48 protein-coding genes are annotated in these 57,671 nt (G+C 56.2%); 25 read left to right on the top strand and 23 right to left on the bottom strand.

Features of this window, described 5'->3' with window-relative positions; translation table 11 throughout:
• Positions 1-792: 792 nt before the first annotated feature.
• From rfbA to A1355_RS18875, 5 genes are all read right to left on the bottom strand, one after another.
• Positions 793-1,677: a glucose-1-phosphate thymidylyltransferase RfbA gene (gene rfbA, locus A1355_RS18855; RefSeq protein WP_064030821.1), complete on the bottom strand. Its 885-nt coding sequence runs from the start codon at positions 1,675-1,677 to the stop codon at positions 793-795.
• A gap of 2 nt (positions 1,678-1,679) precedes the next feature.
• On the bottom strand, positions 1,680-2,576 hold the full coding sequence (gene rfbD, locus A1355_RS18860) for a dTDP-4-dehydrorhamnose reductase (RefSeq protein WP_064030822.1): 897 nt from the start codon (positions 2,574-2,576) through the stop codon (positions 1,680-1,682).
• 4 nt (positions 2,577-2,580) lie between these two features.
• On the bottom strand, positions 2,581-3,651 hold the full coding sequence (rfbB, locus tag A1355_RS18865) for a dTDP-glucose 4,6-dehydratase (RefSeq protein ID WP_064030823.1): 1,071 nt from the start codon (positions 3,649-3,651) through the stop codon (positions 2,581-2,583).
• A 271-nt stretch (positions 3,652-3,922) separates the two neighbouring features.
• Entirely contained in the window at positions 3,923-4,606 is a 684-nt protein-coding gene (locus A1355_RS18870) for a sensor histidine kinase (RefSeq protein WP_064030824.1), read from the bottom strand.
• Positions 4,607-4,609: 3 nt separating this feature from the next.
• A complete protein-coding gene (locus A1355_RS18875; RefSeq protein WP_064030825.1) occupies positions 4,610-6,238 on the bottom strand; it encodes a tetratricopeptide repeat-containing response regulator in 1,629 nt (542 codons plus the stop codon).
• A 127-nt stretch (positions 6,239-6,365) separates the two neighbouring features.
• Here A1355_RS18875 and htpG point away from each other — a divergent pair, with 127 nt between their 5' ends.
• From htpG to A1355_RS18900, 5 genes are all read left to right on the top strand, one after another.
• Positions 6,366-8,306: a molecular chaperone HtpG gene (gene htpG / locus A1355_RS18880; RefSeq protein ID WP_064030826.1), complete on the top strand. Its 1,941-nt coding sequence runs from the start codon at positions 6,366-6,368 to the stop codon at positions 8,304-8,306.
• A gap of 187 nt (positions 8,307-8,493) precedes the next feature.
• Entirely contained in the window at positions 8,494-8,952 is a 459-nt protein-coding gene (locus A1355_RS18885) for a hypothetical protein (protein ID WP_064030827.1), read from the top strand.
• A 145-nt stretch (positions 8,953-9,097) separates the two neighbouring features.
• Complete coding sequence (locus A1355_RS18890) at positions 9,098-9,649, top strand: REP-associated tyrosine transposase (protein WP_064030828.1); 552 nt, start codon at positions 9,098-9,100, stop codon at positions 9,647-9,649.
• Between the two features lie 264 nt (positions 9,650-9,913).
• On the top strand, positions 9,914-10,396 hold the full coding sequence (locus A1355_RS18895; RefSeq protein WP_064030829.1) for a metallophosphoesterase family protein: 483 nt from the start codon (positions 9,914-9,916) through the stop codon (positions 10,394-10,396).
• Positions 10,397-10,503: 107 nt separating this feature from the next.
• Positions 10,504-11,313 carry an arylamine N-acetyltransferase family protein gene (locus A1355_RS18900; protein WP_064030830.1) on the top strand — a complete coding sequence of 270 codons (810 nt, stop codon included), beginning with the start codon at positions 10,504-10,506 and terminating at the stop codon, positions 11,311-11,313.
• Positions 11,314-11,418: 105 nt separating this feature from the next.
• Here the strand turns inward: A1355_RS18900 and A1355_RS18905 are convergent, their stop codons facing one another.
• From A1355_RS18905 to mutL, 5 genes are all read right to left on the bottom strand, one after another.
• Entirely contained in the window at positions 11,419-13,449 is a 2,031-nt protein-coding gene (locus A1355_RS18905) for a reprolysin-like metallopeptidase (RefSeq protein WP_064030831.1), read from the bottom strand.
• Between the two features lie 219 nt (positions 13,450-13,668).
• Entirely contained in the window at positions 13,669-14,823 is a 1,155-nt protein-coding gene (locus tag A1355_RS18910) for a carboxynorspermidine decarboxylase (protein ID WP_064030832.1), read from the bottom strand.
• A gap of 2 nt (positions 14,824-14,825) precedes the next feature.
• The gene (locus A1355_RS18915) at positions 14,826-15,422 is read right to left on the bottom strand and encodes a 5-formyltetrahydrofolate cyclo-ligase (protein WP_064030833.1); all 597 of its coding nucleotides are present in this window, start codon (positions 15,420-15,422) and stop codon (positions 14,826-14,828) included.
• Positions 15,415-16,350, bottom strand: a complete 936-nt coding sequence (gene miaA, locus A1355_RS18920) for a tRNA (adenosine(37)-N6)-dimethylallyltransferase MiaA (protein ID WP_064030834.1) — start codon at positions 16,348-16,350, stop codon at positions 15,415-15,417. The genes A1355_RS18915 and miaA overlap by 8 nt, the downstream gene beginning before the upstream one ends.
• Positions 16,350-18,200 (bottom strand): DNA mismatch repair endonuclease MutL, encoded by a 1,851-nt coding sequence (gene mutL, locus A1355_RS18925; RefSeq protein ID WP_064030835.1) that lies wholly within the window; start codon positions 18,198-18,200, stop codon positions 16,350-16,352. The genes miaA and mutL overlap by 1 nt, the downstream gene beginning before the upstream one ends.
• Before the next feature lie 152 nt (positions 18,201-18,352).
• Here mutL and A1355_RS18930 point away from each other — a divergent pair, with 152 nt between their 5' ends.
• Positions 18,353-18,499 carry a hypothetical protein gene (locus A1355_RS18930; protein ID WP_157197953.1) on the top strand — a complete coding sequence of 49 codons (147 nt, stop codon included), beginning with the start codon at positions 18,353-18,355 and terminating at the stop codon, positions 18,497-18,499.
• A gap of 32 nt (positions 18,500-18,531) precedes the next feature.
• Here A1355_RS18930 and A1355_RS18935 read toward each other — a convergent pair whose 3' ends face one another.
• Together A1355_RS18935 and A1355_RS18940 are read right to left on the bottom strand one after the other, a co-directional pair.
• Positions 18,532-18,990: a GNAT family N-acetyltransferase gene (locus A1355_RS18935; RefSeq protein WP_064030837.1), complete on the bottom strand. Its 459-nt coding sequence runs from the start codon at positions 18,988-18,990 to the stop codon at positions 18,532-18,534.
• A 198-nt stretch (positions 18,991-19,188) separates the two neighbouring features.
• Complete coding sequence (locus A1355_RS18940) at positions 19,189-20,088, bottom strand: MerR family transcriptional regulator (protein ID WP_064030838.1); 900 nt, start codon at positions 20,086-20,088, stop codon at positions 19,189-19,191.
• 88 nt (positions 20,089-20,176) lie between these two features.
• On the opposite strand from A1355_RS18940, the gene A1355_RS18945 reads away from it, so the two are divergent.
• The 15 genes from A1355_RS18945 (at position 20,177) to A1355_RS19015 (ending at position 33,755) form a co-directional block, all read left to right on the top strand.
• Positions 20,177-21,421 (top strand): sigma-70 family RNA polymerase sigma factor, encoded by a 1,245-nt coding sequence (locus tag A1355_RS18945; protein ID WP_064030839.1) that lies wholly within the window; start codon positions 20,177-20,179, stop codon positions 21,419-21,421.
• A gap of 52 nt (positions 21,422-21,473) precedes the next feature.
• Positions 21,474-22,640 (top strand): FtsH protease activity modulator HflK, encoded by a 1,167-nt coding sequence (gene hflK / locus A1355_RS18950; RefSeq protein ID WP_064030840.1) that lies wholly within the window; start codon positions 21,474-21,476, stop codon positions 22,638-22,640.
• On the top strand, positions 22,637-23,500 hold the full coding sequence (hflC, locus tag A1355_RS18955; RefSeq protein WP_064030841.1) for a protease modulator HflC: 864 nt from the start codon (positions 22,637-22,639) through the stop codon (positions 23,498-23,500). The genes hflK and hflC overlap by 4 nt, the downstream gene beginning before the upstream one ends.
• 15 nt (positions 23,501-23,515) lie before the next feature.
• Positions 23,516-25,414, top strand: a complete 1,899-nt coding sequence (gene ftsH, locus A1355_RS18960) for an ATP-dependent zinc metalloprotease FtsH (protein ID WP_064030842.1) — start codon at positions 23,516-23,518, stop codon at positions 25,412-25,414.
• Positions 25,415-25,481: 67 nt separating this feature from the next.
• The gene (locus A1355_RS18965) at positions 25,482-25,928 is read left to right on the top strand and encodes a hypothetical protein (protein WP_064030843.1); all 447 of its coding nucleotides are present in this window, start codon (positions 25,482-25,484) and stop codon (positions 25,926-25,928) included.
• Positions 25,929-26,024: 96 nt separating this feature from the next.
• Positions 26,025-26,507 carry an SRPBCC family protein gene (locus tag A1355_RS18970; RefSeq protein WP_064030844.1) on the top strand — a complete coding sequence of 161 codons (483 nt, stop codon included), beginning with the start codon at positions 26,025-26,027 and terminating at the stop codon, positions 26,505-26,507.
• Between the two features lie 52 nt (positions 26,508-26,559).
• On the top strand, positions 26,560-27,021 hold the full coding sequence (locus A1355_RS18975) for a PAS domain-containing protein (RefSeq protein ID WP_064030845.1): 462 nt from the start codon (positions 26,560-26,562) through the stop codon (positions 27,019-27,021).
• A 17-nt stretch (positions 27,022-27,038) separates the two neighbouring features.
• A complete protein-coding gene (locus A1355_RS18980) occupies positions 27,039-27,872 on the top strand; it encodes a sterol desaturase family protein (RefSeq protein ID WP_064030846.1) in 834 nt (277 codons plus the stop codon).
• Between the two features lie 10 nt (positions 27,873-27,882).
• Positions 27,883-28,806, top strand: coding sequence for a protein-methionine-sulfoxide reductase catalytic subunit MsrP (msrP, locus tag A1355_RS18985; RefSeq protein ID WP_064030847.1), 924 nt, complete (start codon positions 27,883-27,885; stop codon positions 28,804-28,806).
• Entirely contained in the window at positions 28,806-29,429 is a 624-nt protein-coding gene (locus A1355_RS18990) for a sulfite oxidase heme-binding subunit YedZ (RefSeq protein ID WP_064030848.1), read from the top strand. The genes msrP and A1355_RS18990 overlap by 1 nt, the downstream gene beginning before the upstream one ends.
• Before the next feature lie 24 nt (positions 29,430-29,453).
• Complete coding sequence (locus A1355_RS18995; protein ID WP_064030849.1) at positions 29,454-30,365, top strand: TIGR01777 family oxidoreductase; 912 nt, start codon at positions 29,454-29,456, stop codon at positions 30,363-30,365.
• Between the two features lie 15 nt (positions 30,366-30,380).
• Positions 30,381-30,890: a hypothetical protein gene (locus A1355_RS19000; RefSeq protein ID WP_064030850.1), complete on the top strand. Its 510-nt coding sequence runs from the start codon at positions 30,381-30,383 to the stop codon at positions 30,888-30,890.
• 3 nt (positions 30,891-30,893) lie between these two features.
• On the top strand, positions 30,894-32,294 hold the full coding sequence (locus A1355_RS19005) for a cryptochrome/photolyase family protein (RefSeq protein ID WP_064030851.1): 1,401 nt from the start codon (positions 30,894-30,896) through the stop codon (positions 32,292-32,294).
• Complete coding sequence (locus A1355_RS19010; RefSeq protein ID WP_064030852.1) at positions 32,287-32,814, top strand: lipocalin family protein; 528 nt, start codon at positions 32,287-32,289, stop codon at positions 32,812-32,814. The genes A1355_RS19005 and A1355_RS19010 overlap by 8 nt, the downstream gene beginning before the upstream one ends.
• The gene (locus A1355_RS19015) at positions 32,811-33,755 is read left to right on the top strand and encodes a YbgA family protein (protein WP_064030853.1); all 945 of its coding nucleotides are present in this window, start codon (positions 32,811-32,813) and stop codon (positions 33,753-33,755) included. The genes A1355_RS19010 and A1355_RS19015 overlap by 4 nt, the downstream gene beginning before the upstream one ends.
• 120 nt (positions 33,756-33,875) lie before the next feature.
• Here the strand turns inward: A1355_RS19015 and A1355_RS19020 are convergent, their stop codons facing one another.
• From A1355_RS19020 to A1355_RS19030, 3 genes are all read right to left on the bottom strand, one after another.
• Positions 33,876-36,296, bottom strand: coding sequence for a TonB-dependent siderophore receptor (locus tag A1355_RS19020; protein WP_064030854.1), 2,421 nt, complete (start codon positions 36,294-36,296; stop codon positions 33,876-33,878).
• Between the two features lie 253 nt (positions 36,297-36,549).
• A complete protein-coding gene (locus tag A1355_RS19025) occupies positions 36,550-37,527 on the bottom strand; it encodes a FecR family protein (protein WP_064030855.1) in 978 nt (325 codons plus the stop codon).
• An 87-nt stretch (positions 37,528-37,614) separates the two neighbouring features.
• Complete coding sequence (locus tag A1355_RS19030) at positions 37,615-38,115, bottom strand: sigma-70 family RNA polymerase sigma factor (RefSeq protein ID WP_064030890.1); 501 nt, start codon at positions 38,113-38,115, stop codon at positions 37,615-37,617.
• 355 nt (positions 38,116-38,470) lie between these two features.
• Here A1355_RS19030 and A1355_RS19035 point away from each other — a divergent pair, with 355 nt between their 5' ends.
• Both A1355_RS19035 and A1355_RS19040 read left to right on the top strand, forming a co-directional pair.
• A complete protein-coding gene (locus A1355_RS19035; protein WP_064030856.1) occupies positions 38,471-39,025 on the top strand; it encodes a PAS domain-containing protein in 555 nt (184 codons plus the stop codon).
• A 377-nt stretch (positions 39,026-39,402) separates the two neighbouring features.
• A complete protein-coding gene (locus A1355_RS19040; RefSeq protein WP_064030857.1) occupies positions 39,403-42,669 on the top strand; it encodes a chemotaxis protein CheB in 3,267 nt (1,088 codons plus the stop codon).
• A gap of 802 nt (positions 42,670-43,471) precedes the next feature.
• On the opposite strand, the gene A1355_RS19045 is transcribed toward A1355_RS19040, so the two are convergent.
• A complete protein-coding gene (locus A1355_RS19045) occupies positions 43,472-46,660 on the bottom strand; it encodes a hypothetical protein (protein ID WP_064030858.1) in 3,189 nt (1,062 codons plus the stop codon).
• A 301-nt stretch (positions 46,661-46,961) separates the two neighbouring features.
• On the opposite strand from A1355_RS19045, the gene A1355_RS19050 reads away from it, so the two are divergent.
• On the top strand, positions 46,962-47,648 hold the full coding sequence (locus A1355_RS19050) for a hypothetical protein (protein WP_064030859.1): 687 nt from the start codon (positions 46,962-46,964) through the stop codon (positions 47,646-47,648).
• A 300-nt stretch (positions 47,649-47,948) separates the two neighbouring features.
• Here A1355_RS19050 and A1355_RS19055 read toward each other — a convergent pair whose 3' ends face one another.
• The 6 genes from A1355_RS19055 to A1355_RS19080 form a co-directional block, all read right to left on the bottom strand.
• Complete coding sequence (locus tag A1355_RS19055) at positions 47,949-50,465, bottom strand: patatin-like phospholipase family protein (protein ID WP_064030860.1); 2,517 nt, start codon at positions 50,463-50,465, stop codon at positions 47,949-47,951.
• Positions 50,466-50,750: 285 nt separating this feature from the next.
• Positions 50,751-52,880 carry a peptidase domain-containing ABC transporter gene (locus A1355_RS19060; protein WP_064030861.1) on the bottom strand — a complete coding sequence of 710 codons (2,130 nt, stop codon included), beginning with the start codon at positions 52,878-52,880 and terminating at the stop codon, positions 50,751-50,753.
• Positions 52,881-54,131 carry an HlyD family secretion protein gene (locus tag A1355_RS19065; RefSeq protein ID WP_064030862.1) on the bottom strand — a complete coding sequence of 417 codons (1,251 nt, stop codon included), beginning with the start codon at positions 54,129-54,131 and terminating at the stop codon, positions 52,881-52,883.
• A gap of 43 nt (positions 54,132-54,174) precedes the next feature.
• Positions 54,175-54,609, bottom strand: coding sequence for a hypothetical protein (locus A1355_RS19070; RefSeq protein ID WP_064030863.1), 435 nt, complete (start codon positions 54,607-54,609; stop codon positions 54,175-54,177).
• Between the two features lie 13 nt (positions 54,610-54,622).
• Positions 54,623-54,874 carry a hypothetical protein gene (locus A1355_RS19075; RefSeq protein ID WP_064030864.1) on the bottom strand — a complete coding sequence of 84 codons (252 nt, stop codon included), beginning with the start codon at positions 54,872-54,874 and terminating at the stop codon, positions 54,623-54,625.
• Between the two features lie 30 nt (positions 54,875-54,904).
• Positions 54,905-55,090, bottom strand: a complete 186-nt coding sequence (locus tag A1355_RS19080) for a hypothetical protein (protein WP_064030865.1) — start codon at positions 55,088-55,090, stop codon at positions 54,905-54,907.
• Between the two features lie 242 nt (positions 55,091-55,332).
• Here A1355_RS19080 and A1355_RS19085 point away from each other — a divergent pair, with 242 nt between their 5' ends.
• A complete protein-coding gene (locus A1355_RS19085) occupies positions 55,333-55,998 on the top strand; it encodes a Crp/Fnr family transcriptional regulator (protein WP_064030866.1) in 666 nt (221 codons plus the stop codon).
• Between the two features lie 13 nt (positions 55,999-56,011).
• On the opposite strand, the gene A1355_RS19090 is transcribed toward A1355_RS19085, so the two are convergent.
• Complete coding sequence (locus tag A1355_RS19090) at positions 56,012-57,067, bottom strand: FAD-dependent oxidoreductase (RefSeq protein ID WP_064030891.1); 1,056 nt, start codon at positions 57,065-57,067, stop codon at positions 56,012-56,014.
• Positions 57,068-57,671 lie beyond the last annotated feature (604 nt).

Genomic DNA, 57,671 nt, shown 5'->3' on the forward strand with positions numbered 1-57,671 from the left:
ACGGAGTTATTTAGCCGAAAACCCAACAAAAAAACCTCAATTTCCGCTCCACCGATTTGATTCACGGTATTTAATATCAGACTAATCTGATTTTCGGCCAATCGCATACTGTAAAATTCGCTGGATTGAGTTCACTGGCATTTCGAAGAGGGAAATATTTAAACATTTTAACGTGCGTACTTTCCCGTCCGCGGCGATAACAAATGCCTCCCGAACACATTTATAAACCAAAACATAGTGGGTTAAATGACTCAAAATTTGGCGAAATAATGTTCGTCATGATTATGACTTAACAGGCTGCTGAAATTTAAAAATCTGCTCCAATTTTGTCCCCAAAAACGTATTTCCCGCAAAATAAAATTTTGTAAGCCCTTGACTGTTCATTGCAGCCAAATGCCTTTTAGTGACAAATTGGAGAATTTTGTAAAATTTTTCCACCGAGATTCTTTTTTCAACAACCTGTTAAGCGGTTACGGTCTTCAATTACCTGGATTAACTTTACAAAATCACTCTCTTGAACACAATCCTCCAAGCAATAAGCCTTTACCACTTTTTTGGCGAACTTCCGTCGATTCGATTTTACGCCTTCAAACACACCTTGATCGCTTTCCAACATGCCCTCTGTGTATATCCATATTTTTGAGCAATCCCATTTCGCAAATCATCAATAATTCATTCGTCCAGTTGTTTGGCGAGCTCTTCCAAATCGACTTACGCAGCCATGATGGTCTACTCTTCGGCACTAGAATTTTTCATACTCGCCGCTTAGCCTCGACAAACCCGCTCAAATCCTCAAAACACCTGCTTATCAAGCAGTCCAAGCAGGTATTTTCCATAGCCGTTCTTAGCAAGTGGTTTCGCCAATTCTTCGATTTTTTCATCGCCAATCCAGCCACTACGCCAAGCAATTTCTTCCGGGCATGCGACTTTCAGACCTTGCCGGGTTTCTATGGTCTCGATGAAATTGCTGGCTTCAATAAGGCTGGCATGGGTACCGGTATCCAGCCAAGCGTAACCCCGTCCCATGATTTCGACGCTCAACTGCTGCTCGGCCAAATAGATTTTATTAACGTCGGTGATTTCCAATTCGCCGCGCGGCGACGGCTTTAATTCGGCGGCGATATCGACAACCCGATTGTCGTAGAAATACAAGCCGGTAACGGCGTAATTGCTTTGCGGCTTGATCGGTTTTTCTTCCAACGATGTGGCCTTGCCGGCGGCATCGAAGGCAACGACGCCGTAGCGTTCCGGATCGTTGACGTGGTAGGCGAACACCGTGGCTCCGTTAGCCTGTTCCGTGGCGCCTCTTAGCTGAACGTGCAAATCGTGACCGTAAAAAATATTGTCGCCCAACACCAATGCACTCGGACTGGTCCCGATGAATTCTCGACCGATAATGAAGGCTTGCGCCAAACCATCCGGACTGGGTTGCACCGCGTATTGCAGGTTGATACCCCAATCGCTGCCGTCGCCCAGCAATTGCCGAAACAGGGGCGTGTCCTGGGGCGTGGAAATCACCAGAATATCGCGTATGCCGGCCAGCATCAACGTACTGAGCGGGTAGTAAATCATCGGCTTATCGAAAATCGGCAACAACTGTTTCGAGACGGCCTTGGTGACCGGATACAGCCGCGTACCTGAGCCGCCGGCGAGAATAATGCCTTTGCGATTTGCCATGACTAATTTCCTAAAATTTCCGCCAACATCCGCTCCACACCCATTTGCCAGTCGGGCATTTGGAGATTGAACGTGGTTTGCAGTTTTTGGGTGTTCAAACGCGAGTTGAGCGGACGTTGGGCCGCCGTTGGATATTCGCTAGTCGCAATTGCCTTGACGTCGGCTTCGGCGGCTTTCAGGATTTCGCCGTGTTGGCGGGCAACGCTAAACACGTGTTGGGCATAGGCATGCCAACTGGTAGCACCAGCGCTGGCCAAATGATAAACCCCGGAGACATCGGGTTTGCAGACGGTAGCTCTTAGCGCATGGGCAGTCACGTCGGCGATCAATTCCGCGCCGGTCGGCGCGCCGATCTGGTCAGCAATCACCGCCAGTTGCTCGCGCTCCCGCGCTAGCCTCAACATGGTTTTTGCAAAATTGTTACCGCGCGCGGCGTACACCCAACTGGTCCGAAAAATCAGATGCTTGGCGCCGGACGCTTGAATCGCCTGTTCGCCGGCGAGTTTAGTCCGGCCGTAGACACTAAACGGATTAACGCCATCGTCCTCTTGCCAAGGACGGTCACCACTGCCGTCGAACACGTAATCGGTCGAGTAGTGCACCAGCCAGGCGCCGCATAAACGAGCCTGTTCGGCGATGACTTGCGGGGCTGAGGCGTTAATCGACTGGGCCGTTTCGGCGTCGCTCTCGGCTTTATCGACGGCGGTATAGGCAGCGGCGTTGACGATCGCGTCCGGAGCGAGCCGGCGAATCGTGTCGGCGATGCCCGCCGCATCGGCCAAATCGCCGCAGTAGTCGCGGCTGTGTCTGTCCAAGGCCACCAGCTCGCCAAGCGGTGCCAGGCTACGCTGTAGTTCCCAGCCGACTTGGCCGTTTTTACCGAACAGCAGAATCTTCATAGTATTAGGCTTGGCGCTCCGCGTAGTTTTTGTCAAGCCAGGATTGGTATTCGCCGGACATCACGTTTTGTACCCAATCCTGATTCGCCAAATACCATTCCACCGTCTTGCGGATGCCGGTTTCGAAAGATTCAGCCGGCTTCCAGCCTAGTTCGCGTTCCAGCTTGCCGGCGTCGATCGCGTAGCGGCGGTCGTGACCGGGGCGATCGGTGACGTAGGTAATTTGCTCGGCATAGGACTTGCCATCGGCGCGCGCTTGCAGTTCGTCGAGTATCGCGCACAGCACGTTGACCACGTCGAGATTGGCCTTTTCGTTCCAACCACCCACGTTATACACCTCGCCAACCTTGCCGGCTGCCAGCACTCGGCGAATCGCGCTGCAATGATCCTTGACGTACAACCAATCGCGAATTTGCTGGCCGTCGCCATAAATCGGCAAAGGCTTGCCGGCCAACGCATTCTGGATGCACAGCGGAATCAGCTTTTCCGGAAAATGGTAGGGGCCGTAATTGTTGGAACAATTGGTGGTCAACACCGGTAGGCCATAGGTATGGTGATAAGCGCGCACTAAATGGTCGCTGGCGGCCTTGCTGGCCGAATAGGGACTGTTAGGTTGATACTGGTTGGTCTCGGCAAACGGCGGATCGATTTTTTCCAACGATCCGTATACTTCGTCGGTGGACACGTGTAGCAAGCGAAACCCGCTTTTGCCGGCTTCATCCAGCCCGCCCCAGTAAGCCCTGATTGCTTCGAGCAGGCGGAAACTGCCGAGCACGTTGGTTTGAATGAAATCTTCCGGACCGTGTATCGAACGATCGACGTGCGATTCGGCGGCGAAATTGACGACGGCCCGGATTTGATACTGCTTCAACAAATCCAACACCAAGCCATAATCGCCGATGTCGCCCCTGACGAAGACGTGCCGGCCGTCGCCTTGCAACGTCGCCAAATTTTCCGGGTTACCGGCATAGGTCAGCTTGTCCAGATTCACGACGGCTTCGTCGTGTTGCGCCAACCAATCCAAAACGAAATTGCTACCGATAAATCCGGCGCCGCCGGTCACTAATAAAGTCATGAGTTGCAAATCAGCAAGTTATTAAAGACGTCAACCTATCCGAACCCGCCGGCTCCCCAAGCTACAACAAACTGACCAACCAAACCGGAAAGTTCGCTTTGCATTGCCTGCCGCCATGCAAAATCCACCGACGCTCCTAACGAGGATACAATATTGTTCGCTTTGCTACATCCCTACATCAGTAGGGTGTCCTTAACGGATAAGAAAACTGTTTTGTCGGTATTGTACCTTAGAACTACTGTTAGCTGTCCAGCTGCTGACAATTTCCGGACTAAGGCAAAAACAAACAAAACCGCGCTCCGCCCAGCCGACTGCGGTTATCGACGCGGACATAGCCACTCTGCTCGCCGTTTTTATGTAAAGCGGCAATCACCGACACAAAAAACAAACCCAGACCGGTATTGCCGCCGATCCAATCCAAATCAACGCTGCCGCTCAGATCGGCGTCGAGTATCTCGGATGGATACCCCTTGCCGTCATCCTCGATCGCCAACCGCAAATAGCCATCCTGCTCGACGGCGCTGACCAATATCTTCTCCCGCGTATAACGTAGCGCGTTGTTCAAAATCGTCGCCAACGCATTGGTAATCTGTGGGTAATCGCAAAAACACAGCAGATCGTCCGGACATTCGATAACCACCTCGACATGGTTCAAGCGCGACAAACGGCTTTGTTGGTCTCTGGCCTCATTCAGAATATCGATGACTGGATAGGCGTCGATCATCAGGCAAAACTTATCGGCATCGATTTTATACAGTACCAACAACTGCATCAGCGTGTGATTGATATGGGTCGCCTCGAACTCCAACTGGTTGATGTCCTCGGCCCGATCCTGATACTTCACGGCCAATTGCCGGGTCAGTTCCAACAAAATGCCCAACGAATTCTTAATATCGTGGACGGTGGACGCCAGCACCGCCGGAAACATCCCGGCCTGATCCGCCCGCGCCGTCATCGATTAGATCCGTTCCGAATGGGCGTGCAGCAACTTGGCGTACTCGATCTGCAAAATGCCCAATTTATGCGGGTCCACTCCGATCTGTTTGGCTTTCTTGAATAAGGCCTTGGTGCGGCGATTTTTCTCCTCGTCGAAATCGTTGGCTTTCAGATCGTGGATCATGATTTTCAGCATATTCAAGATGATGGTTTTATTGTCCGGCAAGTTGACGATGGCCTGCTCGAACAAATCCAGGGCCTCCTTGAACTTGCCCTGCTTGTACAAGGCCACGCCGCGGTTATTGGCGGCAATCAACGCCTGTTTGGTTTTTTGAATCAGGATTTCCGAATGATTGTGCAGACCAATGTCGCTCTGCATCTTGCGGACGGCGTTGAGAAACGCGTCGTCGTCGATGTGGTATTTGATCAAATCGTACAAAATTTCCTCGGCCTTGCCGTGCTGGTCGTTCTGGAAACAGGCCTTGACCACCTCCAACTGCAATTCCCTGGGCGCCTTGTTGCCGAGCAAGCCCGCCAGCTGGACGGTGCGTTGCAATGCCTTGTCCGCCGCCTCCTCGTTACCCAGTGCCTTGAACACCTCGATTTCCAGCGCGCTAGCCCGCAAATCGGCCTCGGGCTGGTTTGCGTATTCCTTACGCATTTCTTCCAGGACTTGCAGGGCCTGAGTACCCGCATTGCTTCGCGCATAAAGCCTTGCCAACCCGGCATAATCGGCGCTGGAACGATGCACCGAATGCTTCCCCAATTTAACAACGTTTTTATAGGCTTTTTCGGCGGTTTCCAGATTGCCGTTTTTGTCGGCGGTTTCGGCCAATTTTTTCTGCCGCAGTATCGATTGCGGCGACAACTCCAAGGCTTGATGCATCACGTTCTCGACGTCGCCGTACTGGTCCAGCGCCTCGTAGGCCTTGCCCAACCAATCGTAACATTCCATCAGCATCGGATTTTCGGCCATCAAGCTACGGAATCCGGCAATCGCCTGTTCGATGTTATTGTTCTGAAAATCGATGACGCCCAAGCCTATCCTGGCCCAGGACAGCTCGCGCTGGTGCAGCACTTCCTGATAAATCGCCCTGGCCTTGTCGAAATCGCCGACGGAAATCGCCAATTCGGCGCGCAATTTCAGCAAATTCAGATGCATCTTCTTATCGTTCTGGGCCAGCAAGTGGTCGCACTGCTGTATCGCCAGCGGCAGATTGCCCTTGTCGATGGCTCGCTCGACCGGCGCCAAAAAATCCTTGCGGGCGAAATTGCGACTTAGCCGGCTGATCAATTGCTGCGCGTTGAACGGCTTGGTTAGGTATTCGTCGGGCTTGCCTTCCATCGCGCCCAAGACCGCGGCGGTGGATTGTTCGGCGCTGATCATCACGAACACGCAGCGATAGTCGATCAAGCGGCGGAAGCGCGCCTCCTCCAACACCTGCTGGCCATTCTTGCCGGGTCCAAGGTTGTAATCGCACAAGACGACGTCGAAACGGGTTTTAGTCATTGCCACGATCGCAGCCTGACCACTGTCGGCCTCGCTGACCTGATCGGCATCCAGCGCGTACAACATCTCCCTGATCGCCTTACGCATCACCGGATTGTCGTCGACGAGCAAGGTCGCCTTACCTAATAAACTGAATTTCATTGCCGGTTAAACATCAACAAACGGTTCAATCGCACGCTCCGTCAAACTTTATCGTTAGGGTCTTGAAAAAATTCGTCGGCATCCCCAAGTCGCCCCAGTCCGTTTCACAACCTAATTGAGTATAGACATGAGCACTGTTGAAGCCAATAAACAAACCCTGGGTTTCCAAACCGAAGTCAAACACCTGCTGCATTTGATGATTCACTCCTTGTACAGCAACAAGGAAATCTTTTTGCGCGAGCTGATCTCCAACGGCTCCGACGCCGCCGACAAATTACGCTTCGAGGCGCTGGCCAACGACAGCCTGTACGAAGGCGACGCCGAATTGAAAATCCGCGTGGATTTCGACGAAAAAGCCAAGACCATCACCGTCACCGATAACGGCATCGGCATGACCCGCGAGGAAGTCCAAGACCATATCGGCACGATCGCCAAGTCCGGCACCAAGGCCTTCTTCGAAAAACTCACCGGCGACCAAGCCAAGGACAGCGAACTGATCGGCCAATTCGGCGTCGGCTTTTATTCCTCGTTCATCGTCGCCGACAAAGTCACGCTGACCACCCGCAAGGCCGGCGCGCCGCACGACCAAGGCGTGCGCTGGGAATCCGACGGCCTGGGCGAATACACCATCGCCTCGGTCGAAAAAGCCGATCGAGGCACCGAAATCGTGCTGCACCTGAAAGACGGCGAAGACGAATTCTTGAGCGAATGGAAACTGCGCTCCATCATCAAAAAATACTCGGATCACATCAACCTGCCCATCATCATGAGCAAGGAAGTCCCGGCCGAGAAAGACGACGACGGCAACGAAACCGCGCCGGCCCGCGTCGAGGACGACACCGTCAACAGCGCATCGGCCTTGTGGACCAAGTCCAAGGACGACATCAGCGAAGAACAATACAACGAATTCTATAAACACGTCGCCCACGATTTCCAAGACCCGCTGGTCCACGTCCACAGCAAGGTCGAAGGCACCAACGAATACAGCCTACTGTTGTTCGTGCCAGGCCGCGCGCCGTTCGACTTGTGGGACCGCGATGCCAAACACGGCGTCAAACTGTACATCAAGAAAGTCTTCATCACCGACGATCCGGAACAACTGATGCCGCGCTATCTGCGCTTCGTTCGCGGCGTGATCGACGCCGACAGCCTGCCGCTGAACGTGTCGCGGGAAATCCTGCAACAAAGCAAGCAAATCAGCAATATCAAAGCCGGCGCTGTGAAAAAAGTATTGGGTCTGCTGGAAGACTTGGCCGAAAACGACGCCGAAAAATACCAAAACTTCTGGGAAATGTTTGGCAACGTCATCAAGGAAGGCCCGATCGAAGACCACAAAAACAAGGATCGCGTCGCCGGCTTGCTGCGTTTCTCGTCCACCCACACCAACGACAAAACCCAAAACGTGTCGCTGGCCGACTATGTCAGCCGGATGAAGGAAGGCCAGGAAAAAATCTATTACATCACCGCCGACAGCTTCGCCGCCGCCAAAAGCAGCCCGCATCTGGAAGTATTCCGCAAGAAAGGCATCGAAGTCCTGTTGCTGACCGACCGCATCGACGAATGGCTGGTGTCCAGCCTGACCGAATTCGACGGCAAGCATATGCAATCGATTGCCAAGGGTGAGCTGGACCTGGACAAATTCGACAGCGAAGAAGAGAAAAAACACCAGGAAGAAGTCAGCAAGGACTTCGAGGCGGTGGTCAAGCAAATCCAGGAAGTGCTGGATGACAAAGTCAGCGAAGTCAAAATCAGCCACCGCCTGACCGACTCCCCGGCCTGCCTGGTCACCGGCGCCTACGACATGAGTTTGCACATGGAGCGGATCATGAAGGAAGCCGGCCAATCCGGTGGGATGTTCGGCATGGGCGGCAACAGCAAGCCAATCTTCGAAATCAACCCTGACCACGCCATCGTCCAGGCCCTGAAAAACGAGCAGGACGACGCCCGCTTTGCCGACATCAGCCATATTTTGTTCGACCAAGCCATCCTCAGCGAAGGCGGCCAATTGGACGATCCGGCGGCGTTCGTGCATAAGTTGAATGGCTTGTTGCAAAACCTATTGAAGTAGGTTGGGTTAGGCGCCAGCCGTAACCCAACACGTTGGCTTTCGATAGGGTTTGTTAACCAACCGAGCCATCAATTGAGAAAGGCCGGGAAACCGGCCTTTTTTGTGGGTGTTGTGTTAAAGTCGCCCTGTATATCCGTTAGTTTGACGCGATATACAGATCTATTTAATTACTTACTTAGACCTAGCTATGACTGAACCCCACTGGACAACATATCTCGCGGCATTGCTTACCCCAACGATTGCGGTCTTTGGGGCTTCAATTGCCTACCACCAATGGCGTACAGCTCAAAACAAATTGAAACTAGATTTATTCGAAAGGCGGTTATCTATCTACGAAGCAGCCCGGGACTACCTTGCTTCTGTTTTAACCTCCGGGAAAACATCACAAGAAGCTGAGTTGAAGTTCTTGTCTGGCACTAGAGGGGCAAAATGGCTTTTTGACGACGCAATCGTTCAATACCTCGACAATGTTCTTTGGCACAAAATCTGTGAACTCGGCTGTATTCAGTCCGAACTGGAGGGATTACCGGCCGGTGAAGAGCGCTCAAGAAACGTTCATGCGAGTGCTGACATTAGGAAATGGATGGTTGAACAAACGAGTGTGCTAGATAAAAAATTTTCTCCTTACTTATCTCTTCGCCACTAGCCTTGTAGGTACGCACCGCGTACCTTCTGGCTTTCCAACATTGGGACATCCCCTTTTCGGTACGCGGTGCGTACCCTACCAATTGGCGATTGGGTCCAATCGGTCCACAATTTGTAACTCGTTTTTCTATTCTTGTGAGATCGTGATGGCAAATTATCGGCGCTGTTATGTACCGGGCGGTTCCTACTTTTTTACCGTTGTCACGGAACTGCGGGCGCCGATTTTGGCGAACGATGCGGCTCGGGATTTATTGCGTTCGGCGATTCGCGCATGCCAACAACAATGGCCATTTGCGGTGGATGCATTGGTGTTGTTGCCGGACCATCTGCATGCGATTTGGACATTGCCTGCTGGCGATGCCGATTACTCCAACCGCTGGGGCTTGATCAAAAAACATTTCACCCAACATTGGTTGGCGGCGAACGGCGCTGAACTACCGATCACGCTATCCAAACAACGCCAACGGCGGCGGGGCGTTTGGCAACGTCGTTTCTGGGAACATGCGATACGCGACGAACGCGACTACGCCCGACATTTGGATTACCTGCATTACAATCCGGTTAAACACGGTCTGGTGGCCTCGGTGACCGATTGGCCTTACTCCTCGTTTCATCGTTTCGTAACCGAGGGGCTTTATCCCGCGCAATGGGGTTCGGATATAGCCAATCAGTTTGATACGTTCGACGGCGGTGAATAAGTCAGAAGCAAGCCTCGATAAAATCGAGGATTCGAAGGCCAATCCCCTATAATTTACCGATATTTTTGCGATGATCTGAAGGCGGATTTCCCCAATTTCGGGCGTGGGCTTGATAACCGGAGGTCGTCGCCCTCGATTCCGCTAACGCTCCATCGAGGCTACACTGGGTTGATCTCAAATCGATTCAGGAATGGTCATGGTGGCGTATCGGCGCAATTCAGTCCAATTATTTCCGCGTGGTGCCGAACGGCGCCATAATGAACCATGACTAACGTACCCGCGCGCCCTACCCGCCTTGGCATCATCTCCGACACCCACGGCCTGCTGCGACCGCAAGCGCTGGCCGCGTTTCTCGGCTGCGAGCGGATTTTGCATGCTGGTGACGTCGGCAAGCCGGAGGTGTTGCATGCGCTGAACGCGTTGGCACCGGTAACGGCGGTACGCGGCAATAACGATAAAGGTGTCTGGGCCGACGAATTGCCAGTCTGCGCGCGCGTCGAGCTGGGACAAGTCGGAATCTACCTGATTCACGATCTAGCGGAACTTGACGTCGATCCCGCGGCAGCCGGAATTCGCGTCGTCATTTCCGGCCATTCGCACCAGCCGTCGATTTCGGAACGGAACGGCGTGTGGTATGTAAATCCCGGCAGCGCCGGTCCGCGTCGGTTTAAGTTGCCGATCGCCATCGCCGAATTGATTGTCGACGCTTCGGTGGTAAAGGCCGAAATCATCGCACTACAGATTTGAAGCACGTTGTTTTAACGATTGCTGCGTAAAACACAGCACACTTGCCACGCCATATTGCTTGCAAGCTAACCTATTCATCTCGACTAACCGCGATAAAACCAACGACCATGAGTTTTGACTTCAACGCTTACCTTAACCGCATCGGCATCGCTAAACCGGAAACCACCCTCGCCGGCCTGAGCGAACTACAACAGGCGCAGCTCAGTGCGATTCCGTTCGAAAACATCAATCCGCTGTTGGGTCTACTCCCGGATTTAGAAACCGTTGCATTGATGGACAAAATTATCGCCAAACGGCGCGGCGGTTATTGCTTCGAATTGAACAGTCTGTTCGGGCACGCGCTGGATGAACTGAGATTCGCCTATCGCCCCATCCTGGCGCGGGTGCGGATGGGTCGTAGCGAAGGCGGACCGCGTCTACATCTGGCGTTTATCGTCGAAGCCGAAGGCGAACCCTGGTTGGTGGATGTCGGCTTCGGCGGTCCCAGCCACTATCGGCCGCTGCGGTTGAACACCGAACAGGAACAAATACAGGACCATAACCGCTTCCGCTTGCGCCGGGAAGCGGATTCCGGAGAAACCGTGCTGGAGCGGCTACAAGACGACGGCTGGTTTGCGTTGTACAGTTTCGATCTGTCCAGAGTCCAACGTTGCGACCTGGAAGCGGCCAATCTGGTATGTACGACTTGGGACCAATCGCTACTGTCGCAAAATCTGTTGGTTTGCCGCAATACCTGCGCAGGTTGGGTGCAGTTGTTCAATACCCGGTTTTCCCAATTCATCGGCGGCGAGCAAATCAGTACTGCGGTGGACGGCGCCTCGCACTTACAAGCCTTGCTAAACGAGCAATTCGACATCGAAATCGACGATGACCAATTGGTCCTTCTCGCCAACCGCTTAGCGTTGGCTGGCCACTAACCGCCTCGTAGCGATAATTAGCCGACGTGACGATATTCAACTCGAGCCGAAAAACAAAAAGCCCCGTCGAGTGTCCCCGACGGGGCCTGGACCGAGACGAATCGTTTATTGAATAACCGGTACGGTGGTCGTGGTGGAGCGGTAGTTGGCGACCAATGGCGCGGTGTAATTCGTCGTTCTGGTTTGGTCGGACGAATTGGTATCGCCTTCCGCGAAACCGCAAGCGCTGCCGGCGCATTGCGTGCTCAAATTTGGCGTCGCGAACAACATCACGGACGGACCGTAGTAGCTCATCACGGTACCGAATTTGCCGCTGATACCCCATGCATAGGAATATGAAAATTTACCTTGGAAACTGCTGTACGTACGATCGTGGACATTGCCTAAGGTATGGCCGATTTCATGAGTGAATGTATTGGCTCCGCAATAGTAATTGGTCATCGAGTCTTTGGAGTAGCCGTCGCCAATAGTTCCGAAACCGAATTTGGCGTTCGCCGCGCCGCCGTTGGCAAAGCCGACGTAGGTGGTGCCGCAGCTGCCGGCGGTTTTTGCGTAGAGCGGTCTAAATAGCATCACCAAATCGGCGCCGTACTTGTTACGGAGCGCGGCAGTGCCGGCAAACGCGCCTTTGTCGTACGCCAAATCGGACAGGGCTTGCGAGTTGGAATTACTCTCCACATAGGTGGTTGGTCTCGCGTGTACCAATCTCAAGCTCATATTAATTCCCGAATCTTTGTAAGATTGGTTGGATACGTCGACCAAATAGGCAATCCGTTGTTTCGCGTACGTTGCGGTTTGGTTGACGGTGGTGTAAAGCACCATTAAATCGACCACCGCATTGCTGGAACTTGTCGTGGTACTGACCGTAGCGTTAGCCGTCGTTTGCACGCTAGCCGCCGCATACGTGGCTTCGGCGGTTTTCGCCTTGGTTTCCGCAGCGACCGCGAGCGCATATTTTTTATCGTAAGACGACTTCAATTGTGTCGCATTGGATTGAGCCGTTTTATTGGTCGAATTAGCTTGGCGCAGTTGACCATTCAGGTTGTTGACATTGGCTTGCGCCGAATTCACCGCCGCTTTTAAAGCCGAATTTTTTTTGTCTTTGCTCAACGCGGTTTTCGCGTTTGCCAAAGCGGTTTTGGCGGCATTTAACGCGTTGCTTAGCGACGCGACGGTTTGCGCTCCGGCGTCGGCTTGAGATTTTGCGCTTAGGTATTGTTGATACACCGCGTTGGCTTCGGCGGTTAAGGCGTTCGCCGTTGCCCTGGCAGTTTCTGCCGCGACTCGCAGGGAATCCAAATTGTTGGCGTTACCCACGGCGTCGTTCATCGTCACCGATTCGTCCGCCATGGCTTCCTGTTGATCGCCTTCGAAACCGGCGGTTTGCAAGCCGGATTTATCCAAATCAACCACGACCGTTTTACCGTCGACCGTTTCGATATTGTAGGCGCCATCCGGTGTGAAGACATTGCCGATTACACCGGCATCGCCTTGGGAGAGATAAACCCGATAGCCTTTACCTTCGTCGTCCAAATAACCGATCCAGGTTGAACTGCCATCCGCATGCTCTACGGCATTATCGTGAACTACGTTGTATTGGCCTATCGGTAAATCCAGCGTAAAGGTTTTTCCGATCGGTACCTCAGCTAATTGATCCATCGGCAAATTAACATTCATGACCGAGCCTGGTTTAAAATTTTTATATCGCTCCGGAAGATTATTCGCATAATCCGGCGCGACTACGATCATTTCGGCACCCAGTGAATTGTCCGCGGATTTATTTAAACCACTACCGTTGCGTCCGGTAATGACTACGGTTTTAATAATTCCACTTTCGGCGATTATGCTGTGATTATAGCCGGCGAGTAATTGATGCAATCCCATATTCCAATCGTCGCCAACAATTTTATGCGTAATGGTGTCATTCTCGAGATCGGCATTGATTTTAAAGGTTATACCGGTACGGTTGGCCAATTGATCGGCGGCATCCCGTAAGGTTTTGTTTTGAATAACGTGATAAACGTTGTGGGGCAATTCTTTAATCAATGGCGCTTGGCTGGCCATTGCATTGGCGGACACCACGGCCAAAATCGCGGTCGCAAGTGTTCTTATCTTTTTATATTCTGTCGCTTTCATTTCGGTCACCTTTTAAATTATCATCAGCAGGCACACCAACCGAGCCAACTCTGCTGAATCCGAGAGTTTCCGCTATATTCGGAAATCTCCCAACCAATAAGTATCATCTTTTAAGATGGACACTCCCTTTATTTGAAACACGAAGTTATTGTAGGAATTCACCGAACCGAATTTGTGAAACCGGTCCGGTTTAGCGGGATACACGGAAAAATCGGCCGATTAATCCGCGGGTCTTAGAGACGGCTCACAATTGGCGGAATGCCATTGTTCGCGATAGACATCGTAGGCATATTGCTGGCGAATTTGCAGGCTACCGGCCGACAATGAATAGACATCCGGCAAGTTATAGCCGTTAAAACGATTGGCCTTGATCAGACTGTAGGCGCCGAGCTCGGCGAACACCAATTTTTCGCCCACCTCCGGCACACGCCGAAAACGGTAAGTACCGAATACGTCACCGGCCAAACAGGTAGACCCGGCCACTATCGCCGAATGCAAGCCGTATTCATCGCTATCCAACAATCGGGGTTGGCGTTGGTACTCGAAGACTTCCGGATGATGGTTGATCGACGTATCCACAATCAGCACGGTTTTGCCGTCGCTGTCGAAGCGATCCAGCACTGTAGTCACCAAATAACCGGCGTCGCCGACCAAGGCCTTGCCCGGCTCCAAAAACACCGACAATCCAAAGCTTTCGCGCAAGCGTCGCAAGACCTGAACCAACTGGCCGGGTGCGTCGCGGTAACGATAGCCGCCACCCAGATTCAGCCAGTGTAAGGTTGGCGCCTTCATCAGCAATGGCTGGATCACGGCCAGGGTTTTCATCAGCGGGGTAAAATCCGTGCTGTCGAATACGTTATGAAAGTGCAAACCCTTAACGCCCGGCGGCAAGCCGCCGCTCAATTCGGCGACGTCCACGCCCAGCTTGGAATGCGGCCGACACGGGTCGAAGCGCGGGTCGTCGATAAACGAAAGTTTCGGGTTGATCCGCAATCCCTTGGAGGCATACAAGGAGTTATCAGCCAGGCGCTGATACTGGCTCAAGGAGTTGAAGCTGATATGAGTGCAAATTTTGCGCAATTCGGCGATTTCGGCCGGGCGTAGACCTGGTGAAGTCAAATGCACGGTGCCGGACCCGCCCAGAATTTCGTAAGCCCATCGCGCCTCGAACAAGGAACTGACCGAAAAACCGTCGATTCGCCCGCGCAACGATTCCATTAAAAAGCCCAAGGGCAAGGCCTTGATCGAATACAGCACGTGACAGCCGGCCATATCCCGCAAGGCCAACAACGGTCGCAAATTTTCGGCGACTTTGTCCATGTCCAACACAAAAGCCGGCGTCGTCTCGACGCTCTCCAAACACGCTCTAAACATCGTCACCCCTCTCTCCCCCTGCCACGGTAAAGCGCGGCTTCGGTTATCACATAATCCATAAACACATCGTGCGGCTCGGTCACGACGTCGGATACCAATTGAGACTCGTAGCAAATGCCGACCAATAAACAATCGGCTCGAACCTGACTCAACAAACGATCGTAGTACCCGGCGCCGTTGCCCAAACGCCCGCCGCGCTTATCGAAAGCCACGCCTGGCACCAGTACCAAATCCAGATCGGTGACCGCCACTTGCCGCTCGGGTTGGTAGCGTCTTTCTACCGGCGGTTCCGGAATCCGCCAGGTACCGGGCCGCAACTCGGATAAATCGTTCAAACCCCACAAACCCAAACAGCGCGCGCCGCCGGCGTCCTCGGTGCAATAAGGCACGACCACCGACTTTCCTAGCGCCAAGGTGTCGTTAATCGCCGTATGGGTCTGGACTTCAGAACGACAACCGACATACCACAGCACCGTAACGGCGGTCTGAAACCAGATCTGATTCATTAAGCGACATTGGATTGCCGCGCTATGCAAAGCCGGCTCGCTTTGCATAGCTCTGGCTCGATACGCTTGCCGGCGCTGATCGGCTTTAGTCATGTTCAACCGCCGCCAGCGCTTGCGCCAATAAATCCGGTGCCTCGCTCAACAAATGCAGCGCGTCCTGTTCCTTACGCAGCCAAGTGAATTGGCGCTTGGCAAGTTGACGGGTGGCAACGATGGCTTTCTCCCGAAAGGTCGCGAAATCGTATTCGCCGTCCAGATAGCTCCAGGCCTGGCGATAGCCGACGCAACGCACCGACGGCATCGCCGTATCCAGGTCGCCGCGCGCGCGCAACGCCCGTACTTCGTCGATAAATCCGCCGGCCAACATTGCGTCGAAACGCCGTGCGATCTTGTCGTGCAAGGTAGCTCGGTGTTCCGGAGCCACGATCAATTTGACATAGCGGTAAGGCGTTTCGACCTCGCCGGCCGCACCGAAAAAACTGCTCAGCGGCCGGCCGCTGAGTTGGTAAACCTCCAGCGCCCGCTGTACCCGTTGCGGATCGTTGGCGTGGATGCGCGCCGCCGCTTGCGGATCGACTTGCGCTAGGCGGGCGTGCATCGCCGCCTTGCCGAATTCAGCCAACTCGCTGTCCAGCCGGCGCCGCAGGTCGGCATCGGCGGCCGGCAATCGAGCCAAACCTTGGGTTAACGCGCTGAAATACAGCATCGTGCCGCCGACCAGAATCGGCAACCGGCCGCGTTGCAGGATGTCGTCGATCGCGGCCAGGGCTCGATCGCGGAATTGGCCGGTCGAAAAGCTATCGCGCGGATCGAGGATGTCGATCAAATGATGCGGGACGCCGCCGCGCTCGGCCGGCGTCGGTTTAGCGGTACCTATGTCCATGCCGCGATACACCAGCGCCGAATCGACGCTGACGATTTCGCTGTTCATCGCTTGCGCCATGGCCACCGCCAACGCCGACTTGCCGGATGCGGTCGGCCCCATCAACAAGACCACCTTGGCTTTGCTCGGCTGCTCCATCATTGACCGCGCATGAAAAAGCGGTCCAGATCCTGGTGGCTCAAGCGTACCCAAGTCGGTCTGCCGTGATTGCATTGACCAATACGCTCGGTTTGCTCCATGTCGCGCAGCAAGGCATTCATTTCGTCGATACTGAGCTTGCGGCGGGCTCTGACCGAACCGTGGCAAGCCATCGTCGCCAACACAGCATTGATTTTCTCCTCGACTTGGCGACTGAAGCCGTCGTTGAGCAAATCGGCCAACAAATCGCGCACCAGCCGATCGACATCGGTCTTCGCCAGCAGGGCCGGCGTCGCGCGCAGCACCACGGTTTCCGGCCCGGAGCGGGTCAATTCGAAGCCCAAGTCGTGAAAAAACGCATGCTCGCGTTCGGCAAGATCGGCCTCGGCGGCCGTCACCTGCAATTTGATCGGCAGCAACAAAGGCTGGGAGACGATGGCGGACTGATGGTAATGCTGCTTCAAGCGCTCGTAAGTCACTCGCTCGTGGGCGGCATGCGCATCGACCAGAATTATGCCGTCGGCCGTTTCGGCCAGAATGTAGATATTGTGGATATGCGCCACCGCGAAACCCAGCGGCGGCATCGCCGAGGCCGGCGCGGCGGCGGGCGGCGTATCGTCGGTCGGATAGAGTTTGGCGTAGGCCAGGATTTGCTCCGGCACGTTAACCGCCGGCCGCGCCGTTGGCCGGTAAGCGCTTGGCTCCGGCTGTCCGGTCCGCGCCGGCGGCTCGGACAAGTCCAACGGTAAAGAGGCTTGCAACGGCGCTGGCGCGGCAGCCGGATTCGGAACTTGCACTTGGGCATCAGGCAAGCTTTGATGGTCTATCGCGATGCCCCCCTCGCTACCGGGTCGCTGAGCCGCCAGACTGCGATGCAAAGCCTGGAACAAAAAATCGTGTACCGTCCGGCCCTCACGAAACCTCACCTCCAGTTTGGTCGGATGCGCATTCACATCGACCAGTGCCGGGTCCAGCGTCAAATACAACACAAACACCGGGTGGCGACCGTGATACAGGACGTCCTGATAGGCTTGCTTGACCGCGTGCGCGACCAGCCTGTCCTTGATCAAGCGGCCGTTGACGTAAAAAAACTGCTGATCCTGCTGACCGCGCGAAAAAGTCGGCAAGCCTACCCATCCGTGTAACTGCAGACCGGAGGCGGCGTAATCGATCTTCACCGACAGCTCGATAAACGCCGAGCCGCAGATCGCGGCGATGCGTTTTTCCTGCTCGGTCAGGCTGGTGGCCGGCTTCAGATGCAGAATCTCGCGCTGATTGTGGTTCAACACGAAACCGACATCGAAACGGGCCAAGGCGAGTTTTTGGATCAGGCTTTCGATATGAGCAAACTCGGTTTTCTCGGCTTTTAGAAATTTGCGGCGGGCCGGGGTGTTGTAGAACAAATCGCGGACATCCACGGTGGTCCCGGCTGGATGCGGATCGGGTTGCGGATCGAAGTTTTTTTCGGTGCCGTCCGCACTGACCAGCCAGGCGCAATCGGCCTCCGGGGTGCGGGAAATCAAGGTCAACCGCGCCACCGAACTGATGCTGGGCAAGGCCTCGCCGCGAAACCCCATGGTCCCGACCTGCTCCAGATCGTCCAACGACGCGATTTTGCTGGTGGCGTGGCGAGATAACGCCAGCGCCAGGTCGTCCTTGACGATGCCGCAGCCGTTGTCGCGAATCCGAATTTGGCGGATACCGCCCTGCTCGATGTCTATCGTGACTTGGTTGGCGCCAGCGTCGAAGCAGTTCTCGACCAATTCCTTAACCACCGACGCCGGACGCTCGACGACCTCGCCGGCGGCGATCTGGTTGACCAGTTGAGGAGGTAAAGCGTGTATCCGCATGGCAAGCGCCCAAAAAGCGCGTATTTTAACGGATAGCGACTCGAACGGGGATTTGGAGCCTTGTCCCATGACACATAAGCCTAGACGAGGGGATGTATGTCCAGTGCGAGATGCGCCTGATGCTGCAAAAGTTGGGATGTGGAGACATGATCGTGACTATACATACTCAAGCACTCAACACGCAGGCTCAAGTGCAAGGCTTCGTTTCCAACAACGAAGCCATCTGGTCTCCGCTGACGGATCGGGCAGCGGCTTACGACTGGATGACCGATACGCTCAAGCTGTTTCGTTTTTCATAAAAAATATCAAAGACTTGCCAGCATAAATCGATTCAAAAATCCACCCGCATCACCGTCACGGCGTGGCCTCGGTAAAATTCCTCGGCCACGCTCCGCCAACCTAGACGGCGGTAAAAACTCGCGCGATCCGGCGTGAACAAATATAAAGCGCCGACGCCGGCCGCCTCGACTTGCGCCATCGCATGGCGCACTAGTGCCGAACCGACGCCGCGATCGCGAAATTCCGGCGCCACGTAGACGCTGGCCAACCACGGACTCAGTTCCGGCCGGGTATCCATGTCGGATTCGATGATAGCGGCGGAGCCAGCCAGCCTACCCTGCCACTTGCCGACAAAAGTACTCGGCACCAAGTCCGCGCCTAGATAAGCCTGCATTCGAGCGACCCGCTCACTCAGGACGAAGCCGGGGTTTAAGTCGGCCCACTGCTGATGGTGCCAAGCAGCCAAGGTTGGCAGATGCTCGGGCTCGGCCGCTAAATCGATAATGTGCATCGCTGGTCTGTGGCGTTTTTAAAAAAACCCGAGTGCGCTCGATGACGCGGAAGGCGGCAATTTTAAATCAAAATCGGCTCGGCGAAGCTCTCGGTTGAAAAGGTCATGGTGACGCGCCTGGAAATGCGCTTAGATTCCACTTGGTGAACGCCAGAACTTCGTGCGGCAACGTGGACCAATCTTCTGTCTGGCGCCCCGCTAACTCAGCACCCGTTGCTGTTTGATCTTGGCGTCGAAATGATCGATGTCGCCGATCAATTCGCACCGGGACAAATCCGCCAGGGCGTGTGAGGCGATGTAATCCGCACCGCTGCCGCCCAACCAAAGCTTGCTGTCGAGACTGGCGCCGAGTATCTGTTTTAGTTCCAAGAGCGTCGCTGTTTCCGGCGGCGTCTTCACCAGCCCCATGACCAGCGCGTCCGGACGTAAATGCGCGGCGGCGGCGACAATATCGGCCGCCGGCAAATCGGCGCCGAGGTAATAACATTGGTATTGCTGGGCCGAAGCCACCAGGCAACACAACAGGATTCCGAATTCATGCGGCTCGCCGCTCGGGGTCGCGAACATGATGGACGGGTTGTTAGGCGAGGGTCGGTGCAAATTGTTGACCATCGTCAGCACGATACGCTGCACGCAACTCGAAAACATATGTTCCTGGGCAATGTTCAATCGGCCCTGCTCCCACAAATAACCGACTTTATGCAACGCCGGCAACAAAACGTCTCTGGCGTAGTCCAACGGCTCGCTTGCCAACAGCGCCCGTTTCAACAGTTGCTCGCAACGCTCGATCCGATACTCGGCTAATGCATCGACGATTTGCTCGATCAGCGGCAAAGTGCGCGGCTCGGCCACCGTCGGCGCGGCTTGTTCCTGGAACGCCCGTAATTGCGGGCAATCCATGCCGGCGATCTTACTGATCGGATGGCCGTTGCGAGTCAGATTGACCAGCAAGGTCAGTTTTTCCAGGTCTTGCTGGGAATAATAGCGCCGACCGGTACCGGTGCGGGACGGCGTGATACACGAATAGCGTCTCTCCCAGGCCCTAAGGGTCTCGGGGGTCAAGCCGGTCAACGAGGTAATGGCCTTGATTGAGTACATTGTTCACGTTTTGTACATTATTTTCTTTGACAAATATTCTACAAGGTAGTAACGTTATTGCCAACTTAAAAATAAAAAAAGAAACGCTATGTCAGAGCTCACCGCTTCCAATGCATTCGAAGAGATTCAACCGACGCAAGAATCGGAAACCTCTCGGCTGGCCGGCAAACTGGAACAGGCCCGGCAACATCTGTCCGTCCTGATTCGGAACGACCGAAGCGCCGCACAAGCCCTTGCCGAACAATTGATAAGGCAACTGCAAAAAGGCGGCGATTGTTCCGAGCTGGTGGCCTCCAGAAGTCAGCAAGACTACAAAGCCTTGTTGGACACGCTCGCCATCGGTTTGAACGTCGATTGCAGCCACTGCCCCGATCAAATCGACCAGATTGTCGATGACGAACTTGTACAAGAAGATTACTTTGTACAACTTTTCGAACCGCAAAGGCTCAATCAATGCGACGCCATCCGAACTCTGTTACCGCTATTGGACAAACTGCACTTCATGCCCGTATTTTTATTGGCCGTCGCCGCCAGCGCCGAAGCCTTGATCGAGGATACGGCGTACAAGGCGAGATTGACGGCGGCCAGAAAGGAATTGAAAGCAGCTCGCCAACAAATGATCAGCGCCAACACCGGCCTGGTGGCCTTCGTCGCCCACAAATACAAAACCAGCAATCTGAGTTTCGACGATTTGATGCAGGAGGGGCTGGTGGGACTCATCAAGGCGGTCGACCGTTTCGATCCGGATCGGGGTATCTGCTTTTCCACGTATGCGATTTACTGGATCAAGCAAGCGATTTCCCGCTTGATCGTCAAGCAGGAGCGCATCGTTCGCCTGCCGGTCGCGCTGGCCGAAAAAGCCAACACCGTGTTCGACGCGATGCGTACCTGTTATTTAAAGAACGAACGTTGGCCGACGCTTGAAGAACTGAAAGCGGGTTGTGATCTGTCGGAACAGGAGATCAAGACCATCAGCAGCTACTACCAAGCGACTCATTCGCTGGACGCGGCGGTCAACGACGACGAAGACGGCCTGGATCTGATGGCGAAAATGCAACAGCACCAATTCAGTTTACCGCTGGATGAACTAATAGAAAGGGATTTGGCTCAATACGTCGACAAAGCGGTGGCATCCTTGCCGGAGAAGCAAGCGGCCATTCTGACGATGCGTTTCGGATTGCGCGATCATACCGAAATGACCTTACAGGCCGTCGCGGACCAACTGCATGTCACCCGGGAAAGAGTTCGGCAAATTCAGAACGATGCCTTAAAAAAACTGAAACAACAGTTTGGTTTTGACCTTATGCTATTTCTCGAGCCCAGGGATGGCTAACTATAACAAGTAACGACGCAGGTCAGGCTAACACTTAACAAGAGGAGTGATTATGTCATCAGAAAAACAAAATACCGGTAAACACGAGCCGCAGCCGGACTGGAAGCTGGAGGTGGATAAGCAATGGCGACAGTTTTCGGGCAAGGCCAACGATTTTTATAACGATCACAAACACCTGTTTTCCATGTCCAAGGTGGCTTCGATGCTCGGCGGCACACTGGTCGTCGCTTGGCTGGGCAGCGGCTTTTACATCGTTGGAGAAGGCAATCGCGGCGTGGTTGCCCGTTTCGGCGCCTATGCCGACACGACGCTACCGGGCCCGCATTGGCACTTTCCGCTGCCGATCGAAGAGGTCACCATCGTCAACGTCGAGCAACAACGCTTCATCGAAATCGGCTACCGCGATTCCAGCCGATTGAGCAAATCGTCGTTGATTCCGGCGGAATCCTTAATGTTGACCGCGGACGAAAACATCATCAATGTCCGTCTGGCGGTGCAATATCAGGTCAACAACGCCAAAAACTACTTGTACAGCGTCAAGGATAACGAAAACACGTTGAAGCAAGTCACCGAGAGCGTCGAACGCGCGGTGATCGGCCGTAACAACATGGACTTCGTACTGACCGAGGGCCGCAGCCAAATCGTCGCCGAACTAAAGGAACAGATTCAACAAGCGATGGACGACTACCGCACCGGCATCACGATCGCCAGCGTCAACTTGCAAGACGCTCAACCGCCAGAAGAAGTTCAAGGCGCGTTCGAGGACGCGATTCGGGCTCGGGAGGACAAGCAACGCTTGATCAACGAAGCCGAAGCCTATTCCAACGAGATTATCCCCAAGGCCCGCGGTGCCGCGTCTCGAATCATCCAGGAGGCCGAGGCTTACGAGGCTGAGAAACTCGCCAAAGCCAAGGGCGAAACCGAACGGTTCGATCAGTTATTGGTGGAATACGAGAAAAACCCGGCGATTACCCGCAAGCGTCTCTATCTGGAAGCCAAGGAAAAACTGTACAGCAGTACCAATAAAATCATGTTGGGCGCCGACGGCGCCAACCCGATGCTTTACATGCCGCTACCGCAAACCGCCGGCCATCCGGCCAGTTCGGCGACCACCGGCGGAGTAGAAGCCGAGCATAACATCGAACCGTCCGCAAAAGATAAAAATGCCGCCCGCAAAAGCAGCGGCGGCGATTTACGCCCAAGCAGGAGCAAACCATGAGCAGCCGAATCCAAGTCCTGATTCCCAGCAGTCTGTTGTTACTGATTTTGGCCTACATGTCCGTGTTTTACGTCCGCGAACATGAAAAAGCCATCCTGTTCCGTCTCGGTGAAATGGTTAGCGCCGATTACAAGCCGGGACTCCATTTTAAGACCCCCATCATCAATAACGTCAGCACGTTTGATGCGCGCGTGCTGACCTTGGACGCCAAGTCCGAGCGTTTTCTTACCTCCGAAAAGAAGAACGTTATAGTCGACTCGTTCGCCAAGTGGCGAATCGGTGATGTGGGTCTTTTTTACACCACGGTCGGCGGCGACGAGTTTCAAGCGAACCTGCGCCTGGACCAAATCATGAAGGACGCGATGCGTAGCGAGTTCGGCGTCAGGACCATCAAACAACTGATCTCCGAAGACCGCAGCGAGTTGCGCAACACTTTGCTGCAAAAACTGGCGCCGACCGCGGCCAAGTTCGGCATCGAGCTGATCGATATCCGCGTCAAACGCATCGATTTGCCACCGGAAGTCAGCAGCTCGGTTTATCAAAGGATGCGCGCCGAGCGGGAACGGGTCGCCCGGGAATTCCGTTCGCAAGGCGCCGAAAGCGCCGAACAAATCAGCGCCGAGGCCGACAAGCAGCGGCAAGTCATCGTAGCCAACGCCCAGCGAGATGCCGAAAACATTCGCGGCCGCGGCGACGCCGGCTCCGCCGAAATCTATGCGAAAAGTTTCGGACGCAATCCGGAGTTCTACGCCTTTTACCGCTCGCTGCAGGCGTACCAAACCTCGTTCGAGAAAACTCAGGATACCCTGGTGTTGAAACCGGATTCGGACTTTTTCAAATACTTCTCCAGCGAAAAATAAACGGGGAACCGCGCCATGAAAAAATTCTTAATCTTCATTACGATCATCGCGGCGATCGGTATCGTGGTATCGGCGGTGCTCAACCGCAGCCTGCCCGATTACGATCCTCATTACGAAATCTCTTATTCGGATTTCATCGAGGATGTCCGCAACAAAGTCGTTACCGAAGTCGTGATTAGCGGTTACGACGTCGAGGGCCGCCGTCAGAACGGCACCCGCTTCGTCACCTATAACCCGAATGACGCCCGGATGATCGACGAATTGTTGGAATACGGCGTCAAGATCAAAGTCGAAAAACCGCAACCGCCGTCAACCTTATTTCAAATACTGATGTCGTGGGCGCCAACCTTGCTATTGATCGCGGTGCTGGTTTATTTCATGCGCCGTCAGCAAGGCGCGGGTCCCGGCGGCCAAATGGGCTTCGGCAAGAGCCGCGCCAAATTGATGGCCGAGGATCAAGTCAAGGTTCGCTTCGGCGACGTGGCCGGCGTCGAGGAAGCCAAGGAAGACGTCAAGGAGATGGTCGACTTCCTGAAAGACCCCAGCAAATACGAAGCCCTGGGCGGCAAAATCCCGCGCGGCGTGCTGATGGTCGGCCCTCCCGGAACCGGTAAGACTCTGCTGGCCAGAGCCATCGCCGGCGAAGCGGGCGTGCCGTTCTTCTCGATCTCCGGCTCCGATTTCGTCGAAATGTTCGTCGGGGTCGGCGCGGCCAGGGTCCGCGACATGTTCGAGCAAGCCAAAAAGCGCGCGCCCTGCATCATCTTCATCGACGAGATCGACGCGGTTGGCCGCCAGCGCGGCAGCGGCAATCTGGGCAACGACGAACGCGAGCAAACCCTGAACCAATTGCTGGTGGAAATGGATGGTTTCAGCGGCAACGAAGGCATCATTGTCATCGCCGCCACCAACCGCGCCGACGTGCTGGATAAGGCGCTGCTGCGTCCCGGCCGGTTCGACCGTCAAGTGCAAGTCGGCTTGCCGGACATCAAGGGCCGCGAGCAAATCCTCAAGGTCCACGGCGCGCGGGTACCGCTGGCCGAAGACGTCAACATCAACGATCTGGCGCGCGGCACGCCGGGATTTTCCGGCGCCGAACTGGCCAACCTGATTAACGAGGGCGCCCTGTTCGCGGCTCGCAACAACAAGAAAGTGGTGTCGATGGCCGAACTCGACAAAGCCCGCGACAAAATGATCATGGGCGCCGAGAAACGCACGATGGTGATGAGCCGTGACGATTTGCTGATGACCGCCTACCACGAAGCCGGCCACGCGATTGTCGGCCGCTTGGTGCCCGAGCACGATCCGGTTTACAAGGTCAGCATCATGCCGCGCGGCGGCGCGTTGGGCATCACGATGTTCCTGCCCGAGCGCGATCAGTACAGCGCCAGCAAGGATAAATTGGAGAGCCAAATCTCCAGTCTGTTCGGCGGCCGGGTCGCCGAAGCGTTGATCTACGGTAAGAACAAGGTCACCACTGGCGCTTCGAACGACATCATGCGCGCCACCCAACTGGCCCGGAATATGGTGACCAAATGGGGCTTGTCGGAACGACTGGGTCCAATGGACTACGGCGACAGCGAAGGCGGCTACATGGGCCCGCAATCCAAGCCGATGTCGGAAAAAATGGCACAAGTGATCGACGACGAGATTCGTGCGGTGGTCGATACGAATTACAACCGCGCGGAGACCATTTTGAAGGAAAACATCGAAATCCTGCACAACATGGCGCACGCCCTGCTGGACTGGGAAACCCTGGATAAATTTCAAATCGACTTACTGATGCGCGGCCACCAAATCGCGCCGCCGGAACCCGAGCCGGAACCGGTGGTTGCCGAGGATGCGGATGCGGAGCCCGCCGACGCAAACCCAATAGACGGAAGCCTGGAACCGGGACCGGCCCTGGCGTCTTAACCTTCCTCCTCTATATACCCTCCAAACCTGCAACACTCTTGGAGGGTATCTTTTTCGAGGTGTCGCGATGCAGACCAAAACCCTAGCGGGCAAAACCCTCGACATCGTGGAATTGCTGCTGCAAGTCAACTTTAACGCCGCGGTGTTGCTGGTTCTGATCAGCTCGGCGTTGTCGATGTTCGGCGGTGCAATCTATTTCGAGGATAACAGCGACCTGTACGGTCCGCTCGCCAACAATCTGCGCTTGATGATGTTTTACTTGAGTCTGGTGCAGATTGCCGTCTACAGCTTTTATTTATACGGCAACAGCCCGGCCGCGGTCGCCGGTCTGGGCGTGTTTTTATTATTGTTGACCGCGTCGTTGGGGTTTTACGCTTCGATCAACCAGATCGAAATCGACGAGAAATACGCCGAGCTATTCCTGTACGCCGGCGCATCTCACCTGGTGTACGGCGGTCTAGCGGCATTCCGCCAAGATCGACACGGAGGATCTTCCGCTTCGAAAGGACATTAATTGATGACTACGCAAAGTTAATCGACCAACGGCCGGCACCACAATAACGACAAACCGGCCGACTTCACCAAGCTTGCATTCAGAGAGGGGGACTCCATGCCTATCAAGCTACCGTTCGACGCCACCAGGCCGGTCGCCGGCCAAGCCAGTGTCGAGATTGAAAAACCGATCACTGAAGTGTTCGATTTCGTCGGCACCCGCTTTTTCGACAATTACCCGAAATGGGCCGAAGAATTATTGGCGTTTCAAGCCTTGGACGGCGAGGAAGTGTTCGTCGGCGCCAAGGCTCGACAATGCATACTCGAAAACGGCGAGCCCATCGAATCGGTGTTCGAAATCACCGAATACCAACCCGAAGACACCCTGATTTTTCGCGGCTTGACGTCACCGTATCGGCATAGTTATTTACTCGAAGGTCTCAACGACCGCAGCCCGACTCGCCTGACCTTTCGCTTCGAGTTGCTCAATCTCGACGTGTTCATGCGGCCCTTCGAGAAACTGATCCGAGCCGCGATAGAAGACGGCGCCGAAAATACCGTGGAAAACATTCGCAACCTGATCGTCGCCGAGTCGCCTTAGTCTGGCGTCAAGTTCGACCATAAAAATAAAACGCTTACCGGGAGTAACTAACATGCCTTTCGTAGTCAAAAAAGACAGCGGCATCATTCCGCAAATTCTATCGGCGATACTCGACGAATGCGTCAACGGCGTGACGTTGGCCGATCCCGATCTCGACGATGCCCCCATCGTTTACGCCAACAAGGCCTTCGAGCGCCTGACCGGATACGGTAGCGATGAAATCGTCGGCCACAATTGCCGGTTTTTGCAAGGTGAAGACCGCGACCAGCCGGCCCGCCGCCAAATTGCGGAAGCGATGCGTAAGCATGAATCGGTCGAAGTCGAGCTGCGAAATTACAAGAAGGACGGCACCCTGTTTCACAACCGGCTACGCATTATCCCGCTGTTCGATAACAAACAACGGGTGATGTACTACCTCGGCGTGCAATACGACATTACCCAGCAAGTCAACGCCGATCACGAAATCCAAGCCCTCTCCGCCCTGCTGGGCAGCACGCCCGGCCAAACCGGTTAATCCGACGGAGGTGTCCAATGAACGCCGCAATCGATACCCAACCCGCCGCCGCGATCGCTTTTAACCAAGCCTTGTTCGGGCTCGCCATTCTGGCCTTCGTCGCTTTACTGGTTTTGGAAAAACGTCAGCCCCATTTGCCGTTTTCGACCAAAATCTACAAAGAGTCGCTGGTAACCAACACCGCCGCCTTTTTAATCAATAATCTGATATTGACGGTATTGCGCGCCTCGTCGCTATTTCTGGTCGCTCAACAATTCGCCGATTTCGGTCTACTTGGCAAGTTGGACAACGGTCCGGTGAAATGGCTGTTGGCCTTCGCCTTTTTCGATTTGGCGATTTACGCTTGGCACTATGCCAGTCATCGCTTCGAATGGCTGTGGCGGTTCCACAAAATCCACCATAGCGACAAGTGTTTCAACGTCTCGACCGGCTTTCGCTTCCACGTCTTCGACCTGTTGCTGGAAATCCTCTACAAATGCGTGTTCGTGGTATTGATTGGGGTGGATGCCTATCTAGTGCTATCGATCGAAATCATCGAACTGTTTTTCATCTTTTTTCACCACGCCAACCTGCGCGTGCCGCACGAGCAGGCCCTGTCGCAACTGATTATCACCCCCTCGCTGCACCGCACCCACCACTCTAAATTGCGTAGCGAACACGACAGTAACTACGGCATCGTGCTGGCAATATGGGACCGGCTGTTCGGCACCCGGCTGGAATTGGCGCCGGCCCAGATCGGACTGGACTTGATCGAAGCGGAAAATTTCATTCAATTGTTTTCGCTGGCCTTCATTACCGAACGCCAGTTTCGCAAGTTGCTGCGTTGGATACCCAACAGCAAAAAGCCGTGAGGTCCCAGCCATGTTGATTAAAACCCGCCAGGCCTTTCGCGATCACGACGTGACCGACCCAGCCATATTCCAATCCCGCCGCGTTCTTCTGAAAGCCATGGGGCTGGCCGCCGCCGCGCCGTGGACCTTGGCCGCCGCGACCCAAACCCGGCAATCGATAGCCGACGCCAACGCCGTTACCCCAGCCAGGCTGGTCGAGCAATACAACAATTACTACGAGCTAGCTTTCGACAAGGAAAGCGTCGCGCAATTGGCTAGACATATCGCCGTCGAGCCTTGGCAAATCGAAATCGCCGGCGAAGTCGAAAAGCCCGGCCTCTACCGACTCGAGGACATACTGCGCGACCATCCCCGCCAGGAACGCATCTACCGCTTACGCTGCGTGGAAGGTTGGTCGGCGGTAATTCCGTGGCTAGGCTTTCCGTTGGCGGACTTGCTGAAACGCGCTCAACCGCTGTCCGCCGCCCGTTTCGTCAAGTTCACCTCGGCCGCGCAACCCGAGGCCATGCCCAAATTGCGGGCCGGCGCGATGTTGGACTGGCCTTATGTCGAAGGACTACGCCTGGACGAAGCGTTGCATCCGTTAACGATTTTGGCCAGCGGCATGTACGGACGGGATCTACCCAAGCAAAATGGCGCGCCGCTGCGCTTGGTCGTACCCTGGAAATATGGCTTCAAAAGCATCAAAGCCATCGTCAAAATCGAATTGACCCGGCGAGCGCCGTTGACGTCCTGGAGCCGCTACGCGCCGAGCGAATACGGCTTTTACGCCAACGTCAACCCGGCGGTGGCCCATCCGCGCTGGACCCAAACCAGCGAGCGCGTGCTCGGCTCGGATTTTTTCACGCCGCGCCGCAAAACCGAATTGTTCAACGGCTATGCCGACCAAGTCGGCCAACTTTATAGCCAGATGGACCTGAATCATTTTTTCTAATGTCCGCGTTCATCCTCCGCCATTTAAAGTCGATCACGCTCGCGGTCTGCTTGCTGCCGCTGTTGTGGCTGATCGCCGATACCGAACTGGATCGTTTGGGCGCCAATCCAATTCAGGCCGTGCACATTCGGCTCGGCGATTGGGCCATGCGGTTTTTATGGATCACGTTGACGATTACCCCCGTACAAAGCATATCCAAATGGCGCGGCATGGCCGATTACCGGCAGATTTTCGGACTGTACAGTTTCCTTTACGCCAGCCTGCATTTATTGGCCTATTTGTGGGTCGATCACGCGCTGGCCTGGGACGCCATCGTGCCGGATGTCCTGCAAAGCAACTATTTGTGGATGGGACTGATCGCGTACAGCCTGATCCTGTTGATGGCAATCACCTCGTCGAAATGGGCGATGAAACGGATGGGCAAACAGTGGAAGCGGCTGCACCGCTACATCTATCTGGCCTCGGTATTGGTGATTCTGCACTACTATTGGCAACTCAAGGGCAATCTGGCCGAGCCCGGTTTTTATCTGGTCATCCTCGGTTTGCTGCTGGGCTTTAGACTGGTTGGCTGGTTGAAGAGCCTGCGGCAAGCCTTGGTGCTTGGCGCCGGCCAGCGCGACTGACGATCCGACGACGAGGCGACGAAGATGGCAAATCCAGCGATATTAATCACCGGCGGAACCGGCTTTTTGGGCAGCGCCTTAACCGAGGTCCTGCTCAAGCAAGGCTATTCGGTCCACATCTTCAGCCGCGACGCCGAAAAAGTCCGCGCCCGCTTCGGCGATCGGGTCGCGCCCGTGGTTACGCTAACAGACTTGCCGGATGCCGGCGAATTCCGCGCCATCGTCAATCTGGCCGGTGCCGGCATTCTGGATCGGCGCTGGAGCCAGGACCGCAAGCGGGAATTGCGCGACAGCCGGATCGGCCCCACCCGGCAACTGGCCGACTGGATTAATGCCTCGACCCGGCCGCCGGGCGTCCTGATTAGCGGTTCTGCGATCGGCATATACGGCGACCAGGGCGAGCGTCCATTGGAAGAGACCAGCCCACCCAAGCCCGACTTCGCGCAGCAGCTGTGCGCCGACTGGGAGGCGGCGGCCATTGTCGCCGGATCGTCCGGTTGCCGGGTCTGTTTGCTGCGTACCGGCTTGGTATTGGGCAACGGCGGCGGCCTGCTGCAACGCCTGTTGCCGGTTTATCGCCTGGGGCTGGGCGGCACGATCGGCGACGGCAGGCAATGGATGTCCTGGATACATTTGACGGATTGGCTGGCGATCGTCGAAACCTTAATGAACGATAGCAATATGGTCGGACCGTATAATGCCACCGCGCCGACGCCTGTCGACAATCGTCAATTCAGCCAAGCCCTGGCCAGGACGCTGGGTCGGCCGATGCTGTTGCCGCTGCCGGCCTGGCTGTTGCGGCCGATATTGGGCGAAATGGCCGAACTGTTGCTGGGCGGCCAACGCGTGTTACCAACCCGCTTATCGAATCACGGCTTCGGTTTTCGCTATCCGCGTTTGGACGACGCTTTAAACCAACTTTTACTCCGCCACTGACCATCCCGACCGTCTATGCTCTTCAACAGTCTGGCTTTATTACTGGAATTCACCACCTTCATTGCTTGGTGGGAGGCACTCGCCGTCGGCGTTGCGCTGACCATCCTGCTGTACTCGCTAACGCCGCCGCCACCCGCTTACTGGGAAGTCAAGCTGCCGAATACGTTATACCTCTACCTACAATGGAGTTGGCTGGGCTATACCAGGCTAAGTAGCGCGTTCTGGCCGTTCTTCCTGATTTACAATCCGATCCTGTTCGGCGTCGATTATCGACTTCAGGAAGGTTCGTTCACGGCCGCCAGCTGGATCACGATACACCTCATCTGCCTGATGCCGTTGATTTACTGGACCGGCGCGGTGTGGCGCTGCTCGGCGCATTGCACGGCAAGACATTGGGCGGTACTGGCCCGGCTGGCGACGGTCGCGGCGTTTGCCGATTTGGCGTTGCGCTGGGTGATTTATCGGTACTATCCCAACATTTTGTTCAATTGCCAGCAGATGATTGCGCAGTTCGGCGACTGCTAAGCCATGGCCGACAAACCCTATCGCAACGCGCTGTTCCTGTTTCGGCGAGACCTGCGTCTGGAAGACAATACCGCGCTGAATGCCGCGCGGCGCGGTGCGGACCGGGTGATAGCGGCCTTCGCGTTCGATCCGCGCCAAATTCAACCCCATCCCTATCAAAGCCAGCCCGGCCTGCAATACATGCTGGAGGCCGTCGCCGGTCTGCAACGCGATTTAGTTAACCGCGGCGGCAAGCTGTACTGCTTCGCAACCCTGCCCCACGATTTGATTGCCCGTCTCCGCGAGACGCTCCGCCTCGATGCGGTCTACATCAACCGCGATTACACGCCGTTCAGCCAAGTCCGCGATGCCGAAATCCGCGAATGCTGCAATGCGTTGGGCGTGGCCTTGCACATCACCAACGACCTGCTGCTGACCGAGCCGGAACAAATCGCCAGTGCTAAAGGTAATCCCATTCAGGTATTCACCCCGTTTTACCGGCGAGCCCGGCAAATACCGGTCGCCGCGCCGGCCGCGCTGGCCGACGGTGGTTGGTATACCGACACACTGGCCGGCGACGATGCCGATTTACCGGAACGCTACCGGCGTCCGCATCGCAACCCGATTGCCGGCGGCCGCGCCAGCGCGTTGCAAAGTCTGCAAGCCGTGTCGAGCTGTCGCGACTACGCGCAAAACCGCGATTTCCCGGCACTGGCCCAAACCAGCCGGTTGTCGGTACACCTAAAATTCGGCACCTGCTCGGTCCGCGAGGCATACGCCGCGATTCAGCATCAATTAGGGCCGGAACATCCGTTGCTGCGACAATTGTATTGGCGCGATTTTTTCAGCCACATCGCCTATCGCTTTCCGCACGTGTTCGGGCAGGCTTTCGACCGCCGCTACGACGCCGTGCCCTGGCGCAATAATCTTGACGACTTCACGGCCTGGACCAAGGGCTTGACCGGCTTCCCGATCATAGACGCCGCGATGCGCGAATTGAAGCAAACCGGCTGGATGCACAACCGCTTGCGGATGGTGGTCTCGTCCTTTCTGGTCAAGGATTTACATATTTCCTGGCGCTGGGGCGAACGCTATTTCGCCCAACATCTGCTGGATTACGATCCCTGCGTCAACAACGGCAATTGGCAGTGGGCGGCGTCCACCGGATGCGATGCCCAACCCTATTTCCGGATCTTCAACCCCTGGCTGCAACAGCAAAAATTCGATCCGCAATGCGACTACATCAAAACCTGGTTGCCGGAATTGCGGGCTTATTCGGCGAAGGTGATACACCAATGGGCCAGCCAACCGCTGGCCGGCGCTTATCCGCCACCGATCGTCGAGCACGGCACCCAAAGCCGGTTAATCAAAGCCCAATTCAAGGCGCTGACCACGCTGCCGATCCAAGAGAACTTCGATGCGTAAAACCTGTTTACTGTTACTGACTCTGACCGGCTGCACCGGCATCCCGGACGGCGTCGTCGCGGTCGAGGATTTCGAATTGTCCCGATACCTCGGCACCTGGTACGAAATCGCTCGGCTGGATCACCGCTTCGAACGCGGCCTGAGCGACATTCGCGCCGACTACAGTCTGAATTCCGACGGTAGCGTCAAGGTGTTGAACAGTGGTTATTCGGCGGAAGCCGGCGAGCGGGAGAGCGCCGAAGGCCAGGCCGAATTCGTCGAGACGCCCACTGTCGGCCGCTTGCAAGTGTCGTTTTTCGGGCCGTTTTACGGCGCCTACAACATCATCGCGTTGGATAAACCGGGCTATCGTTACGCGATGATCGCCGGCCCGGACCGAGACTATTTGTGGATACTGGCCCGCGATCCGCAATTACCCGCCGCGACGTTAAAAGCCTTGGTGGACCAAGCTCGAACCCTGGGCTTTGCCACCGATCAACTGATTTACGACCGGCACCCACCATCCGAGCAAATCCCATGACGAAAATTCCAGTCGGTATCAGCAGCTGTCTATTGGGCCACGAAGTCCGTTACGACGGCGCTCACAAATACCACAGCTACATTGAACGCACGCTGGGCCAGTACTTCGAATTCCGCGCCTTCTGCCCGGAAGTGGAAGCCGGCCTGGGCATCCCCCGCCCTTGCGTGCAACTGCGAGAAACCGCGCCCGGCGTGATACGTTGCGTCGGCGTCAAGGACCACGGGTTCGATGTCACCGAGCGTTTGGAACAAGCCTCGGCAAAGCAGGCCGACTGGTTGGCCGAACTGTGCGGCTATATATTGAAGAAGGATTCGCCGAGTTGCGGCATGGAGCGGGTCAAGGTCTACAAAAACGACATACCGGCGCGTTGCGGTACCGGCATTTTCGCCGGATTTATCCAACGCCGGTTTCCCTATTTGCCGATCGAAGAGGAAGGCCGGCTCGGCGACCCGGCATTGCGCGAGAACTTTATTCAGCGGGTATTCGTGTTGCGGCGTTGGCGGGAGCTGACAGAGGCCGGCCTCGGTGTACACGCCCTGATGAGCTTCCACAGCCGCCATAAACTGATCGCGATGAGCCACGACCAAAATCAGGCCCGCGCACTGGGCCGGCTGGTCGCCGACGCCAATGCCGCGAATCTGACCGAAATCGCCGACGCCTACCTGGCGGCCTTGATGGCCTGTTTGAAGGTCGTCGCTACCCGAGGCAACCACGTCAACGTGTTGCAGCACATCCAGGGCTATTTGAAGCAGAAACTGGACAGCGACGCCAAGCAGGAGCTGGTCGAAACTATCGAAGCCTATCGAACCGGCCTGCTCCCGCTGATCGTGCCGCTAACGCTGCTGAAACACCACTTCCGCCGCGAACCCGATCCGTTCATCGACCAATCGTTTTACCTGTCGCCGCACCCGGCGGAATTGGCGCTGTTGAACGCGATATAGCGGGTCGCCGCAGCCAATTCAGCCAGACAAGCCCGCACGCAGTCGGCAACCAGGAAACGCTGTGCTTACCCGATGGCCGACCGGTCATGGACGCACGATGCCCCCCCCTCGTTGTCCGCGCTAAAATTCCAGTTTGATCGAGCCCAAAAATGCCCTCGGCGTGCCTATGGTCCGGCTACTGCTGGCCCCGCTGATATAAGCATCGGTGAAATAGCTTTTATCAAGCAAATTGTAAACATTGAGCTGCGCGGTCAATTTGGATTTATCGACCTTCCAGGAATAAGCGGCCAGCAAGTCCACGGTCGCGTAGCCGGCGGTCTGGTAGTTGTCGCCGGTGCCGTCGGTGGAGCCGTCGCGCATGGTCACCCCGCCACCGACTTTCACGCCTCGCAATTCGCCACCCAGAACGTCGTAGGTTGACCACAAACTACCGACATTACGCGGCACCGCGTATAGGCGGTTGCCCTGCAAACCGTTGTTGTCCTTGGTCACTCGAGTATCGAAGTTGGAATAGGTGGCGATCAGGTTCCAACCGGGCAGCAATTCGCCGCGTATGTCCACTTCCGGCCCGCGACTACGCACTTCGCCGGCGGCGATACTGAAGTTGCTGTTGAACGGAGAATTCGGGTCGCGGGTTACGACGTTTTGTTTGGTGATGTCGTAATACGCCAATGTGGCGCTGAATTTACCGTCGAAAAATTCGAACTTACTGCCGATCTCCCACTGCTGGGCACTCTCTGGCGGTAACGGTTTGCCGCTGGCCGAGATGGCCCACTGATTGGACACCCCGAAGTTTTCGATGTAGTTACCGTAAAAACTCAACCAATCTTGCGCTTGCCAAAGCACGCCGACCCTGGGCGTCACGTCGTCGTCCACCGGTTGAGCGGTGTGGCTTAAATTATCCCACTGCTTGACGTACTGGTAACGAAATCCGCCCAGCACATGCAGGCCGTGCGGCAGCTTGATCTGATCCTGGGCGTAAATCCCGATGTAATCGGCGCTATTATTGCCGCCCCAGCCAGCGGAAACCCAAGGGCTGACAATATCGGCGTTGTGGACGGGGTGGTAAACGTCGATGTTCGCCAACTCGGCCGAGTACGGGTCGCTAATATGATCGACGCGGTAATAGTCGCCGCCCAACAACAAGGTATGCGCCAACGGCCCGGTCGCGAACCGACCGGTCAAGTCCAGGGTCGTAAAGTAGGTGTTGTGAGTGCCGTCTATCAAAGTTTGGCTGCGCGGCAGCAAGTTGCCGGGTAACAACGTATCGGCCGCCGCGCTGGTCCAATGCTGAACGTTATCCAGCAAATCGGCGACGAAGCGCTGCTTGATGCTCCAATCGTCGTTAAATTGGTGCGACCAATTCAGCCCGATCAGTTTTTCCTCGACCCGGACTTTACCCGCTTCCATCAAATTGCGGGAACGCGGCATGTTGATGAAGCCGCCGTTCAAATACGGCCAAGTATTGTTATCGTCAATCAGATTGTCGTGGCGATATTCCATTTCCAGACTGATTTGCGTACGCGGGCTGACGTTCCAGGTCAGCATCGGCGCGATGAAGGTGCGCTCGCTGTCGACCAAATCTCGAAACGAAGCGCTGCTTTCAAACGAACCGTTGAAACGGTACAGCAAGGTGTCGTCGTCGGACAGCGGGCCGGTAGCGTCCAAGCTCGTGCGGTATAAATCGAAGGATCCGAACTGCTGTTGCAGCGCGTAATACGGTGTCGCCAACGGCTGTTTGGTAACGACGTTGACCATGCCGCCAGGCTCCATCCGCCCGTACATGATCGCGGCCGGGCCTTTGATGACCTCCAGGCGTTCGACGTTGGCCATTTGCCGGGTACCGATCGACGCGAATTGGCTATCGATGCGAAAGCCGTTGCGAAAAAAGGTACTGCTCCGAAACCCGCGCAGAAAGATGTCGTCCGACAAGCCGCCGGACCCGTGGCTGACCGTGGCGCCGGCCACGTTCTTCAACGCATCGGTCATCTGGATGATTTGTTGATCGTTCAAGACCGCTTTCGGGATGATCTGGATGTTGACCGGCGTTTCCATCAACGGTGTATCGGTTTTGGTGGCGCTGGCGGCCGCGCGCACGGCGTAGTCCCGATTGTCCGGCGAGTTAAGATCGTAGACCGCTTCGCCGACCACCGAGACCGCCGGCATCGTCGCCGCCGATTGGGGTTCGGCCGACTGCTTGGCCGGCGCGGCTTCCACGGTAAAGGTGTGTTCGGCGGTCTTCCGAGCGCTCAAGCCCGAAGCGTGCAGCAGGATTTGCAACGCCTGTTCCGGCGCATGGCGACCGGTCAGCGGCTGCGAACGCAATTTGGCGACCAACTCGGCCGGATACAGCAAACGCAGATCGGCCTGATCGGCCAGTTGGGTCAACGCGCCGTCCAAGGCTTGCGCCGGAATATCGAATTGCCGAAGCTCGTCGGCCAGCGCCGCCAGGCTGACGCAGCCGGCCATCAGGGCCGAGGCCGTCCTACGGAGCCGGAACGCGCGCTCGGCGGCAGAGAGGGTTTGCGGATGAAGTTTCATGTCGATTCCTTAACGTTAAGGCGGCGCCTATGCCGCGTCTTCGTTAAGACGGACGAGCGGAACGATCTTGTAATGAACACCGAAATTTTTTGCGAGGGGCCGCGTCGGCCTGTTGCAGAAGCGGCAGGCCATACCGCCGATCGCCGGCAACGTCAGCCCCCGCGCGTTGATGCGTTTGACTAGCGAGCCGATCGATCGTCTGCATCGGACGTTCCGGCTATCGCCCCGATCTTAACGATGGCAAAGTCCGCGCTCAGCCGTGCAACACCGCCAACCAAGGCGTCAATCGGCTGACTTTAATCGCCAGGATGTGCTCTATCATCCCCAGCGCGGCGTCGGCATCGTTCAGCGGGAACACGCCGCTGACCCGAAATTGCGCTAGCTTGGCGTCCGCGATCAGGATGGCGCCGGGAAAATAGCGATCCAACTCCGCCACTACTTCGGCCAAGCTCCGGTTTTTGAACACCAGCTTGCCGCGCTGCCAGGCAGACACTTGCCCGGCATCGACAGCCAACATCGCTTGCAGACCGGTTTGCGCGCGATAAACCGCCTGATTTCCGGCCTCGACGCGGCTATCGGCGCGGTAATCGGCGTCCGCCAAGCCTTTAACCGCGACGGCGTGTTCGCTTACGCTAATCCGAGTAGCGGCGTCCTGTTGCCAGACTTCGAACACGGTGCCCAAGGCCTTGACCACCGCCGAGTCGGTCGCCACCTCGAACGGCCTGCCGACATCGGCGGCAACCCGAAACAAGGCTTGGCCGCGCTTCAAGGTCAATTGGCGGCCGCTAGCGGTATAGCGCACATCCAACGCGGTATCGGTGTTCAAAAACACAACGCTGCCGTCTGTCAACGTAACGGTTTGCTGCTCGCCGACGCCGGTGCGGTAATCGCTAAACCAGGCATCGGCCATGCCCAAGAACGGAAGCACGGCGACGAATGCCAATACCGCAGCGACGGCCAAGACCCGCAAAGCCCCGAAAGTACTTGGTTTGACGTCATCCGGCCGCGTCGGCGGGCGCGCCGAGTCTTCCGCCGGTCTCGCGGCCAGACCCATTTCCAACCATAACCGTTCGGCGTCGCGAAATGCGCGTAGATGGGCAGCACTCCGATTGCACCACTCGGCGGCCAGCCGTCGCTCGCGGTCGCTTGCATTACCGGCATGCAAGCGAATCACCCAATCGATCGCTTGATCGGATAATACGGTGATTTCGGAAACGGACGCTTTAGTCATCGGTGCTGGATCGCGGTTTGAACAGTATTATGACGAGATTGCCTAGCCATCTTGCCGCAAAATTCGAGTTCGGTGGCCGGCAGGCGTCTAATAGCCTTTCAGGCGGTCCCGACAATGTCGCATGGCTCTGGCCAGGTGCTTGGCCACCATGCTTTCCGAGATATTCAGGCGTGCGGCGACTTCCGCATGACCGAGGCCCTCGACGCGATTCCAATAAAACGCCAAGCGGCAATCGTCGGGCAATTCGGCCATTGCTTGCTGCATCGCTTGCAAGCGTTGCTGGTGTTCGTATCTAAGTTCCGGCCCCGGTGCCGGAGCGGCGATAGCGTGCAGACTGACTTCGTCGATATCCTGCATCAAGCGATTTGCACTCAGCCGCTGATAATCGATCACCAAATTGCCGATGACCCGATACACAAAAGCGCGCGGGTTCTCGATGCGTTCCGGCGCGCCGTGCCGGCTTAGGCGCAGATAGGCTTCTTGCAGGATATCCGCCGACATCTCTTCCGATCCCAGCTTGCGCAGGATAAAACGGCTGAGCTGATCGCGATGCTGGTCGAGAAATTCGGCAATCCGCGCGGCTGTCAAGCTGGTTTGATGCGTTAACGTTTTCGATGATTTTGTCGGAACGGAATGGTCTGCCATGGCGGTGTGTGAGTTACCGGTCGTGCTGTCGGCAAGCACAAGTCGCACCTGAAAGCATTACTCGATAGAAATCAACATTCTCTGGTCAATCGCCGCCCCGTGTTTCGGGTAACAAATACGTGATTTGGCCCAATATATGTTAAATAACACAGTTCTATTCAGCGACCCGTCCTTACTCCCACGCCCGTTCCAGACTTCGTTCGTTCATTAACAGTCGTTGTAACTTTATTGCTTTCTGGTAAGCTTTCGGATCAGTCACGAACTGGAAAACGTGTATTACTTCAATAGGAGAATTGCCATGGCGGATTATTTGCTGAAGATTAACGACAGGGCCGAAGACATCATCGATTTCACGCCGGAAGAAATTAGCCAGATCACGCCAGATGAAATTCAACGCATTTTCTATGATCTGCAAATTCATCAGATCGAGCTCAAAATGCAAAATCAGGAATTGCGTACCGCTCAAGAAGAACTTACCCGTTCAAGAAACAATTACCACTACTTGTTCCATCAACTCCCGGTCGGCATTGTGATTGTGAACTCGACCGGCTTTGTGGAACAGGTCAATGACACCCTCCTGGAATGGCTCGGTATTGAAAAAGGGCGACTTGTTAAAAAACACTTGTCATCGGTCATACTCGAAGACGATAAAGTGCTTTTCAATTCGCGCTTCGACAGCTTTTTCAAGAACCCTGACGGCAAGTCGCTGGTGTTGAGCGTGAACGGCAGAAAAAACGTAGCGTTGAAAGTCAAAATGTCGGGCAAAAAAATCGGCGGCGACGATGTGGTCGCGCTAATGAACCAAACCGACCAAACATTGATCATCACCGTCGCGGACGTCAACGATTTATAGCGTCTTGTTCGCGCGGCTTAGTCCATGGCGCCACCGTAGGTATCGTTGCGAATCAACGCTTTCCACCATCGGCGCTCTCGGTTTCGTTTAGACTCCGCGGCCCGAGAACAACCAAAATCGAATTGCCGTGATGATTTACCTCGATGACAGTGTAAAGCCAACCACGATACCTTTCCGCTGGAATTCCGCTTTCCGCCTTGCAAGGCTGGAAAGAAAACGCCGTTTAAGCATCGATAGACTCAGCGCGGCGCGCCTGACAGCCATGACAAGCAATCTGTTCCGACGGAGTCGCCTAATCCCGACCTAAGCCTAATACCGCGCCTTCCGCCCAGCCTTGGAAACTACTCCCGCCACCGATTACTCCGCGCCGTGAACCGATGAAGACACCCAATGACAAGAAGGAGCCGCAATACGTCGTAGGCATCGGCGCCTCCGCCGGCGGTTTGGAAGCCATCGAAAGTTTCTTTAAAAAAATGCCGCCGGATACCGGCATGGCCTTTATCGTCGTCCAACATCTGTCGCCCGACTATAAAAGTTTGATGGTGGAACTGTTATCGAAGCACACCCTAATGCCGGTGCTGAGAATCGAAGAAGGCATGAAGGTGGAGCCGAATCATGTTTACCTGATTCCACCGCGCAAAAACCTGACGATGTTTCACGGCCATCTGCTGTTGAACAATCAAAACCACACCAACGAACTCAATCTTCCGATCGATATCTTCATGCGCTCGTTGGCCGAGGATGTTTCCGAATTCGCGGTCGGCATCGTTCTCTCCGGCACCGGCAGCGACGGCACTCGCGGCATTCGCGCCATCAAGGAACATGGCGGCATGGTCATGGTTCAGGATGAGGAGAGCGCTAAGTTCGACGGTATGCCGCGCAACGCCATTGCCACCGGCCTGGTCGACTTCATAATGCCGCCCGAAGACATGCCGAAACAGTTGATGGCATTCGTCAAGCATCCCTACGCCGTTCAAGAAGCCACCATCCACTCGGAAGACAGCGATTTGACGCGGATATTCGCGTTGCTGCGCGACAAGCACAAAGTCGATTTCACGTTTTATAAACCCAACACCATAGTCCGCCGCATTGAACGCCGCATCTCGATCAACCAATGCCGCGACCTCAAGGAATACCGCAATCTATTGGAAGATAATTCGCAAGAAGTGTCCGCGCTATTTCAGGAGTTGCTGATCGGCGTCACCAACTTCTTCCGCGATGACTTTGTATTCGAAGAAATCCGCGGCAAATGGCTGACGCCCTTGGTCAAATCGCTGACCAACAACGAAATTCGGGTTTGGATCGCCGGCTGCTCGACCGGCGAGGAAGCCTATTCGCTGGCGATTATGTTGGCGGAGTATCGAGAATATTCCGGGCATTTCTTCCGAATGAAATTATTTGCCACCGATGTCGATGCCAAAGCCGTGGAAAAAGCCAGCACCGGTTTATACCCCGAGAGTATCGCCGCCGATGTGCCTTCGCATTTGCTGGTCAAATATTTTTCGCGCAAGGAAGACAGCTTTCAAATTTCGCAATCGATCCGCGAAATGGTGGTATTTGCCCAACACAACCTGATCAAGGACCCGCCGTTCACGAATATTCATTTGTTGAGTTGCCGAAACTTATTGATTTATCTACAGCCGGTCCTGCAAAAAAAGATACTCGAGCTGTTTAATTTTTCACTAGTCAAAGACGGCCTGTTGATGCTCGGCACCAGCGAATCCATCGGCGAAATGGTCGATTATTTCGACATGATCAGTCCGAAAGGCAAGATATACCGGGCCCGAGGTAAATATCGGACCTTGGGCATTAGCAGCATGGACCCGCCGCCGGCACTGATGACCTCTTTCCGCGCGAATTCGCCGCAATCGGGTCGCAACTTCGCCAATCGCTACCAAGACGACAAGATTCTGGAACGCTTTTTCAACGCGCTGACCAAAGACATACTGCCGTTCACGATGATAGTGAACGAAAATATGGAAATATCCCACATCTTTGGCGACGCTCAGCGCTACCTGAGCTATCCCAGCGGCAAGCTAGTCACCGATATTACCAAACTGGTCAGCAAGGATTTGTCGATTCCAATCGCGACCGGTGTGCGGAAAGCGCTGAAAAGCGGCGACAGCATCAACATGTCCAACATCAAATTACGCGAAAAAGACAAAGCTCGGACGCTGAATATCCATATTAGGTTGCTTCCCGGCCGCAAAAGCCAAGAAACCCTGATTGCCATTCTGATCTTCGAGGCTGATCATCATGCCACCCAGGATATAGGCTTCGTCGCCGACAATTTCGATATTAACCAGGATGCCGCGCAGCGTATCAACGATCTGGAGCATGAACTGCAACTGACTCGCGAAAACCTGCAAGCCACCGTTGAAGAGTTGGAAACCTCCAACGAGGAATTGCAGGCGACCAACGAAGAATTGCTGGCCAGTAACGAAGAATTGCAGAGCACCAACGAAGAACTGCAATCCGTTAACGAAGAGTTGTATACGGTCAACGCCGAACATCAGAGCAAAATTACCGAATTGACCATTCTGAACAACGATCTCGACAACCTGTTCAATAGCACCAATATCGGGATCTTGTTTCTGGACGAAAATCTGGATATTCGCCGCTTCACCCACAAGCTGCAAAGCTTGTTCCATATTGTCGAAAACGACATCGGCCGGCCGTTCTTTCACCTGACCCATTCCATTCGCGATATCGACCTCGAGGATCTGATCAGCCGGGTAGTCGAAAAAAAGATTATCTTGGAATCCGAGGTTCAAAATCAACACGGCAATTGGTACTTCATGCGGATTATTCCCTACGCCGTATCCGACCGAATCTATTCCGGCGTCATTCTGACCTTTGTCGATATCGATCTGTTAAAGCAAACTCAACAGAGTCTGCGCCAACAAACCGAATTGGAAACCCAACGTTTGGCCAGTTTTGTCAATGATTCGGCGGACGCGATTACTCTGCTGGACGATACGGGCAAATTTATTACCTGGAATCGCGGCGCGGAAAATTTATACGGCTGGAGCTCGCCGGAAGCGCTGCAAATGCGTTTCGAAAGTCTGGTGCCGTTGGCTGAACGTCCGCGCATGCGCGGTGTCTTCGATAAGCTCCAACAGGGCGAACAAATGGCCCAATTCGATAGCAAACGTCTGAACCGCCAAGGAGAAGTCGTCGATGTCTCGGTTTCCGCTACCTTGCTTTCATCGCAAAACGATGCCGGCCAAATCTTTGCATTGACCGAACGCGATCTCAGAAGCCATCTTTTAATAGACAAACGCCATTGCATCAGCTGCATCCAAAAATTGGCCACGCTTCTGATGGATGTTGACGAAGCGATCATCGTCATCGATTTCGAGGGGAGTATCGTCGCTTGGAATACCGGTGCGGAAGCGCTGTACGGATGGAGCCGATCGGAGGCCATTGGCATGAAGTTTGACAGCTTGGTGCCGGATTATCTCCGCACTGAAGCCCGCGAAATGTTTCAAAGTATCACGTCCGGCAAATCCAATTATCAGGTTACGCAAAGCCAGCGCCTGACACGCAATAAGCAAATACTGGACATTACGATGATTGCATCGGTACTCGGCTATCAAGACGGCGATACCATCTTGGTCGTTACCACAGAAAAACCGGTTTAGCCTTGCTTAGTCTTTGAGCGCATTGTGCGTGGGAAGCCCGCTTCCAAGTACGGAGTTTTTTCCGATTCGCGGTCATTTCGAGCATATTTCGCCTGAAACCGTCGCGCTCAGTAAATGAAACCTGCGGTCGGCTGGGTTTTTAGTGTAGACTGCAAGCTTTCCACAAATGAAGTAATGCAATGCCTCAAATCAAAACCCCGCCTCCACCCAGAATCAACTGGAACTACCAAACCTATTTTCTAGCGCAATTGAACAAAGCCAAAGAACCGCCAAAAACGGCATTAAGCTGATCTCAATTAGCTGTTTGTAATCGACGACCAACGCTGCTTTCGTGTTCCGCGCTTAATAGCCACGCTGTCAATCGGCGTTTCATCCGCAGCCTAATTGCCAAGTCGTCATCGGCCCCGTCTAAACAGCATGCGGCAATCGATCCCAACCCCAGAATTGCTCAGGCTCCATAGCGTCGGAAGGTTTAATTTTCCTGGCGTCTTTACGCCCGCCAACTTTAATCGGTTAGCGCTCCGGAACTCGCGGTAATTTTGGCCCCTACATCGCTTGTCGTTGGCCGCGCCGAATGTCGACGTCTACTGAGCTGGCGAACAGCATGTCGGCCACCGTATGCGTCTCGGCGTACCCCAGCCCGAGTAAGATAGGCTGGCAAAGTGAAAGCAACTGATTTCGAAAACCGGAAAATTCGCCAGAAAACGCCGGACCTTGATGCGCCAGTCAGGCTTAGGCCCGGCCGTAGCGACGCCAACGCAACCCGAAGCGGCGGCATTTCGAATCGGCCGAGAACTTTCCATTAGCCCAATTCGACATCCACTCGCCGAAATTGCCCATCCCGCAGCGCTTGCGCCATACCGGCCGGCAAGCTACCGCCTTCGACAATCCTCGAGCCCCGATTCCCGTCATACAAGCGATAGCGTAGCGGCTGAACGGCGCTGATACCGAAACTGTCCCGCCGACTTGGATTGATATATACCAGCAGCGTGCTTCCAAACAAGACCATCGCTGCGCTGTCGGCCGGCAGAATGTCGTCGTACCCAAATGGGCTCACGGTTCGCGAATCGGCGGCGAACATCGTCCCGGCGAGCAACGGAGCCGGCGCGAAGCTGAGTTCCCCGTCCTGATACGCAAAGGGCTGGGGACCGAGAAACAAGTGCGTCCACAGATGCAATAATTCGACGGTCGAACCGGACAAGCGGGCCACGCAGCCGCGACCGTGTTGACGTGGATCGACGTCGAAGCCGCTGGAGACCAGGAAGCTGGAGTTTTCGATGGGGCTGCGCTGATACTCCGCTGGATCGCGGAAGGCCACCAGCAGTTTTTCGAGGTCGGCATAGAATTCGTCGACCAGCCCGGCCCTGAGCATTTCCAACACAAATTTATAGTGCATGTGCAGAAAAATCGAGCCGTTCTCCAGCCAACCGTCATTGAACACGCCGATTCGTCCCAAGGCCAACGCATCGTTGCCCAGCGGCGCATTCAAGCGGTACATGCCCAGTTTGCGATCGAACAGCGCGGAAGCGCGCGCGGCCTGGTACAAGCGGCGCGCCTCGTCCGGCCCGGTGATCCGCAACGCATGTACGAAGCCTTCCAGGAACAGGGGCAAGGTATGCTGTTCGAAGCCAAGCACTTCGACCTTGTCGTCTTCCAGCGCTCGGTAATCGCTGACTTCGTATGAGTAATAGGTGTGTATGCCTTGCGGCATCCGAGCTTTTTCGATCGCGGCGGTCAGATGCCGGCTGGCCTCGGCCAGAAACTCGCGTAATTCGGCCAAGCCTACCGTCCTGAGTTCGCCGGCAAAGCCCATGAATACGCGAGCCCGATAAACTTCCTTTAGATCGCCGCTGTCGCGCCAAAACCACTCGGCGCTGGGTTCCGGCTCCGCCAGCAAACGTTGCAAGCCAGTAATAAAATCCGCCAGTTCCATCGGCAAATCGCAGCTACCGTCCAGGCTGTCCAGCGCCAGCCGGGTGAAATCCACCAAGCGCAGCAGTTCTATCGTCTCGTTGACCGCCGAACCGAAAATGCCGGGCAGACCGTTCAACGCGTCGCACCAACCGGGCCGGTCGGCCTCCATTTCGATGCCGATGCCGGCCGGGTCCAGCGTTGCCAGCTTGTTGGCGACCAAGGTCAAAATCTTACCCAGCAAGCTGGTATAGACCACTTCACCCAAGCCGTGCCGGTCGCGAACCCGATGCTTATCGACCGCACGCGCGGCGATGATCGCTTGCTTGTCGGCGCTGAATCGCACCGCGCCGTACTGCCGAACTCCGTGGGCGGTCAGTACGCTCTTTTGGATACGTGGCGCGACATAGTGGCTGGCCTCGAAAAAGCTATAGCCGGTTTCCAGCAACAAGTCGGTCAGCCGCTCCGGAAAGATCGCCCGGTAGGCGATCAACAAATCGACCAGATAAGTCCAATGGTCGGACCAGTAGCCGCGGTCGAATTCGGCATCCTCCACTTCGCGGGCCTCGGCCAGGATCGCGGCGATCAAGTCTTCGACATCGGCGCCAGCCTCGCTCAGCACTTGCCAAAGTTCCGCGTATTTGAACTCGGTGGCCAACAATGCCGCCACGCCGGGCAAGCTACTCAGCCGATCCGCAAGATGCTCCGGCGCATCGACCACAAAACGGCTGTTGCGCAACGCACAGGGGTTGTAACCGTCGGGCTGAATCAGATTGAAAAAATAGCGAATGTTGCGGGCGCCCAGCGCCGGCTCGAAGAACAAATCGACGCGGCGGTTTTGCAGCACGTCGCGGAAGTCGCCGTTCCCTTCGGAATACGGCGTGTCCTGCAATAAAAAGTCGTTGTAATCGCGCTCCAGGTCGCCGTGTTTACGGCCGAACAAATACAGCAATGCGCCGCCCGGCACCGGTGTCGGAAAGCCGCCGCGCAAACCGTTGTCCAGGTAACACTGGCGAACGTGTGCATCGAACAACGGTTTGGCGGTGGCGGTAAACGCTTTTTGACCGATTCTATCCAGCAAACGCCGGTTGGCCTCGCGCTTGGCTTCAAAATAGCCGGCCTCGGCGGCCTCGGCGGCCTCGGCGGCCTCGGCGACAAAGGATAGGCAAACTTCGGGCGAAACGGCATGGCCGTAAACGCCGTAAAACACCCGGCTGGCACCGGGCGGCACGTCCAGCCTCAGGGTCTGGAAGGCCGCCGGCGTACGGTTGCCGGCCACCTGACGCTCCAAGTCCAGCGCCGAGTCGCCAAAAAACCGTTCAGCCTTCGCGAAATCCCCGGCCAAGCCAAACACCCGTTCCGGATCGACGATGACCGGAGTCAACAGGCCGTCCCGGAATCCGGCAAAGAAATTGCCGGCCACGACCGGCTCGACTTGCGGACTGTCGGTCGGCCACACTCGTAGCCGATAAAAGGCTACCCGGCTGGCGACGTCCTCGACGCGCATAAAGGCTTCCGAGGTGCGGCTCATGAACTTAAGTATCCATTGATTCATCGCGTAAGGCAGCACTTGCGGCAAGCCGTCGACGACTTCGATAGACAGACCGACCGGCGAGGTGTTGGTGATTTCGACTCGGCGCATCAACCCAGCCACCGCCGCTTCCGGCAGGGTCGCCATATCGGCGCGGATCCGCAAGCCCAGGCGCGGATGAGATTCCTCGACGCCGACTTCGTGCTCCGACACGTACAGACGTTGCCGAACGTCGGTGCCGGCGTTGCGCTGGAAAGGCTCGTGGCGAATCGCGGCCGAGCCGTCGCCGATCTTCAGAAAGGTGCGAAAACCGCGCGACGCGGTCAGTTGGTAGGCCTTGTCGGCCGGAAAAAACTCCAGGAACGCGCCGTCCTTGTTGCGAACGCCGAAGCTGGCAATGGCCTGGCCGCGATTGACGTAAAACGCCCAGGCCGGACGGCCCGAAACGCCGGCGATGCCCGGCAGAAAACTGGCGAACGGCGCTTGGTCGTTGTATTGTTCGACGACGAAAGCGCCGTCCGAGTCGAAGAAATAAGCGTACTGGTTCAACGGAATGACCTCGGATGTCGCGGTGAAAACGCTGTCCAGCTTAGTACAGACTCCGGGTTTTCACTCGGCGTTTCCGCCTGTAGGCACGTTGGCCGGCAACGCTCGATCGCGGCCAACCACTGCTGATTTTTCAGCATGTCGCCAGCAATACCTGCCCGAGTACCAACAGCCCAACACCCTCGGAAACTGGTTTCCGCCTGTCACCGCGCGATTCGAGCAGTTGGCACGATAACTGCCGCCGTGCCTGGTTGTAGGCTTAACAGTGAGCCTGCCGTATTCATTCCAATTGAGAGAACATCAGATGAAGAAAACTTGTTTCGTTGCCGGCCTGTGGCTTTTAGGCAGTCAAGCCGCCCTTGCTCAACAAGCGCCGGAAGCCGCCAAACCGCCCTTGGGCTTTTTCGTGACCAGTACCGGACTGGGCAAGGGCGCCGACCTGGGCGGCTTAGCCGGCGCCGATGCTCATTGCCAACAACTGGCCGGCGCGGTCGGTGCCGGCCACCGAACCTGGCATGCGTATCTCAGCACCCAGCCCAGCGGTGGCCAGCCCGCCGTCAATGCCCGCGACCGCATCGGTAAAGGACCTTGGGCCAATGCCGCCGGCGTCATCGTCGCGAACGACGTCGCGCATTTGCACGGCGATACCTTGGAACTGGCGCAGTTGGGTAACAATCTGCATAAAAAGACCGCGTACACCGAGAAAGGCGAAGCGCTGAAAGGCGTCGGCGACACGCCGAACGAACACGATATCCTGACCGGGTCTAAACCGGACGGCACGGCCTATACCGATGCCGCCGACCACACCTGCAAAAATTACACGAGCAGCGGCGAAGGCACGGTCCGCGTCGGCCATTTCGACCGCACCAACGGCGGCCGCACCGGCGGTAACGTGTCGTGGAACTCAACCCACGACAGCCGGGGTTGCAGCCAGGAAAACCTGGTCGCTACCGGCGGGGCCGGCTATTTCTATTGTTTTGCCGCCGACTAGGTTTCGTCGCAACTTAGGTTGCTGTCGCGGCGACCGAGCTTCGGCCGTGGCGTTGAAGACCCGGCGCGTCATTGGCTTGGCCGCTGAGCGGAGCCGAAGCGCCCGTCGACTTCGGCTCCGCTCAGCCAGCGGTTGGGCGCTTCGCTTGTAACTTAAGGAAGTCGTTGAGCGTGGTATGGACATACCGGTGTCGGAACGCCCTCGATCGCGGCGAAAGCCGCACCCACGCCCATCGTTTTCATTTTCCGGGGCGAAAATCTTTTCATGAACGTTAGGATGTAACTCCGTTCCAACCAAGCGCTACCGCGCTCGACTTGGTAGCAACAAATTCGCCGCCAAGCGTTCGAACCAAGCGGCGATGGTCTCGGGTGGCGTATCGCCAACCAACGCGCTGGAAAACAAACCTTCGGCGATATGCACGCCCAGTTGCCGGTAGGCTTCAAATTGTTCTTCGTCGAAGAATTGGTCCAGCGTGGTTTGGTGCGGGAAATCCGGGTTATTCAGGCGGTAGCGTTTGATCAGCGACGGCTCGTTGCCGGTGACCGACAGTTTCAAGTACAACAAGAAACCGGTACCGGCCGGCGTGGCGCCGACGGCCGGATAATCAATCACGCAGAACTGGGCGTGGCTCCGGCTGAAACCGCTGGCCGGATTCGGGCGGATGTCGTCCAGCGCCGGTTCGATGCGCACGCCGAAATCGATTTGGGCGTGGCGTACCAAGGTCATCAAACCGCCGAAGCTAAATGCCGGATCGGCCTCGCCATCCACGCAGATGATGAATTTACAGCGCCGCCTCAACAATTCGTACACTGCCATGTTTTCGATATGGCCGCCGTCGGACAAATTCAGCCAGGCCTTGCGTTCCGACATGCCGACACCGAACATTTCCCGAATCAAGCACAAGAAGCCGGGTTCCGAAAACGGCGACCATATCCGCGGATTCTTGATCCAGAATCCCAATCGCAAATTCAGTACCGCCAACAACGCGGTCAGCGTCGGCATCGCGCCCAAACCCATGTGGGCGGAAAGCGCGGCGCCCGAGGTTGCCATCGCGGTGGCCAAGTCCACCGGCTTGCCGTTGGTTTGCCAGCTTGCTGTTTCGGTATAACCGACCGAAGGCGCGCCCATCCAATACTTGGAAAACAAAAAGAAGTCGCAACGTCTATCCTGCAGGTTGGGACGTTCACTGGACGGCAGGTTCAGCGCGGTGTTCACCAGATGGTAAGGCGCCCGGTTTCCGCTATTCAATTTCGCCAGCTCGACGATTCGATAAGGCTGCTCGACCGTGCCGATAAACGTCCGGGACAAGCCGTCCCGGTACAAGCGGTGCGGACCGGTCAAATTGATGTTCAACACCAGAAAGGCGATCACCCCGGAGGCGACCAGGATCGCCAGCAGCGCCCAGTCGCCGGCTACTACGCATTCCAATACCGGCACCGCGACGTTGATGGTCCGCAAGTGCCAAAGCGCGTAACCCAGCAACAGGCCCACGATTGGAATCAACAAGCCCGCCGACCATAACAAAACCTGCAACACGATACGCCGCAGTTTGGGTTCCTTGAAGATAGGCAGAAATCGCATCGCCGCCGGCGTCGCGGTAATCAAGCCGCCGATGACGGCCGGAAATGTCCAGTGGGCTTTCAACCAAACATAAACATCCAGCGCGATTTTATAGCCGTTGCCGATGGCTTGCGCGGAGTAAGCCAACAACGTGAAACCGGTGAGCGTACCGAACAACCAACCGGCCTTGCTCGCGTAATCGGGGCGCCAGCGCATCGCCACGCCCCAGCCGATCAAACTGAGTGCGGACAGCCCGGCTAGAACATTTAATGCTTCTTGCCAATAGCCCTTTAAAAAGGGTTGGGTCAGCAGCGTTAACTCGACAATCGCCGCAATCACAAACAGCGGTGCCGTCCAGTTCAATAACATACCGCCCAAGGTGGCTGTGGCCATGCCCCAAGCTTGCTTCAAGTTTTGGGCGGACAAAAATTTGGCGCGTTGCCGAACATAGCGAATCGGATCGGGGTCCGGCCCGTGCGGCTTACCTAAATCGCACACCGAAACGCCTTCGCTCAAACGGCTGCTGATGAAACTGCCGGTGTAGCCGCCACCGGAAACCGTGGACAGATAATCCACCTGATGCAGCAATAGATGGTCGGCCAGCACCTGCACGACACCCAGGCCAAACGTCGCCGAACGAATGCCGCCGCCGGACAGGGCCAGCCCGACCGCGTCCTCACCCTCCGGCGTTTCGATCAAGTACTGTTTCCGGCGCTGACCGATATCGCCGGCTTCGTCTCGGTTAATCTCCCTGGGGTCGCCGTCCGGCAAGTAGGCATCGGGAATGCCGAAGCGCAAGGCCTCGAACAAGCCCTTGACGTCTTCCTGTGCCAAGGCCCCCGGACAATCCTGGTCCCGCCAACTGGTCCCGTAGGCCATTTGATGGAATTCGTCGGCGAATTGGCGCAGCACCCGCTGTATCTGGTGCAATTCGCCACGAAACGCGTCGGCGCCGTCGCGCGAATCCAATACGCCGGCTTCCTTGGCCCGGTGCCATTTCGAAGTCACCGGCCGTAACTCGACATTGAGCAACTGCGTGACTTTGGCGGCAAACAGTTCGCAGCCGGGATTGTCCTTGATCGCGGTCCGGCCGAAACCGAACAAGTCGAACAGACTTTGCAAGGCGCTGGCTTCGATACCGTATTGATACGGCAGACTTTGAGTCGCGATGCGGGTACGCAGTTCGGTCAGGAATTCGTGGGCGGCCTTTTTATCGGCGGCACTGGGTCGCTCGGCGAGCGACATGGCTTCTGACATGGGCGAGTCTCCATTGGATGACGAGCGGCGGCGCCGTATGAGGCGCGGCGGTCCGGACTAACTTAGCCAACTTGGCGCGTTAGAGTCAAGCTCGGCCCGCGATTCATTTCGGACTGAATGCCAAGCCAGGTTTTAGCGGTGATCTCGGTTGGCCGGGAATCGCTCGATTCAAGCCAGTTCGGCTGACGCGGAGGACTTGCCGTTTAACAAAGACCGACGGCCCGAGACTGCCGCCGCTGCTTTCAACCGGCTGCTCCGAGGACAGTCCCACGGAAGCGGAAACCATCAAGCCGTTAGCTTTCTGTTCGGCCCTGGAGCGTCGGCTTGCGCCAAAGCTTGCAGGTCGATCACTCTATCCACCGACGCTATCGTTTCCGGGCGGTGGGCGATGATGATGCGGGTTAACTTGAGTTGGCCAATCGCCGCATTGACCGATTTTTCGCGAGCCACGTCCAGATGGCTGGTGGCTTCGTCGAGGATCAGAATTTTCGGGCGTTTATACAGCGCGCGGGCCAGCAACACCCGTTGTTTCTGGCCGCCCGACAAGACCGTGCCCATGTCGCCGATCAAGGTGTTATAGGCCATCGGCATCGCGGCAATGTCGTGATGCACCGCCGCCAATTGCGCGCACGTCTCTATCCAGGCCTGGTCGGGCGCGGCATCGAAGAAACAGATATTCTCGGCGATGGAGCCGGCGAACAACTGATCTTCCTGCATCACCGCCGCCACCGTGTCGCGGTAGACGCGGGTATCGATTTGGCTTAAACGGGTGCCGGCTACCCAAATCTCGCCTTGCACCGGTTGCAACAGGCCGAGGATCAGCTTCGCCAACGTGGTTTTGCCGTAACCGGACGGCCCGACGATAGCCACCGATTCGCCGGCGGCGATTTCCAGATTCAGATTTTGCAGTACCGGCGGTTCGCTGGGCGCGTAACGGAATTCCAGATTCTCAATTTTAATCGCCGGCAGCCGGCTGTCCTCGGCGGGCATCGCCGCCAAGCGCTCGGCTTCGGTTTCGTGCAACGCAATATCGGCGACCCGTTCGGTATGTAGCGCCAGCATCTTGAATTCGATGCCTTTTTCGATGAAGCCGCCGACCCGGTCGGTAAACTGGTCCTTGAACGACATAAACGCAAACAGCATCCCCACCGAAAATCCGCCGTCGAGAATGAACAAGGCGCCCAACCAAATCACCGCGACATTTTCGATGCCGAACAGCAAGCCGTTACAGGTCCGATACAACAAACCCAGCTTTTGGACCCGAATGCCGGCGTTAAAGTGCTCGACCAACAGGTTTTGATATTGCACCCGGCGCTGCAGTTGACGATTGAACAACTTGACGCTTTGCATACCGCGCACCGTTTCCAGCAAATTGCTTTGCTGCTTGGCGCCGCGCAGAATCTGCTCCTCGGTCGCCTCTTTCAGCGGTCTGAACAAAGCCAAGCGCAGCAATCCGTAACCGACCGCCGCCGCCACCACGACCAAGGCCAACGGTCCGCTGTAAAACCACATCATGCCCAGTGTGACCGCCGCCATGATGCCGTCGAGGATAGCCTCCAAAAAACTGCCGGTCAGCGTGCGTTGAATCGCGTTCATCGATTCGAAGCGCGACACGATGTCGCCCAGATGGCGTTTCTCGAAATACGTCATCGGCAGCCGCAGCAAATGGCCAAACAGATTGCTCAATAACTGCAGATTGGCCGAGTTGCTCAAGATCAGCACCCACCAGGACCGCAGCGCGGTGACCGCGACCCGAATCAGCATCAATAACGAAAACCCCAATCCCAGCACCGTCAACAAATGCCGGTCGCCGGCCACTACCGCTTGATCGACCACTAGTTGCAGAAAAAAAGGCGCTACGATGGCAAACACTTCGATGGCCAAGGCCAAGGTCACGATTTGCCAGATAGCGCGAGCGGCACCGTCCAACTGGCCTATGAGGCGGGATAATTGGATTTGCCGGCGTTCCTGGCGCGGCACGAATTCGCGGGTCGGCGCCAGTTCCAGCGCGACACCGGTAAAATGTTTGGACACGTCGGCGTAAGTCACGCGGCGCGCGCCCTGGGCCGGATCGAGAATATCCAGCCGGCCGCTATCGACCCGAGTCAGCACCACAAAATGATTGAAATCCCAATGCAGGACGGCCGGCAAGGTCAAACGGCTCAAGTCCGGCAAATCGATACGCACCGGCCGGGACGCCAACTGCAATTGATCGGCGATGCCGATCAATTGGCTCAAGGTCACGCCTTTTAGCGACAGCGCGAAGCGGTGACGCAGACTGGCCAGATCGACCCGATGGCCGTGGTGCGAAGCCACCATCGCCAGACAGGCCAGCCCGCACTCGGCGGCTTCGGTTTGCAGGATCAGCGGCGTGCGCTTGCCGCCGGAGAAATTTAGCCCGATAGGCGCACTCATTTAGACTCTCCCGGTTAAGCTGTACAGCGGATCGAACACCCAATCGATCAAGCGGCGGGTGTCCAAGCAAATATCGGCATCCAGACGCATCCCGGATTGCAGCGGCATTTCTTGTTTGTAAGCCGACACGGCTTGCCGGTCCAAGGCCACCGTCACCCGATACGCCGGCTCTTGCAGCTCGATCGGCAGGTCGGCATCCTTGGGGCTAATCAGCGTTTTGGCGATTTCGACAATCCGGCCGCTATAACTGCCGAAGCGTTGGTAAGGAAAGGCCTGGTAGCGGATCAACACGGTTTGATCGGTCTCGACGAAGCCGATCGCGCTGGACGGCACCATCAATTGGGCCCGCAAGGCCGCGCCGGCCGGCAATATCGACAACAGCGGATTGGCGGGATTGGCGACTTGACCGCGTTCGGCCAAGATCGCGGTCACCGTGCCGTCCCCCGGCGCGCTGATGACGATGGTGCGGCGCGATTCGGATTCGGTGATTTTTTGGTTCAATTCGGAAATGTTACGTTCGATCGCGGCGCGCTGATTCTGGAACTTCAAGCGACTGCCGGCAATGTCGGTCTGAGTGGCTTGCAAATCGCGCTGCGCGGTGAGCCGGTTGCGTTGCAAGGCTTGTAGCTTGCCTTGGTTGTCCAGCCATTCGTCCTGCTTTTGCTGGATTTGTACCGGCGACACGAAATGCTTGCCGGCCAATTGCCGAAACCGGTCGGCGCTAGTGGCCGAGCCTTCGACGCGGGCCTGCTGGGTGGCGATCTCGCCGTCCAGTTGTTGCAGTTCGCGCCGCAGGCCTTGCTCGCGATCCAGCAAGGCTTGATATTCGATACGATCGAGCTCGGCCCGCTGGTTCAATTCGGCGGTCAGACTGTCGCGGCGCTGACGCAGTTGTTCGAGCGCGGCGGTCTGCACTTGCGGGGTTTCCTTGGAACCGCTTTCGGTGGACAGTACATACAGCGTATCGCCGGCCTTCACGCTTTGGCCTTCGGCGACCTGCTTTTCGACGATGGTGCCGGACTGCGGCGCGTAAACCTTGATCAAGCCCATGCTGGGCGCCAAATACCCGCTGACGTGCGCCTTGCGGGTATATTCGCCCCAACAGGCGAAAGCGATCAAGGCCAGCGCCGCCGCCGACGCCAATGCGGTGAGTAAAGGCAGTGCCGGCGACGCGATGCCTATCGCCTCGCCGAGCGGCCGGTCGCGCTTGAACGCCAGGGCCTGACTTCGAAACAATCCGGTTTCGTTCATATCACCGCCTTCTCTTCGCATAGCCTGATCGAGACCATGGCGCTCAGACGACATCCAGATCCGAAGCCCGCCGCATGTCCTCGCTCGGGTTCAGGTCGTTGGTCACCACTTGCGGGCAGTGCAGGCAGGCGTCCCTGCCCTCCTGCAGCCACCAGCGGCAGTTCGAGCGTATCGAACAGGTCGGTAACTGCTCGACGACCACCGGGGTCCAGCGCACGACCTTTTCGACCAGACCGCACTTCGACTGTTCGGACCGATAGTGACCGCATCCGCTGCAAGCGCACGGCGCCGAAAAGCGAAACACTTCGCCGGGCGTGACCGGTCCGGCCATTTCCAGGATCTCGTCGGTGACCGGCAGCGCTTCCTTCAGATAAGCCAGTTCCGGCTGCTCGGCCGAACCGGTCATCACGCCGATGACCTGACTACCCTCCCAATCCGGTTGGGCGCTGGGACACAACACTAAGGTTTCCGAGGCCATGGCACGATCAACCCTAGAATGCGGCGAATTTATTCAGCGTCAGGCCCGCGTCCAGTTGCGGCGCGACTTGAAGCTGTTGGAGCAAGCGGCCGCCGTTGATAATGCCGTTCCAGTTCAACAGCGCCACCCCGCCGCTCACTTGCGCCAATTGTTCCGGACTCAATTCTTGACCGGCTAATTCCCTGACTTCCAGAGCCCGGTTTAAACCTTGCGATGCGAATTGGGCCAATTCGGATGTTGCGATACGCGATGCTTTTTTTGACATGACTACTTCCTCAATGAATGTGAATACGAATTAACCGATGGCGAATTTGGTGGCGATGTTCTTGATATTGATCGCGCCCGGATTGATCACCGGCCAAAATTTCTTCGGAAATTGGTTCAAGTCGCCGTCGAACGACACCAGTCCGCCGGATACCGCCTCGATTTCTTGGGCACTCAGCGTTCTTAACGTTTCTTGAAAGGGTTGTTTTGTGTTCATTGCGTTTCTCCGTCGTAAAATGGCGCTAGCGCCGATTCCGCGGCAATCTAAACTTACAGTGAGTTTGCCGCGCCGCCCGCCGAAACTCGGCGGGTGCTTGTACTGTACGCAATCGCCGCCGCCGGAGGCTGTGACAAGCTTCACCGGGAATTCGTGACGCTTTTCACAGTGGAAAGCGCTAAAATCATTGGGAATCAACCGGCGGAAACAGCCGGACGGCGAACGTTGACCTAGGAAACACCATGCAAAGCGAAGTCCTTGCCAATCTGGCGAAAATCCCGTTTCTAGCCGACGCCGAGGAAGAGGCCCTGGCGGCGCTGGCCGCGAAGGTGAAAACCGTGAAATTTCCGAAGCGGGCCATGATCATTTACGAGGGCGACGACACCAGTTCGTTGTACATCGTATTGTCGGGCGCCGTGCGGGTGTTTTCGACCGACGACAAGGATAAGGAAGTCACGCTGTTGATTCAGGAAGCCGGCAGCTATTTCGGCGAATTGGCCCTACTCAGCAACGAACCGCGCTCGGCGGCGGTCCAAGCCACCGAAAACACCGTGTGCGGCATTGTCTCGAAAGGCGATTTCATATTGTGGTTAAAGGCCCATCCGGATGTGGCGATCACCTTGCTCGGCGTTCTGGCCGAAAAAGTCCGCCACTTAACCGAAAAAGTGAAACAACTGGCGCTGTCCAATGTGTACGAACGAACGATCAAAGTGTTGCAGGACATGGCCGAGAAGGACGGCGACATTCAGGTCATCGCCCACAAGCCCACTCAACAGGAGTTGGCGAACATGGTGGGTTCGTCGCGAGAAATGATCAATAAGATCATGAAGGAACTCACCAAGGGCGGTTACGTGGTGGTTGACGGCAAAGCGCTGAAAATCGTCAATAAACCGCCGGCGGCTTGGTAAATTTGAGCGCCGATTAGAGCCTTGCCGCCACCTGCTCGGCCAAGGCCAGCGCGGTGGTCCATTTACCGCCGAATACGCTGATGAGTTGGCCGGTGCGATGCACCGCGTACTCGCGGGTGGCGCGGGACGGATCGGCGGCACTGGAAATCAGCGGCCGCACGCCGGCGAAACGGCCGGCTATCGTCGCCTCTTGATTCGGAAAGTAGCGCTTATAAGCCGCCAACAAATAATCGCGTTCGGCATCGCTGCAAGCAATCGCGTCGTCCAGGCCTTGGCGAACCTCGGTGGTGCCGAGCAAGGTTTGGCCTTTCCAAGGCAACACGAAAAAGATGCGCCGCTCGCCGGGCACTTCCAGCAAATAAGCTTGCCGGCAAGCTTGATTCAATAACAGATGGCTGCCTCTGACCAAGTCCAACCGATAAGGCGAATCGACGCCGCTGCGTTCCAGCAAGCGACCGGCCCACGGGCCGGCGACGTTCAACACCCGGTCGACACGAACGACGCCGGCGGTAGTTTCGATGATGCCGGCCGTATCCAGTCTCAGCACTTCGACGTCCTCGAACATCTCGACACCCTCAGTCCTAGCCTGCTCGGCGACCCAGACGCCCAAGGCGTAGTCGTCCATCCGGCCGTCCGAAAACTCGTAGCCGCCCAATAGGCCGTCGCCATCCAAACCAGGGTCCTCCGCCAACATTTGCGCGGCGTCCAGCCAGACCGCGCCGGGCAACAGACTGCGACCGGCCAAACGGTCGTAAATAAACAAACCGGCCCCGACCGTGAAGCGACCGCGCCGGCCTTGCCGATAGAGCGGCATCCGCAAGCGCAAGGCTTCGGTTAAATGCGGCGCGCGCCGCAACCAGGCATCGCGCTCCCGCAGCGACTCGCGCACCAGACGCAATTCGCCGTTTTCCAAATATCGCAGCCCGCCGTGCAACAACTTAGACGAGGCGCAACTGGTGGCGCGCATCAATTTGCCGCGCTCGTAAACGCTGACCCGATGGCCGAGCTTGGCTAGTTGCCAAGCGCAACACAAACCGTTAACGCCGCCGCCGACGATACCAATCTCCACAAAATGCTCCAATCCGCTGAATATTCCGGGCAATACGCTAGCCCGCCCGGAAATGGTTAAAGTTCGCAAACCCGCCCTTTAGCAAAAAGGGTATTGCACTGGCTAATTCTAGTTTGTCAGATTTGTTCAAGACCGTCATGCCCGCCGGGAAGCGGGTATCCAGTGACATGGAGGGTATGCTTAAATCCGTCCGTGGCGTCCGGACTCGCTCCCCGCTCTCACGGGTCCGGCCATCCCTGCCGGAATGACGATGCTTGTTGAGTCATCTGACAAAGTAGCACTGGACGTCCGCGTTTTGGATGAGCGCCGGTTTAATCCTGAATTTGCTGTTTTTAAAGCGGTTTGGTTAAGATTTTATGACAACAGGTACGGACGGCGCCGAATCTCCGGTCGTTGAACATGCCCGCCAAAGCCGATACGCTCGGGCGATGTCGGCAAAACAGGAGACATTCCAGCGAAGTTCCGCGATCCGCGCAATGCGCCAGGCATCGTTGCAAACCGGCCGGTTCGGTGAATGGTTGTCAACCCTGTCCGACGGTACTTGCCGCGACTCGCGTTTTAGCGAATGATCGATACGCGCCTGTTAACTTCTCGCTGACGAACG

Source organism: Methylomonas koyamae (genome assembly GCF_001644025.1).
GTDB lineage: Bacteria > Pseudomonadota > Gammaproteobacteria > Methylococcales > Methylomonadaceae > Methylomonas > Methylomonas koyamae_A.

What these genes read in the sequence shown, in the direction of transcription:
- rfbD (WP_064030822.1), bottom strand. Translation starts at nt 2,576, where the DNA reads ATGAAGATTCTGCTGTTCGGTAAAAACGGCCAAGTCGGCTGGGAACTA.
- A1355_RS19085 (WP_064030866.1), top strand. Translation starts at nt 55,333, where the DNA reads ATGCAAAGCGAAGTCCTTGCCAATCTGGCGAAAATCCCGTTTCTAGCC.
- A1355_RS18875 (WP_064030825.1), bottom strand. Translation starts at nt 6,238, where the DNA reads ATGAAATTCAGTTTATTAGGTAAGGCGACCTTGCTCGTCGACGACAAT.
- ftsH (WP_064030842.1), top strand. Translation starts at nt 23,516, where the DNA reads ATGAAAAAATTCTTAATCTTCATTACGATCATCGCGGCGATCGGTATC.
- A1355_RS18970 (WP_064030844.1), top strand. Translation starts at nt 26,025, where the DNA reads ATGCCTATCAAGCTACCGTTCGACGCCACCAGGCCGGTCGCCGGCCAA.
- A1355_RS19050 (WP_064030859.1), top strand. Translation starts at nt 46,962, where the DNA reads ATGAAGAAAACTTGTTTCGTTGCCGGCCTGTGGCTTTTAGGCAGTCAA.
- A1355_RS18900 (WP_064030830.1), top strand. Translation starts at nt 10,504, where the DNA reads ATGAGTTTTGACTTCAACGCTTACCTTAACCGCATCGGCATCGCTAAA.
- A1355_RS19040 (WP_064030857.1), top strand. Translation starts at nt 39,403, where the DNA reads ATGAAGACACCCAATGACAAGAAGGAGCCGCAATACGTCGTAGGCATC.
- A1355_RS19000 (WP_064030850.1), top strand. Translation starts at nt 30,381, where the DNA reads ATGCTCTTCAACAGTCTGGCTTTATTACTGGAATTCACCACCTTCATT.
- A1355_RS19005 (WP_064030851.1), top strand. Translation starts at nt 30,894, where the DNA reads ATGGCCGACAAACCCTATCGCAACGCGCTGTTCCTGTTTCGGCGAGAC.
- mutL (WP_064030835.1), bottom strand. Translation starts at nt 18,200, where the DNA reads ATGCGGATACACGCTTTACCTCCTCAACTGGTCAACCAGATCGCCGCC.
- A1355_RS18915 (WP_064030833.1), bottom strand. Translation starts at nt 15,422, where the DNA reads ATGACTAAAGCCGATCAGCGCCGGCAAGCGTATCGAGCCAGAGCTATG.
- A1355_RS19070 (WP_064030863.1), bottom strand. Translation starts at nt 54,609, where the DNA reads ATGGCCTCGGAAACCTTAGTGTTGTGTCCCAGCGCCCAACCGGATTGG.
- A1355_RS18940 (WP_064030838.1), bottom strand. Translation starts at nt 20,088, where the DNA reads ATGTACTCAATCAAGGCCATTACCTCGTTGACCGGCTTGACCCCCGAG.
- A1355_RS18890 (WP_064030828.1), top strand. Translation starts at nt 9,098, where the DNA reads ATGGCAAATTATCGGCGCTGTTATGTACCGGGCGGTTCCTACTTTTTT.
- A1355_RS18885 (WP_064030827.1), top strand. Translation starts at nt 8,494, where the DNA reads ATGACTGAACCCCACTGGACAACATATCTCGCGGCATTGCTTACCCCA.
- A1355_RS18995 (WP_064030849.1), top strand. Translation starts at nt 29,454, where the DNA reads ATGGCAAATCCAGCGATATTAATCACCGGCGGAACCGGCTTTTTGGGC.
- A1355_RS18905 (WP_064030831.1), bottom strand. Translation starts at nt 13,449, where the DNA reads ATGAAAGCGACAGAATATAAAAAGATAAGAACACTTGCGACCGCGATT.
- A1355_RS18975 (WP_064030845.1), top strand. Translation starts at nt 26,560, where the DNA reads ATGCCTTTCGTAGTCAAAAAAGACAGCGGCATCATTCCGCAAATTCTA.
- hflC (WP_064030841.1), top strand. Translation starts at nt 22,637, where the DNA reads ATGAGCAGCCGAATCCAAGTCCTGATTCCCAGCAGTCTGTTGTTACTG.
- A1355_RS19035 (WP_064030856.1), top strand. Translation starts at nt 38,471, where the DNA reads ATGGCGGATTATTTGCTGAAGATTAACGACAGGGCCGAAGACATCATC.
- A1355_RS19025 (WP_064030855.1), bottom strand. Translation starts at nt 37,527, where the DNA reads ATGACTAAAGCGTCCGTTTCCGAAATCACCGTATTATCCGATCAAGCG.
- rfbA (WP_064030821.1), bottom strand. Translation starts at nt 1,677, where the DNA reads ATGGCAAATCGCAAAGGCATTATTCTCGCCGGCGGCTCAGGTACGCGG.
- hflK (WP_064030840.1), top strand. Translation starts at nt 21,474, where the DNA reads ATGTCATCAGAAAAACAAAATACCGGTAAACACGAGCCGCAGCCGGAC.
- miaA (WP_064030834.1), bottom strand. Translation starts at nt 16,350, where the DNA reads ATGGAGCAGCCGAGCAAAGCCAAGGTGGTCTTGTTGATGGGGCCGACC.
- A1355_RS18910 (WP_064030832.1), bottom strand. Translation starts at nt 14,823, where the DNA reads ATGTTTAGAGCGTGTTTGGAGAGCGTCGAGACGACGCCGGCTTTTGTG.
- htpG (WP_064030826.1), top strand. Translation starts at nt 6,366, where the DNA reads ATGAGCACTGTTGAAGCCAATAAACAAACCCTGGGTTTCCAAACCGAA.
- A1355_RS18895 (WP_064030829.1), top strand. Translation starts at nt 9,914, where the DNA reads ATGACTAACGTACCCGCGCGCCCTACCCGCCTTGGCATCATCTCCGAC.
- A1355_RS19080 (WP_064030865.1), bottom strand. Translation starts at nt 55,090, where the DNA reads ATGAACACAAAACAACCCTTTCAAGAAACGTTAAGAACGCTGAGTGCC.
- A1355_RS19055 (WP_064030860.1), bottom strand. Translation starts at nt 50,465, where the DNA reads ATGTCAGAAGCCATGTCGCTCGCCGAGCGACCCAGTGCCGCCGATAAA.
- A1355_RS19020 (WP_064030854.1), bottom strand. Translation starts at nt 36,296, where the DNA reads ATGAAACTTCATCCGCAAACCCTCTCTGCCGCCGAGCGCGCGTTCCGG.
- A1355_RS19065 (WP_064030862.1), bottom strand. Translation starts at nt 54,131, where the DNA reads ATGAACGAAACCGGATTGTTTCGAAGTCAGGCCCTGGCGTTCAAGCGC.
- A1355_RS19015 (WP_064030853.1), top strand. Translation starts at nt 32,811, where the DNA reads ATGACGAAAATTCCAGTCGGTATCAGCAGCTGTCTATTGGGCCACGAA.
- A1355_RS18935 (WP_064030837.1), bottom strand. Translation starts at nt 18,990, where the DNA reads ATGCACATTATCGATTTAGCGGCCGAGCCCGAGCATCTGCCAACCTTG.
- A1355_RS18965 (WP_064030843.1), top strand. Translation starts at nt 25,482, where the DNA reads ATGCAGACCAAAACCCTAGCGGGCAAAACCCTCGACATCGTGGAATTG.
- A1355_RS18945 (WP_064030839.1), top strand. Translation starts at nt 20,177, where the DNA reads ATGTCAGAGCTCACCGCTTCCAATGCATTCGAAGAGATTCAACCGACG.
- msrP (WP_064030847.1), top strand. Translation starts at nt 27,883, where the DNA reads ATGTTGATTAAAACCCGCCAGGCCTTTCGCGATCACGACGTGACCGAC.
- rfbB (WP_064030823.1), bottom strand. Translation starts at nt 3,651, where the DNA reads ATGACTTTATTAGTGACCGGCGGCGCCGGATTTATCGGTAGCAATTTC.
- A1355_RS19010 (WP_064030852.1), top strand. Translation starts at nt 32,287, where the DNA reads ATGCGTAAAACCTGTTTACTGTTACTGACTCTGACCGGCTGCACCGGC.
- A1355_RS18870 (WP_064030824.1), bottom strand. Translation starts at nt 4,606, where the DNA reads ATGACGGCGCGGGCGGATCAGGCCGGGATGTTTCCGGCGGTGCTGGCG.
- A1355_RS19060 (WP_064030861.1), bottom strand. Translation starts at nt 52,880, where the DNA reads ATGAGTGCGCCTATCGGGCTAAATTTCTCCGGCGGCAAGCGCACGCCG.
- A1355_RS18990 (WP_064030848.1), top strand. Translation starts at nt 28,806, where the DNA reads ATGTCCGCGTTCATCCTCCGCCATTTAAAGTCGATCACGCTCGCGGTC.
- A1355_RS18980 (WP_064030846.1), top strand. Translation starts at nt 27,039, where the DNA reads ATGAACGCCGCAATCGATACCCAACCCGCCGCCGCGATCGCTTTTAAC.
- A1355_RS19075 (WP_064030864.1), bottom strand. Translation starts at nt 54,874, where the DNA reads ATGTCAAAAAAAGCATCGCGTATCGCAACATCCGAATTGGCCCAATTC.